The sequence below is a fragment of the Kosakonia sp. R1.Fl genome (assembly GCF_023516815.1).
Lineage (GTDB): Bacteria > Pseudomonadota > Gammaproteobacteria > Enterobacterales > Enterobacteriaceae > Kosakonia.
This window is the reverse complement of record NZ_JAMGSQ010000001.1, coordinates 4,986,855-5,044,525: the sequence shown is the minus strand read 5'-3', so window position 1 is coordinate 5,044,525 and position 57,671 is coordinate 4,986,855. Positions and strand designations below refer to the sequence as shown.

Here is a 57,671-nt window from a genome sequence, read left to right as displayed (position 1 = left end):
ACATATGCCCTTGATCGGGCAGTTGTGCCCCCACGCTGCCGTCGAGATTAAATTCAAAAAACAGCGCACTCTTTGGGGCGGTGATGCGATATTTATGTGTGCCATAAGATGCGCCATCTTCGATACATGAGGTCGAGACAGAATCCCCTTTCGAATTACTTATGATATAACCGCCAATATCCGCGAGGCTTTTAAAACCGTTGGTGACAATAAGCTGCTGAATATAAGCAATAGCCTGAACTGGCGTTCGTCCCCGGCACGATTCAATGCGCGGCTGGAACCCGGTTTTTTGTATTTCGGAAATAACACGGTTATCACCGCGATAATAAATAGATGGCATCTCTTTATCTCCTCATGATTACGATGGGTGTTTATCGTGCACTGCTGGTATTTAATTTTGGTTATCGGATGCGCAACAAAAAAATAACGCGCCTCTCACTGGAGATAAACGGTCTGTATAGTGACGTCATATTTATATCAACCTATTTGAGCTGATTTAAATATTATCCGCTACCGTGTGCTCATCCGATAATCACTTAAAGATAACAGTAGCAATAAAAAAACAAATCGGGTTTTTGGCGTAGACCTTTTATCCGGGGCGGGTAACGTGTCGATCTGATCGCATCACATCTGTTCTTGCTTGGAGGAAATAAACAGGATTCACTCTTTTATGATGTCGATAACATACTGAATAAAATGTGAAAATTAATTGCTGAGGCATTCAGTCACCCTAAAAAGCACTGGCGAACTCGCGCCAGTCTTTTTTTGGGGCAAAGCATTCATCTTTGCACTGAAGGTCTTTTATTCGTCGTGATGGGGAGAAACTACGGTAGCCTTTACAGCGCGCAGCTTTATAAATGCATGCACAACAGGGATTGTGTAAACCACAAATAATAGACAGTTAGCTGCAAATAATAGTGAGGTGTAAATATCGATCGTCAATAAGGTGTCCAGTGAGCCGATTTTTACTATTACATCCAGTATTAACCTGCAGAACAGGCTGGAAAGATAATAGTGCGCGTAAGACAGAAATATGAAACAGAATAAAAGCGTGTAGTTATAGCTATTGTCTGTTTTACTTATCCTGAATGAGCAATAGTAGTGGTTTAACAAAAATAATAGTTCTTTATTATTTGATGCAAATAACAGCACGGCAAACACCGAGCACATGACTATTGTGAAGACATTCTGCACCTGGTACGTGAAGGGTAAATCTGCCATCACCGTAGAATATGAGTAAGCATAATAGCCAATCGATAAAACAGACAGCAGTAACAATATTTTTCGTATCATTTTTCTCATCCACGGTTTCCCGCTCAAAACACATTCAGGTATTTGCATTGCCAAAGCATTGGCCCACCGATATGACTAACGGCACACCGCCTGTAAACTTTATGCATAAATTGCAGGCGCGAAGATAAGAAGGTGCCGTAAAGCGCAGTACGCCGATGAGTAATATTGGGTGCGCAGGAATGGCGCTGTTGGTTGAAAACCGAGGCAGCAAAGCGCCGGGCTTCATGTGCCTCTTTCGGCATAACAGCCATTTCATGATCACGTGAAGCGTCACAGAACCCGGACTTACACGAAAAGTAGTCAACTCAAAACACAAGGCAGGCGCGGAAGGCTATTTTGCCAGGCGTATTTCTGAAACAATGCGCGTTACGTTTCACAAATCGAACAGGTGAACAGGTGAACAGATGGACAGAGTGATGGCGGTGGTGGTGTTTAATCGCATCTGCGAGTTGGGAAGTTTGAGTGCCGCTTCGCGGGCGCTGGGCATTTCTCGCCCGATGGTCAGCCGCTACCTTGATGAAATGGAAAAATGGGCGGGTGCCCGGCTTATTCACCGTTCGTCTCGCCGCCTGACGCTGACGCCTGCCGGGGAAAATACGTTACAAAAGACGCGGCAACTCGCGCCGCTGTTTGGTGATATTGAAGGGCAATCGACGCGGGAAACCCCCTCCGGCACATTGCGCGTTGCCTGCGCCCACTTCACGGCCAGCCACATTATCGGGCCGGTGCTGCCGGGTTTTCTGGCGCGTTACCCGGCGTTAAGAATCGAAGTCGAAGTGGGAAACCACCCGGTCAACCTGATTGGTGAACGCATCGATTTGGCGATTCGCATCACCAATAACCCGGAAGCAGGCGCGATAGCCACGCGTCTGGGCGAGTGCCGCTCGGTACTTTGCGCATCGGCGGATTACCTACGCCTGCACGGTACACCGCACACGGTGCACGAGCTTGAGCACCACAATTGTCTGCACTACAGCGGTTTCGCCGGGCAGTCATGGCACTTTACCGACAGCGCACAAAACAAGTGGGAAGTGATGGCGAACGGTAATCTGAGCGCGGGGATCTCCGCGGTGCTGCGCGATGCGGCGATTGCCGGGTGCGGGCTGGCGCTGGTGCCGGAACGGGAAGCGCAGGAGGCGCTGAATAATGGCCAACTGGTCAGGGTGTTACCCGATCTCGAACCGCAACGGCTGGGGATTTATGGTCTGTACCAGTCTCGCGAACATCAACACGCCGCGCTGCGGTTGTTTATTGATGCTATCCGCCAGCAGTTAACCAGCGCGACAGAATAAATTGCCATTTTATATGGGGAATTCGCCGTGCAAGGACGATGAAAAATCTAAATATAATAGCGGTGTTGCGTACTCGTGCTGGCAATGCGCGGCAGTGCCATTGTTTTCCTTAGGTTTAATCTCATCATTAGCATTTAATTATTTGTGCTGTTGAGGCCAGTCTTATTTTTTGGTCAGCTATTGACGGCTGCGGTTATTTATCGGTTAAATGAAAGCCCGCCCGTTGTGAGTGAAACTAAAATGGTGATGATGAACCTGGCCTTGATAGGCGTGCTGCTGATCGTTATCGCGTATTCTTTTTACAGGCACTTTCGACTTGTACGCTCAAGAAAAGTGGGTCAACCGCGCAAATACGGCAAAAAGACTTAACGATATTTAATGTGAATTGCCTTTTTATCGATGGGATAAAAAGGCAATTTCATGTTGCGTCCTGGTTTTTATTTTGCTGAGTGTTGTAGTTGTTTTTTTTCTTAGCCGTAAGCGACCATTCTATTTATTTGCTCGCCCGGCGGCATAAAAAGTGGATCTTCACTCGTACTCTCATTTAATGTGGAGTCGGTAAAGGAAAAAATGCTGAACGCATAGAAAATGTCAATCTTTGTACTCGCGGAGATTTTCTTTTTTATGTTGTCCTTATGCGATGAAACGGTTTTTTTGTTGATGTTTAATAGCGTGGAAATTTCCTCATCACTTTTTTCGTAAATCATCTCCTTAAGAATCGCAATTTCGCGCCTTCCAAGACGAATCGTCTTAACATGCTGGCTGACTCTTCCGTAAACAAATTCGGTTAATATGTCCATTAAAACACTGACCGGAACTTTATCGGGTATCACAATCATAGGCGTATGTGCCAACGTAAAGGGTATAAAATTACCTTTGGTCACCACTAATGTTCCCCGGCCAGAATAAGGTGCTGTAAAGTTAATTCCAATGTGCAAACCACTGCCGTTTCTGATTTCATTAACTAATTGAGTGATGCCTTTTTTGGTATAAGAACAGGTGATTTTGCATAATATGACATCTATTTTTCTTTCCATATTACACCCTCCTGGAGCGTCTGGATGTGCGTGTGTAAAATTTGCAAGTTTGAAATTTTTCTCAATCCTTTGTTGTGCTCTTCTATGTCTTCTTTGATCTCTATCATACTGCTAAAAAATTGTTAACTGAGGATTGTCTTATTTTTATTTTTAAGCGAAATGTGCCTCCGTTGAGATAATTTAGTTTTGCTGAGGAATCTCCCATTTGTTTTCATATTGTCGAGGAATGTCCTATTTTGCGATCCACTTTTGTGACGGCGATTTAAAGTGCTGGTGATCCCAAAATAAATATGAGGACAGGGTTATGGTGCTTTTAAAATACATTATTATCGCTTTCGTATTTGTTATTTCTGAAATTTGCTACGCAGCGCCCGCAGAAGAAGGAAAAGCCGCCGGGGAGAATGCAGCGGAATATGCAGTTGGCAGTTCAGCCGTCACCGGCGTGGCGGTTGTTACCGCAGTCGCCGGTTTGCTTTTATTATCAATGGGCGGAGGAAATGACGGCAGTAATACCTCAACCAATACCACCACGACGACAGCGCCTGCCAATTAACGGTGACGCTTTTTAAAATTCGCCACGCCAGGGTCTTTGAGGGTTTACAACGGAATGCTTAATCGCACCGGAAGGTGTGAGGGGACGCGTCATGCCGACGCGAGCCGGTAGCAGATCGGCAGTGGAAGGTTCAGCGGGAACGGTGGGAATTGAGCAGGGGGACACAGAGGTCCCCCTGATTTTGTTCATGGCGCTGCGTTTAATTCAGCATACCGAGCCTGGCTCGAATGGAACCATGACGCAGGTGATGGGTAAATTCTGAGGCATAAACAAAGTGCTACGTGTGGCGATCACCACGTCATCTCGCCGCTATTCACTTTTGCGCTCAGTTCCAGTGAACCCGCTTCTGCCAGCTTCGGATAAGCGGCGCTCATTGCTTTGATAACGCCCGCAGAAGTTTTATTCGCTTTCAGCGCCTGCTCGAAGGTATCGAGGTAATGAAGGGTAAACGTAATGGCCTGGTCACCGGCGGGGCGCGCCCCCAGATAATGACCGGGGATTACCTGCTGCGGCTTCAGGTGTTGCATTTCACTCAGCACTTCACGCCACTGCGCTCGTGCAGCCGGGTTTTGCGTGTCGGCGCTCCAGACGTGAATGCCGTTGGAAATCGCCGTGCCGCCGAGAATGGCTTTATTCGCCGGGATCCAGACATAAGCCGCATAACTTTGCGGATGGCGCAGCTCCAGCGTTTCACCATCGATAGTAAAGTGGGTCGCCGTGGTCGCTGTCGGTACGGTTAAGGTGTGCGGCGCGCCGTCCTTCATCTGCGGTCCCCAGTACGCCAGCTTGGCCTCTTTTGTCGCTTCGATATGTTTCACCACCTCAGGTGAGGCAACCACCTTGACCTGCGGCCAGGCTTTAACGATCGGTTCAAGGCCAAAATAGAAATCCGGATCGCCGGAGGTGATCACCACTTGCTTGAGCGTTTTGCCGCTGGCTTTGATCATCTCCACCAGTTTTTTGCCATCTTTGACGCTGAATTGAGCATCAAACAAAATCGCTTCCGTAGGACCGGAAACCAGCGTGGATGAGACGGCGAAAATCGCCTTTTCCTGCGGGTTATAAACCTGCAATTCTAACGGTGCGGCAACAGAAGAGGCGCTGGCGAGCATCAGCAATACGCCGGGTATTTTATGGTTCATGGTGGAATTCCTTTAACGATATGTTTTTACGAGCGCTATAAATGCATCCGGGTTGCCGTAATACTGGCCAACCGGAAGCAGCGTGTAACGGCCATCTTCCTGCACCAACACGGCGCTGGGAAAACCCGCCCCGGCGGCTTGTGCCATCACCATGCGGCCATATTGAATAGCGGCGCGGGCTTCGCTTTCCGCCACCTGGCCGTTGACAACAGGCAGACCGGTGGTGTGCTGAATCACCGTGTTGACTACCTCATCGCGGGTGATATCACGGCCATCACGATACCAGGCTGTCTGAATGGCGTTCAGAAAGCACAGCGCGTCGGTCGGTTCGCCAAATTGCTGTAAGGCTAACAAGCCGCGAGTGGCAGGCAGCGAATCGAGCAGCAACCCGTCGCGGGCGAGCAACTCTTCTTTATAAGCACGGCCAAACGGCATACCGGTTACTTTCGCGATCCGATCATCATGTTCGTGCACATGGGCCAACCAGTCGGCGTCCAGGCGGCGGCGCTGCGCGTCGATAAACAGGCCGCCGGGCAAAATATGTTGTCGTTCAGTGAAGTGTTCAGCCGTGCGGTTAATCAGCGGCAGTGCGCCATAACTCCAGCCGCAGAGCGGATCGATTATCCAGTACAGTCCAGCCTGAAATGCCATGGTTATTCTCTCTTGTTGTGCAGGTGCCGCCCATTGTAGGCACATTGGCGGTGAAGAGAATTCCCGTAACCGGACATGCAGCGTTTCGTAAAACGATCAGATAACCACGCCATGACGACAAAAATGCCGCAACGGCGCGGCGTTAATGCCCGTGCCTGGTGTTTCGTGCGGCGGCCCAGAGCTTGTACTGCGCAGGTGTCATGTTGATGAGCTGGCTAAAGGCTTTGCGAAACGCCGTATCTTCCGTATAGCCACACGCGGCGGCGACGTGCCTGATATTGGCTGACGGGTTTTCAAGCAGCAAACAGGCCGATTCAATGCGCACGCGCGTAATAAAATGCTTGGGGCTTTCGTGGGTTAAATCGGCCAGTTTTCGGTGCAAGGTGCGCGGGCTGAGGTTCAACGCGCTGGCGAGTTGTTCGACGGTGATGGCCGGGTTTTCATAGCGGATAAGCTGTTCGGCGCGCAGTAACAGCGGATCAATCGTATTTAAAAAGCCGCGCGGCGCATAGATTTGCTGGGAGAGTGGCTGGCTGTCGGCAACGGTCATATCCGCTGCCATTCTGGCCACCTCGTCCCCGGCATGCTGGCGAATAATGTGCAGCGCCAGATCCACCCACGACAGCGGTCCGCCGGTGGTGATCACGTTGCGCTCTTCGATTAACGCCTTTCCCCACACCATTTTGGCGCGCGGATAGCGAGCGCGGAAAGTGGGATACAGCCACCACGTGGTGGCGCACTCTCTGCCATCCAGCAATCCGGCGTCGCCCAGCAGATACCCCCCGGCACAAGCGCCGCCAATTTTCGCACCGCGCTGATGCTGTTGGCGCAACCACGCGACGGCCTCCGGGCTGGTGAGCGCAGGCAGTTTATTACCGCCGAGTGCCATGCCGCAGGCCAGAATCACATCGGGCGCGCTGATGCTGGCAAACGCGCCATCCACCGCAATCGTACGACCTTGCGCGTCCGCGACCGGCTTCCCGTCAGGGCTGACAATGGCGATCCTGAACCGGCTGGTCTCAATGCTGGCGGGAAGAAGCTGGTTGGTTATCCAGAACATATCCGCAAGCCCGGTAATTGCTGACATCATGCTGCCTGCCGTGGCCATTATTGCTATCTGCATTGTGGTTCTCCGCCTGATGTCTGACTTTGCCTGTTTAATGTCAAGTTCGCCATCTTACCACGCCAGGTTGCTCTGATTACACTCTCTGCATTGTGTTTATCACTTCATCAATACGTGGCGGGAGAGAACATGCGCAACGCTTTTCGCAAAGGAAAACGGTTTATCACGGTGGCGTCATGTGCGGCCATGCTGAGCGTGATGTCGGCGCAGGCTGTCGCACAGCCGATTAAAAATATTGTCCTGGTTCACGGCGCGTTTGCGGACGGCTCCAGTTGGGCCACCGTGACCAAGCGTTTACAAAACATGGGCTACCACGTTTCGGCGGTGCAAAACCCGCTGACCTCGCTGGATGATGATGTCGCCGCCACCGAACGTGTGCTGGCGCGCCAGCATGGCGATGTGCTGCTGGTCGGTCATTCGTGGGCCGGTGCCGTTATCAGTCAGGCCGGCAATAACAGCCGCGTACGGGGGCTGGTCTACCTTTCGGCGCTGGCACCGGCAACGGGGGAATCCGTGACGGATTTGCTGGCACGGCTTAACGCGCCAATGAGAGGGTTAACGCCGGATGCGCAAGGGCTGGTGTGGTTAGATGATGCCAGCCAGTTTCAACAGGTGATGGCGAATGATATCTCAACCCGCAATGTTCAGGCGCTGGCTGCGGTTTCACAACCGATCGCCCTCACGGCATTTCAGGGAAAAATCACCCATGCCGCCTGGGAAAATAAACCGAGTTGGTATTTGCTTACCGAAAATGATCATGCTTTGTTACCTGCCGTTCAGGAGAAAATAGCCAGACAGATCCACGCCACCGTATATAGCGTTAACAGTTCACATTTATCTATGGTTTCGCAACCCGAAGCGGTGGCGAAATTTATCGATACTGCCGCTAAGTCCTTTAAATAACTATTGTGTTTATTTTCGGAGAGTATCATGAAGATTCTGCATATTGATTCCAGTATTTCGGGTGACTATTCCGTCACGCGCGCACTTTCCGCTGACGTTATGCGGGAAATAAAAGCCCATTATCCGCAAGCGGAAATAACCTATCGCGATGTGGTTCGCGACGAAATAAGCCATTTAACCGCAGATATCGCCGCTGGATTTCGCGTTGTTCCCGGTAGTCAACCGACAAGCGACAGGCAGCCGGAGCACCAGATTTCACAGCAACTGGTCGATGAATTCCTGGCCCATGACCTGATTGTTATCGCGGCACCTATGTATAACTTCTCTGTTTCCAGCCAGTTAAAAGCTTGGCTGGACAGGCTTGCGCAACCGGGAAAAACCTTTCAGTACACCGCCACCGGGCCGGTCGGACTGGCGGAGGGAAAACAGGTGTTGATTATTTCGGCGCGCGGTGGCTTTTATTTACAGCCACCTTTTGATGGCATGGATTTTCAGGAAAAATATCTTCGTGCGTTTTTTGGTTTCCTGGGTATTGACGCCCTTCATACTATCCGCGCAGAAGGTACCTCGAAAGGTGATGATATAAAAAACCAGCAAATTGCCGCCGCGCGATCGGCAATTAATAACATTATTGCTGCGCTGCCATTACATTAACCTGCGGAAAATAAATTATGTTATATGCAATTACGCTTACTTACGCCAGCGAACCCGATATTCTCGGCGCGTATGTTGATGCGCACAAATTGTGGCTGGGCGAGATGATCAAAAAAGGGCATATTATTTTCGCCGGGCCGCTGCAAAATAAACCGGGTGGATTTATCCTGGCGACGGCCAGCGACAGCCAGAGCCTGGAAAATGAAATAGAACGCGATCCTTTTGTCAAATTTGGCCTGGTCAGCGTCGATATTGCGGTTATCGAGCCTGCTATTTGCTCCACACATTTCCTGCGTGAATGGGCAGGAGAGGCAAAAGCGCTATAGTCTGGATGAACGTCGGTGCAGGGGAGGCGACGCTCAGCCGCCCCCCTTTTGCATTGCAGGTCGTTCATGAGGGGTACGCGCAGGCATCTTTCCCCGCGACGAGAGATCCACACTCTGCATGCCATTTGGCATTGCAGAACGGACATTTCTGACAAAATTATTATTTTCGCGTCATGTTTGCGTAAGTATCACTCCGCTAAGGTGGATGCTCCTGTTCTCAAGGAGGTTTCAACCATGGGTATGCAACACGCGGTAATTCTTGAGATCCAGCAATGGATTGACGATAACCTTGAAAGGCCGCTGCGGATCGAGGATGTCGCCACGCGGGCGGGGTATTCGAAATGGCATCTTCAGCGTCTGTTCCAGCAAGTAATCCAGATACCACTCGGGATTTATATCCGCGAGAAGAAGCTGGAAAGCGCCGCGCATGAACTGCTGGCGACTGAGCAGTCGATTATGGCTATCTCCACCAAATACGGTTATGACTCGCAGCAGACCTTTACACGCACCTTTACGCGCAAATACCAGATGCCGCCCGGCGTCTGGCGACGTCAGCATCAGCGCCAGGAAAAGTGGGCGTGATGAAAGGAAAACGAGCGGAAAATGAAGGTGAAAAAAAGGCGGCCTGTGCCGCCTTTTTACTGGTTTAGAACTGGTAAACCATACCCACAGCGACTACGTCATCAGTGTTGATGCCGGCGGCGGTGGTGAATTTATTTTCATCAATCAGGTTGATTTTATAATCAACAAACATGTTGAAGTTCTTGTTGAAGTAGTACGTGGCACCGAGATCGACATATTTTTCGATATCCTGATCGCCATATTTATCACCCGCGCTGTTGCTGCCAATATTCTTCCCTTTCAGCGCGTTATACGCCACGAATGGCTGCAGGCCAAAGTCGAACTGGTAGCTGGCGTACGCTTCAAAAATCTGCGATTCGTTGGCGTAACCGTAGGCGGTTGTCGTATCGGAAGCACTGCCAAAACGCGAAGCGTTATAAGCCTGAGTAAACATCGCCGCCAGATAGATATTATTGGCGTCATATTTAATCGCGCCAGAATAGGCTTCGGCGCGATCGCCATCACCGAGAATATTGGTAGCGGTATTTTGTTGTTCGGTACGTTTGGCGCTGGTCATGGCACCAACAACGCTTACGCCCGCGCCAATGTTATATTCCACGGATAAGCCGTAGCCGTCGCCGTTTTGACGTAATACATTTCGACCGGCGCCGGATTCGCCGCCGCCATCATTTTTACCCTGGTATTGCAGGGAGAAATTCAGGCCGTCAACCAGACCGAAGAAATCCGTATTACGGTAGGTCAGCATGCCGCTGCCACGGCTAAACATAAATTGGTCAGAACCGTATGTCATGCCATCGAATTCTGGCTGCATATCGGTATAACCGAGGGAGTCATATAAAACACCTTTGTTACGGCCATAATCCACTGAACCGTAATTGGCGAATTTTAACCCGGCGAAGCCATAACGCGTGCGTGGCGTATTGGTATCACCTTCCGATTTATTGGCGTCAATATGCATCTGCCACTGGCCGTAGCCGGTCAGTTGGTCGTTAATTTGTGTTTCACCGCGAAAGCCAAGACGCATATAAGTCTGGTCGCCATCCCAGCCGCTGTTATCAGAAAAATAATGTTCTGCTGATACCAAACCATATAAGTCTAACTTATTACCGTCTTTATTATATATTTCCGCCGCCTGTACTGACGAGCACAGTACCGCAGCAGAGACGAAAAGACTCAGTTGAGAGATTTTCATATAAATAAACCCTTGATGTTTGCCACTGTGTTTTTTAATAACAACAAGAATACATTGCCACTTATGAGAGTGGCTCATGGATTATTCAGGTTGTAAGATATTGTTTATCACCTGAGTTCTTCTGGTGTAAATATTTAAATTCGTTTTAGCACATATTGACAAATATCGGCTGGAACTTTTTCTGGGGGCTATTTTTAATCGCACAGATCGCTAATATCAACCCGCGTTTGATCGGTTACCGTTAACACGCTTTATTAACCTCATTGCATTTTTTGTGTCTACTGTTACTTTTTTCTCTATCCGGGGGTAATGCCCCCGGCTTTTATTGGCGAAATGTGCGATTAAATATGCTGGTTGATTAAGTGGTTATTTAAAGCGGGTAATAAAAGCAGATGTTTAATTATTAAATATCTGCCGCTGCTGCATGGTTAATTTTAATGGTGTTTTAGCGCGTTTATGCGTGGTGAATAATAAAGTGTATCGATTAAGTAATACGGCTCATTGCGCTTATGAGTATGGATCATTAAAAAGAGGGGGCTGGCGCTTATTAACATAAACAGAGGTGACCTGCTTCACGATCAGAGCCCTTTTATTACGGAATTAGTGAATTATAGACATATATTAAAACTCGGCCGAAGTGTAGCATAAACGCTATTTTCATGGTCTGGTCACGGGGCGAAAATGCTGAAAGATAATTTTAACGATCTCTTCTATTTAATTGTGGTGGCCCGCGAACGCAGCTTTACTCGCGCGGCAGCGAAATTAGGTGTCTCGCAATCGGCGCTCAGCCATGCTATTCGCGGGCTGGAAGAGCGTCTGCAAATTCGTCTGCTTACCCGTACTACGCGCAGCGTCGCGCCCACCGATGCAGGCGAGGCATTAATTAATAGCATTGGTCCGCGCTTTAAAGAGATTGAGGAAGAACTGATTGCCTTAACCGATATGCGCGATCGCGTTGCCGGCAATATTCGTATCACGCTTGGCGAGCACGCGTTGCATTCTACGGTATGGCCAGCCATCAAGCCTTTTTTAGACGCTTACCCCGATGTGAAAGTGGAATTAACCATCGATAACACCCTGACGGATATTGTCTCTGAGCGCTACGATGCCGGCATTCGCCTTGGTGAACAGGTTGCCAGAGATATGGTCGCGGTGCGAATTGGCCCCGACTGGCGCATGGTGGTGGTTGGCTCGCCGGGTTATTTTTCCCGCCATGGTAAACCGCAAACGCCGCATGATTTACAGCAGCACAACTGTATTAATATGCGCCTGCCGACGCTCGGTGGGCTGTATGCCTGGGAGTTTTCCAAAGACGGTCAGCCAATGCGTGTGCGCGTGGAAGGGCAATTAACCTTTAATAATCTGGCTTCCAGAATCGAAGCGGCAACCAGCGGTTTGGGGCTGGCGCTGGTCCCGGAAGATTGCGTGGCGCAGGCTGTTAGCGAAGGCAAGCTTGAAACGGTGCTCGACGACTGGTGTGAGCCGTTCCCCGGCTATTATCTCTATTATCCCAGCCGCAAACAGCACACTGCCGCGTTTACCTTATTGATTGACGCGCTGCGTTACGCTTAATTGTCTGGCTTTACAGAATGGGATAATCAACCGCGAGGTGTTGCTGAAAAAACGTCTCCCGGCAATAAAGCGTCAGCACCTTTTCCGGCGGAATAAGATAGCCTTTCCCGGCTACGCGCAGAATAAAATCATCGGGCAAACCGAATACCGCCAGTTTACGCTTCAGGTTGTTCATCACTTGCCACAGCCGCTGGCTTGAACAACTTAATCCATTATTTTCCCATACCTGAATCTGCAGCGTTTTGTCGGCCACAATATTCCCCACGGCGTGCGCCAGCAGGTAGGTCAGCAGGTTACTCATGGTGTTACGTAAATAGGTGCAGCTACCGCGGATCGCGCAGGTTGTCAGACTTTGCTTATAAGGCACGAATTCCACCTGATATTCGTTACCGAGGCGATATCCATATACCGTTAACTTTTCCATGATGCGCGTCCAGTGATCAGCCGAGTGAACCAAAGCAGCGGTGTACATACACCCTACTGATTAAATCGGCTGTCTGGCGCAAAAACTGAAATGATCAGCTGACGTCTGACGGGATAGCGTTGGTCCATTTGGTGGCGGCTTTAATCAATTCCGCCACCATGCTGCGGTTAAAACCCAGCCGATGGCCGAGCGCGCTGACCTCTTCCCAGTTGTGATTTTCGTACAGCTCAATCAGTTGCAGATAAGGGTAGAGCGGCCCTTTTTGCTCTTTTAGCGCCATCATTACACTGGCGGAGATATCAATCTGGCTTAACAAATCTGCCATCGGCATTTCAAAAATGCTGTCGAGCTGTGAAAACAGACCGACGATAAACGCGTCATCGGCGGAGTGACGGCTGATGGAGTGCGCCGAGGCCAGCTCGCAAAATTTGGCGCGGATCAGGCTCTGGTAGTAAATGTCGTCAGTCTTTACTTTGTTGACCGAGGTCAGGCAGGAAACCAGCACAAAGCGGCGTAACTCGTTGGTGCCAAGGTAAAAAATTACGTCCTTTAACGACTGGCTGCGGAAGTTTTTAATCCCGCGCGCGTTGAAGACAATATTTTGTGCATAGCGCATGATCTTAAACGACAGCGCCAGATCCTGTTTCAGCAGGGCTTCGATTCGGCCAAAATCCGGCGAATCGGCATTCACCTCTTTCATCAGTTTTAAGGTGATTTCCTGATTCTGAAACAGTTTATTGGCTGAATGGATCACCGGCTTGCTGAAAAAATGCCCCTGAAACAGCGTGCAGCCCATATTGCGAAAACACTCGTACTCTTCCTGGGTTTCCACCTTTTCGGCAAGAAATATCGTGTCATTCAGCAAATGGGCTTTGTCATTGATATAGCCGCTTATTTCGTCGGGCGTATTTTCCCGCACATCGAATTTGATGATGCTGATATAAGGTAAAAAGGCGTTCCAGGTGTCGCCTAACGCGAAGTCATCGAGTGCGATGCGAAAACCTTGCGCAGAGAGTTTTTTTACCGTGTTGAGCAACTGAGGCGTGGGTTTGGCGGTTTCGAGGATTTCCACAATCACGCGATCTTTTGGCAAGGTTTCCGCCATTCCCTGCACCAGCAGTTCATAGGGGAAGTTAACGAAGATCGCGCTGTACTCTTTCAGGCGGCCCAGCGGCGCGCCGAGAAACTGTTCGACAATAATTTGGGCAGTGGCGTACTCCGGCGTAACGTCGGGAAACCGGTTCGTCATACTGTCTCTGAACAACAACTCGTAACCGACTGTGTTCATATTTGCATCAAAAATCGCCTGCCGGGCGACAAAAGAGAACATGCGATACTCCACTTACAGATGCCTGCAAATCTTAAAATAGTCGGTAAAACGCAAATCTGAACCGGTCAATCCGCGCCATTTTTACGCAGGGTAAAATGGAAGCCTGGACGAAAACAGGAAAGACGCAAGTCGGACTTAAGGAAGGCAGTATCTTTTGTAAACGTCTGAAGGATTTAAGTCAAATTCCGAATGGCGCAATCATAACGCATTGCCTCTTTTATCGACAATGGCGGCGAAAAAATCATCAATTTTGCGCTCGCATCGCGATACGCGTCACGCTTCGTCTGTTTTTTTCGGCACGCAAATTGTCATCCCTTGCTGACAAGTGACCGCCGTCACGCGGGGTTGCGCGAAGATCCGGCAAATTATGACCAGCATCAAAAAACAGAAAATTGCAACGAAAGGGCTATTGTTAAGAACATTCCGATGGACTATTGTGGTCTCACCCCATAAAGAGCTAACGCCACCTAAAAGAGTGAGTGCCGGAGATAAGCGCCGGGCGGGGTAAAACGATTAAACACCCAGGAAAAAAGAATAAAAGCAGGCCCCGGCATTTATGCCGGGGCGTTTTATTTTGTGGCTCAGTACAACTCAGGTTTAATCCCGGTCGATGGCAAACGGCTGCCAGGCCTGGCGCACCGGCATCACTTCTACACGGTTAATATTCATATGATCCGGCAGGGTGGCGATGTAGAACATCTGCCCGGCAATATCCTGCGCGCTGAGCGGCGTTGTACCGCGATACAAATTATCAGACGCCGCCTTGTCGCCTTTGGTGCGTACGAGGGTAAATTCCGTTTCGGCAATTCCCGGCGCAAGATCGGTTACCCGCACGCCCGTTCCCAGTAAATCGCAGCGCAGATTGTAGCTAAACTGCTTCACAAAGGCTTTTGTCGCGCCATACACATGGCTGCCAGGGTAGGGCCACTGCCCGGCGATAGAGCCAATATTGATAATCGATGCCCCCGCGCCGTGTGCAATTAGCGTGGGTAGCAGCGCGTGTGTCACATTTACCAGCCCGGTGACATTGGTGTCGATCATTGTTTGCCAGTCCTGCAACTCCACTTTCTGGGCGGGCTGGGGGGCGAGCGCCAGCCCGGCGTTATTGATAAGCGTCGTGATATCGGCAAATTCTGTAGGCAGTTCGGCCACCGCTTTTTTTACCGCGGCGTTATCGCGGACATCGAGTTCAATAATGTGTACCGGCACCTTGCCATGCAGGCGTTCTTTTAGGTTTTCCAGACGCGTAAGCCGACGCCCGCTCAATACCAGCGCCCATCCGGCATCGGCAAAAACCTGCGCCGCCGCTTCGCCAAATCCGGATGTCGCGCCGGTAATGAACACCACGTTTCTTGCTGCCATTGTTCTCTTCTCCTGTGCAGGGTTATTGCGCCACTATAAAAATCCTCACGCCTGCCAGACAGTGCCAGTTACGCCACTGACGTGTGACACGGGTGTCACATCCCGCGAAGCCGACTGGCTCTACCCGCCTCTTTATGGCGCGCAGCATGATGCAGACAACAACAACGGCATGAGAGGATCTGGCATGAAACTGGCACTTCACAACGAGATGGCGATAACGAACGACGACGTGCGTCAACTGGACCGGTCATATGTGTTTCATTCATGGTCGATGCAGGGCAACCTCAACCCGATGGTGATTGCCGGGGCGCAAGGCTGCGAGCTGTGGGATTACGACGGTAACCGCTACCTCGATTTCAGCAGCCAGTTAGTGAACGTCAATATTGGTTATCAACACCCGCGCGTGCTGGCGGCGATGAAAGCGCAACTGGAAACGCTGGTAACCATTGCCCCGGCCACCGCCAACCTGGCGCGCGGCGAAGCGGCAAAACGCATTGTTGAGCTGGCGCCGGAAGGCTTCAGCAAAGTCTTTTTCACCAACGCCGGGGCGGATGCCAACGAAAACGCCATTCGCATGGCACGGTTGTACACCGGGCGTGACAAAATTTTCTCTGCCTATCGCTCTTATCACGGCAACACCGGCAGCGCCATTGCGGCGACCGGCGACTGGCGGCGTGTGCCAAATGAATATTCGCGTGGGCATGTTCACTTCTTTAACCCGTACCTGTATCGCAGCGAATTTAATGCCACCAGTGAAGCCGAAGAGTGCGCGCGCGCGCTGGCGCATCTGCGGCGCATGATTGAGTGTGAAGGGCCGTCGTCGATTGCGGCGATCCTGCTGGAGTCTATTCCTGGCACAGCCGGCATTCTGGTGCCGCCAGCCGGGTATATGCAAGGCGTGCGCGCGCTGGCTGATGAGTTCGGCATTGTGCTGATCCTTGATGAAGTGATGGCCGGTTTTGGCCGTACCGGTAGCTGGTTTGCTTTCGAACAGGATGGCATCGTGCCGGATCTGGTCACCTTTGCCAAAGGGGTGAATGCGGGCTATGTGCCGGCGGGCGGTGTGCTGATTTCCGCGCCGATTGCGCACTACTTTGACGACCACTTCTTCGCCGGTGGGCTGACGTACTCCGGGCATCCGCTGGCGATGGCGGCGATTGTCGCCACGCTTGATGCGATGAAAGAGGAGAACGTGGTGCAGAATGCAGCCGAGGTCGGCAACGGCGTTCTGCGCCCTGCGCTGGAGGCACTGGCAGCAAAACATCCGCTGATTGGCGAGGTTCGTGGGCGCGGCATGTTCCAGGCGCTGGAGCTGGTGAGCAACCGCAAAACCAAAACGCCTTTAGCCGCGACAGAGATGGCTGCGATCAAGGCGGCGCTAACCGGAGCCGGAATGTTAACTTTTGTTGTCGAAAACCGCATTCATGTGGTGCCACCTTGCATAATGAGCGCGAAAGAAGTCCAGCAGGGAATGGCCATTTTTGACCAGGTTTTGGCTCAATTTGGCCACTTTGGTCAGTAAGTGTAAAGGCATCAGACTATTCTGATGCCAAATCTGGTCAGTCCTCTGATTTCAAAGAGATTTTTCTCCACTTACCCCCCAATTTTAGGCACTATATTCCGGCCTTAACTGCTGCTAAAACTCTCTTTTTCTATTTAACTTTTTTGCCTGGGAGAAAAAAGTGCCGGAATTGAATCATTATGGTCAAACCGTCGGTGACAGGTTGCCGCACTGGCACGGCGTCCAGCCGCTGCCGCGCAGCGTGTTGCACGGACAATACTGTCGGCTGGAACCGCTTGACGCCAGGGTACACACGCACGATCTTCTGTGCGCGTATTCTCAGGCGGAAAACGAGAGCGACTGGACATGGCTGGCGGGTGAGCGCCCACAAACCGTGGACAGCATGGCGCAGTGGGTGGTGGGAAAAATGATCGACACCACCATCGCGCCTTTCGCCGTGGTGGCGTGTGCCAGCGGTGAGGCGCTCGGCGTTGTCGCCTGGCTTGCCATCAACACACAAAATGGCTCGGTGGAAATCGGCCACGTCACCTGGTCACCGCGCATGAAAAATAGCGTGCTGGGAACGGAAGCCATCTGGCTGATGCTGCGTCACGCTTTTGCTTGTGGTTACCGCCGGGTGGAGTGGAAATGTGATGTGCTCAACGTCGCTTCCCGCCGCGCCGCCGAACGTCTCGGCTTTAGCTGGGAAGGGCGTTTCCGCCAGCACATGGTGCGCAAAGGACGCAACCGCGATACCGACTATTTATCGATGCTGGATAGCGAATGGCCGCAGCGCGACGCGGCGATTTCCGCCTGGCTGGCGGCCAGTAATTTTGACGAGCAGGGCAGGCAAAAACAAAAACTCAGCGCCTTCTTTGCTCCTTTATCACCTTAATAAACATGGCATCGGTATCCGCCGATGCCCTCGCTTACCCCTTCTGCGCGCCACGCAACACGACATCTTTTACCGATGTAAACGCCTGCCAAATTATCGCTTTACCTCCGTTTAAAAAGTTAAGCCACGGTAAACTACGTGTTATCACCATTTCAATAGAAAGGTTATTGCCTTACTTCTTTTTATTCTTAATTAACCCGGAAACTTAGCCGATGGGGTTTATGACAGCGAGGAGATCGCTGCTTTAAAACGTTATTTCACAACTATTTACCGGGGTTTTTATGCACTTTATTCGAAATCTAAAAATCAAGGTCGCGATGCTGGCGATCCTGGTCATTTTCACTTTGCTCTGGGGCGGTGTCTCGTTTTATTCGTTGCATGCGTTGAGCGCCTTAACCGATGAAGTGGAACTCACCAACGTTCAGCAAATTAACGGCGACATCATCAACAACGCCAGCGATCGCTACTACCAGGTCAAACTGCTGATGGACCGCGCGCTGGTTTTCCAGGCCAATAACGATACGCAAAATTACCAGCAAACCCTCGATCGTATCGGCAAAGATATCGATTTTCTGCAAAACGGTCTGAATCAGTTCAAAGTGACCGATCATGCGAATATCAGCACCGAGGCCATCGATAATATCTATAACAGCTCGTTGAACCTGTTTAATCAGGCCATTACGCCGATGTTCGCCGCCGTTAAAGCCGACAATGCCGAGAGTTATAACCAGTTGTCGAAAGCGCAGTTCAGCCCGCTGCGCAGCGGATTCTCACAGGCGATTGTCGCGTATAACCAGCAAATTCACGATCTGAAATCCGCCGCTAACGCGCGTATTGCCAGTTGGGTTTCGCTGACGCGCGCCATCATTATCATCGCCATGATCATTGGCCTGGCGATGCTGGTGATGTCCGAGCGCTACCTGGCGCTGTGCCTGGCGCGCTCGCTGGAGTGGGTTAAGCAACATCTGCAGGTGTTGTCGGTGGGCAAGCTGGATAAGCCGACAAAAGATCTGGGCAACAACGAAGTGGGGCAACTGATTCCCTATCTGGAAACTATGCAGAACAACTGGGTGAACACCGTTACGCAGATCCGTAACAGCGCGGGTGAAATTTACCAGGGGGCGAGCGAAATTGCGTCCGGTAATACCGATCTCTCTTCTCGCACAGAAGAACAAGCCGCCGCGCTGACGCAAACCGCCGCCAGCATGGAAGAGCTGAGCGCGGTGGTCAAACAGAACGCCGACAACGCCAGCGAAGCCAGCAACCTTGCACACGTGGCGTCAGCCGCCGTGAACACAGGGGAAGAGCGCGTGCAGGCGGTCATCGCCAGCATGAAAAATATCACCAACAGTTCGCAGAAAATCACCGACATCATTAACGTCATCGATAGCATTGCATTCCAGACCAATATCCTGGCGCTCAACGCCGCCGTTGAAGCGGCGCGAGCCGGTGAACAGGGGCGTGGTTTCGCGGTGGTCGCCAGCGAAGTGCGAAACCTGGCGCAGCGAAGCGCTGGAGCCGCGAAAGAGATCAAAGTGCTGATCGATGAGTCGGTCACCAACGTCAACAACGGTTTTGACCAGGTGACGCTGACCAGCGAATCGATGGATAACATTTTGCGTTCGGTCACCAGCGTGACGGATATCATGGGCGAGATCGCCTCGGCGTCTATTGAGCAGAGCAAAGGGATTAGTCAGGTCGGCACGGCGATTTCGCAGATGGACAGCGTCACGCAGCAGAACGCCGCGCTGGTGGAAGAATCTTCCGCCACTTCCGCTTCGCTGGAGCATCAAGCGTTCCAGTTAACGGAAATTGTCTCGGTGTTTAAACTGCCGGGCGATGCAGAGCAGGGGGCTACCGGCAAACCGTCAGCGGCTGCGCCAAAAGCGGGGAAAGCCTTGCGCCGACCTGCGCTTGCAGGCGGCAGCAAAGCGCCGGAACATGACTGGGAAGCGTTCTGATAAACCCTGCCCGGCGGCATTGTCCGGGCAATAGATAAATCCGGCACGCGCACCGTTTCGGGTGGCGTGCCGTTTTCATTTTGCCATCGCTTGATAACGTAAGTGCCCTTCTCCCCGTGGGGAAGCGGGGGATCTTCCGGCGGGGGAGAGGGCGGATAGCGGTTAGAAGCGGGTATTTACCCCCATATACCAGGTGCGGCCCGACTCGTTATACGTTGCGGCACCCGCGCCGTACATCCAGTTTGCTCCGCCGCCGGTGGTCTGGGCGTTACCTTCACGCCAGTGACGTTTATCAAACACGTTGCTGACACCGCCCGTCAGGCTGACGTTTTTGGTCACGTCCCAGGTGCCACTCAGGCCAACGATGCTGTACGGGCTCACTTCGTTGGTGGCGGAACCGGTCACGCGGTTACCTTTGTAGTCATATTTCTTCGGCTGCTGTTTACCGTACCAGGTAAAGGTGGATTGCAGCGAAACATCCTGAGTAACCTGCCAGCTCAGCGTCGAGTTCCAGGTGTATTCAGGAATGATCGACAGCCGCTCACCGGTGGTTTTGTTTTTGCTTTGCAGCATGTAGGTGACATTGTTGGTCCAGCTTACCGTCTCGCTTACCGGCACATTCAACGCACCTTCTAACCCTTCCACCACCGCTTTCGGCACATTATCCCACTGGTAGATATAGGTGTTCAGGTTTGAATTGCCGCTCTTGATAGAGGTTTGCCCAACCGGTGAGTAGCCTGACTCAATCTTGTTGCGGTAGTCGTTACGGAACCAGGTGACACCCGCCAGCCAGCCGTCACGTTTGAACTCCAGACCAATCTCTTTGTTGATGCTGGTTTCCGCTTTCAGATCGTCGTTACCTTGCAGATAACAGCCGATATCTCTGCCGTTAGCATCCACGGTGACCGCGTAGCAACCCTGACCACGGCTGTAGAGAATGTAGTTCGGGTTGGTCTGATACAGGCTCGGTGCTTTGTACGCGCGGGCGATGCCCATTTTCAGGGTGAAATCATCGCCCAGCCCCTGCGACAAGTTCAGCGACGGGCTCCAGTTGTTGCCAACAATCGTGTGGTGATCAAAGCGCAGCGCCGGGGTCAGCATGGTGCTGTCGGTCAGCTCAATGTTGTCTTCGGCAAACACCGAGAAGATATCCGCATCGGAATAGGGGCTACGGCCGGTGCTGCTGTAACCCGGGATATTGCCGCCCATAAAGGTCTGGGTATTCGAGGTGGAATCTTTCATGCTCTGGTGATCCCACTCGGCGCCGAGCGTCAGGTTCTGCTTGAACAGTAGCTCAAACGGTACGCTTGCTTCGCTGTGCAGCAGCAGATCGCTGTAGTCGATATCAGAGAATTTTTGCGCGTTGAACAGGCCTTCCGTACCGCCCGCCAGCCCCTCCGGGATGCGCGAGTTACGCGTGTGTTCATAACGCACCCAGTTGTTGGTGGTAACGCCGTTATCCCAGCCACCTGTCCAGGTCGCCGAGTAGTTCTGGCGATAAAGACGGTTGGTCTCTTTGCCATAGTTATCATTGACGTAGTTATTGGTGGTGCTGTCGTTATTGGTGTTCTGCGTATCACCCGCGTAGAGGTTGCCCTGGCGGCTGTAACCGGCCTGCAACTCCAGCGCCTGCATCGGCGCAAAATCCCAGCGCACAACGCCGGTAATGTCTTTGTTGATCGAACCTTCACGCCCGGCAACGACGGTGTTGGCGTAAGTGCCGGTGCGTTCGGACTGGTGATCTTTGTTGATGTCCTGTGCGTCGGCCTGGGTTTTGGCCAGGTTGCCGTAAAGACGGAAGCTAACATCGTCGCCGAGCGGGCCACTCAGGCTGAAGTTGGTGCGTTTGGTTGAACCTTCATCTTTGTGTTCCGGCGCGTTGAAATAGGTATTCCACGAGCCGTGCCATTCGTCAGTATTCTCTTTTTTGGTGATGATATTCACCACGCCGCCTGCCGCGCCGTTACCGTAACGCGCCGCCGCCGGGCCGCGAATCACTTCGATACGCTCGATCATTTCCGGCGGCACCCAGTTGGTATCGCCACGGCTATCGCGCTCACCGCGCCAGCCAAGACGCACGGAGTTACGGCTGGTGACCGGTTTCCCATCCACCAGAATCAGGGTGTTTTCCGGGCCCATGCCGCGAATGTCGATCTGGCGATTGTTCCCGCGCTGACCGCTGGTGGCGTTACCGGTTAAGTTCACGCCCGGCATGGTACGGATAATTTCGGAGACATCACGGGAAGGCGGGTTCTTACGAATTTCGTCTGCCGTGATGGTGGAAACGCCCGGTGCCTGCAAGTTTTGCTGCTCCGCCGTGACAACAATCGTCTCTTCGCCAGAGGTGGCGCGGGTTTCTGCCGCCAACGCTGGCACAGCAACGCCGTAGATCCCCAGATTGACCAGAACGGCCAGGGATTTGATTTTGTTATTCATTTTTTACCTGCATTTCGTCGCCGCATCCCCGGCAAGTCCTTTCCCAGGGGGAGAGGAGGCGGCATGATGAAGCCAGCACGTAGCGAGGCGCTCACTCCTGAGAAAATTCGCCCACGGCGGCCGTTTTAAGTGAAAGACGCGCTTCCCACAGCGCGCCAATACGCTATTGCAAATGAAAATAGTTATCAATAATATTATCGATATTTTTTGATCTGCAAGCAAAAATTTCCACAGCATATTTGAGGTTAAAGCCGTGACGTCAACAACGGGAAGTGATGCCTGGTGGGAGTCAAAACAGGGGCCCGAATGGGTCAAAGACGCGCAGGGAAATTATGAGGTCACGTTCTGGTGGCGCGATCCTGCCGGGACAGAAGCCACCTCGCGCGTGCGCCGGGTGTGGATCTACATTACCGGCGTGACCGATCACCATCAAAAATCGACGCCACAATCGCTGACGCGCATTGCCGGAACCGATGTCTGGTGCTGGAAAACCACGCTTGCTGCCAGCTGGCGCGGCAGCTACTGCTTGATTCCTTCGCAAAACAGCGACGATTTTTCCGCCGACGTTTTCACGATTACGCCGCCGGATCGCACCGCGCTGCGCGAAGGCTGGCGAAAACTATTGCCGCGCGCAATTGCCGATCCGCTCAATCCGCAAAGCTGGCGCGGCGGGCGCGGCCATCCCGTTTCGGCGCTGGAAATGCCCGATGCGCCGTTACAGCCGGGCTGGCGCGAAACGGATACGCCATTCAACGAACCGCAGCGCCTGCAATGGCGCAGCGCGCGCCTGAACAACACGCGCCGCGTCTGGGTTTACACCACCGGCAATAGCGATAGCGCTGAACGCCCGCTGGCGATCCTGCTCGACGGGCAGTTTTGGGCGCAAAGCATGCCGGTATGGCCCGCGCTGGCTACCCTGACAAACGCCGGGCAACTGCCTGACGCGGTATACGTGCTAATTGATGTGATTGATAACACCCACCGCAGCCAGGAGTTGCCGTGCAATGCCGATTTCTGGCTGGCGGTACAAGACGAGTTATTACCGCAGGTCCGTGCCATCGCGCCATTCAGCGACAGCGCGGATCGCACCGTGGTGGCCGGGCAGAGTTTTGGCGGCCTGTCGTCACTGTATGCCGCGCTGCACTGGCCGCAGCGGTTTGGCTGCGTGTTGAGCCAGTCCGGATCGTTCTGGTGGCCGCATCGCGGCGGCGAGCGTGACGGCATCATTATCGAACACCTTAAAAACGGCGAGTTGAACCCGCAAGGCCTGCGCATTGTGCTGGAGGCCGGGGGGCGCGAACCGCTTATTTTTCGCGCCAACGAGGCGCTTTTTTCCCTGTTACAACGCACACAGCAGCCGGTTTTCTGGCGTCAGGTTGACGGCGGACACGATGCGCTTTGCTGGCGCGGCGGGCTGACCTCCGGGCTTATCACCCTCTGGCAGCCGCTTACCCGCGCCCGTTAATCGCACCTTTCTACGACAGGAGTTTGCTATGGAATTCACCAACCCCTTCGATAACCCGCAAGGGCAATTTTATATTCTGCAAAATACCCGGCGGCAGTTCAGCCTGTGGCCCGCGCAGTGCGCGCTTCCCGCAGGCTGGAACGTGGTGTGCGAGCCGCAACCGCAGGATGCCTGCAACGCTTGGCTGGCGGCAAACTGGCAAACATTGACCCCGGCGCACCATGCGCAATGAGGAGCGGAAAATGACCCAACGTTTACCGCTGGTCGCCGCACAGCCGGGGATCTGGATGGCGGAAAAACTCTCCACGTTGCCCAACGCCTGGAGCGTGGCGCACTATGTCGAACTGAAAGGTGATATTGACGCCGCGCTGCTGGCACAAGCGATTGCCAGCGGTTTGTCGCAGGCCGATACACTGCGTATGCGCTTTGAGGAAGAAAACGGCGAGGTGTGGCAGTGGGTCGACGAGGCACCTGTTTTTGCCCTGCCGGAAATCGTCGATCTGCGTGATAGCCGCGAACCGCACGCTACTGCATTACAGATAATGCAGGCCGACCTGGCGCAAAACCTGCGCGTGGAGAGCGGCAATCCGCTGGTTTGCCACCAATTGTTACGCGTGGGCGAGCAGCACTGGTACTGGTATCAGCGTTATCACCATTTACTGGTTGATGGCTTCAGTTTTCCGGCCATTACCCGCCAGATTGCTGCCATTTATAGCGCATGGCGGCGCGGTGAGGCAACACCGACATCGCCCTTTACGCCGTTTGCCGGGGTGGTGGAAGAGTACCAGCGCTACCGTGAAAGCGATGCCTGGCAGCGCGACCGCGCTTTTTGGGCACAGCAGCGCAGCGCGTTGCCCTCGCCGGTTTCGCTTTCCGATACGCCATTGCCGGGGCGTGCGGCAACAACCGATATTTTACGCCTCAACGTGGCGATGGATGCCGGGGCATTTCGCCGCGTAACCCAGGCTTTTAGCCACAATTCACCCGCCGATCTGGCGCTGGCGCTGGCCGCACTGTGGCTTGGTCGGCTGTGCGGACGCACCGATTATACCGCCGGGTTTATCTTTATGCGCCGCATGGGTTCGGCGGCGTTAACCGCCACCGGGCCGGTACTCAACGTGCTGCCGCTGGGCATTCATCTGGATGGCACCCAAACGCTCTCCGCGCTGGCAACGACGCTTGCAGGCAGCCTGAAAGCGATGCGTCGTCACCAGCGTTATGACGCCGAGCAAATTGTGCGCGACGCCGGACGTGCGGCGGGTGATGAGCCGCTGTTCGGCCCGGTGTTTAACGTCAAAATGTTTGATTACCTGCTGGATGTTGACGGCATTAAAGGCACCACGCACACGCTGGCGACCGGGCCAGTCAACGATCTGGAAATCGCCCTGTTCCCGCACGAAGAGGGCGGGTTGTCGCTGGAAGTGCTGGCGAACCGCAGCCGTTATGATGAATCCACCTTAAAAACGCACGTCGGGCGGCTGGCGCATCTGCTCACGCAGTTTGCCGAAAATCCACATCTGCGCTGCGGCGATGCTGAGTTGCTCTTATCGCCCGAAGCACAGCGGCTGGCAGACATTAACGATACCGGCAAGGCGCTGCCGACTACCACCTTAAGCGCGTTGGTTGCCGCGCAGGCAGCGAAAACGCCGGATGCACCCGCGCTGGCGGATGCGCAGTGGCAATTTAGCTACCGCGAAATGCGCGAGCAGGTTGTGGCGCTGGCGCACCAGCTTCGCCAGTTTGGCGTACAGCCCGGTGACAGCGTGGCGGTGGCACTGCCGCGCTCAGTGTTCCTGACGCTGGCGCTACACGGCATTGTCGAAGCGGGTGCCGCCTGGCTGCCGCTGGATACCGGTTACCCGGATGAGCGGCTGAAAATGATGCTCGAAGATGCCAAACCGCGATTGCTGATCACCGCGCAGAACCAACTGGCGCGCTTTGCCGATATTCCCGCGCTTCGCCATTTCTGCTTCGAAGCTCCGCTGGAAACCCACGGCAGCGACGCGCTCAATCTGGCACGTGCGGAGCATACCGCGTACATCATCTTCACTTCAGGCTCCACCGGGCGACCAAAAGGGGTGATGGTCGGGCAAACCGCCATCGTCAACCGACTGCTGTGGATGCAAGAGAGTTATCCGCTCACCGCGCAGGATGTGGTGGCGCAGAAAACGCCGTGCAGTTTTGACGTGTCGGTGTGGGAGTTCTGGTGGCCGTTTATCGCCGGGGCAAAGTTGGTAATGGCAGAACCGGAAGCACATCGCGATCCACAAGCGTTGCAGGACTTCTTTACCCATTACGGCGTGACCACCACGCACTTTGTGCCGTCGATGTTGGCCGCGTTTGTCGCCTCGCTCACACCGGAAAGCGCGCAGCGCAGTTGCCGCACGCTAAAACAGGTGTTCTGCAGTGGCGAAGCGCTGCCTGCCGATCTCTGTCGCGAGTGGCAGCAGCTGACCGGCGCGCCGCTGCATAATTTATACGGCCCGACGGAAGCGGCTGTCGACGTAAGCTGGTATCCGGCACATGGTGACGCGCTGGCGGGTGTGCGCGGCAACAGCGTGCCGATTGGTTTTCCGGTATGGAACACCGGGCTGCGCATTCTGGACGCAATGATGCGCCCGGTACCGCCGGGCGTGACGGGCGATCTCTATCTCACCGGCATCCAGTTGGCGCAGGGCTATCTTGGCCGCCCGGATCTCACCGCCAGCCGTTTTATCGCCGATCCCTTTGCCGCAGGCGAACGGATGTATCGCACCGGCGATGTTGCGCGCTGGCTGGAAAATGGCGCGGTTGAATACCTCGGGCGCAGCGATGACCAGTTGAAAATTCGCGGTCAGCGCATTGAGTTAGGCGAAATTGATCGTGCCATGCTGGCGCTGCCAGACGTGGCTCAGGCGGTGGCACATGCCTGTGTCTTCAATCAGGCTGCTACCAGCGGCGGCGATGCGCGCCAGTTAGTCGGTTATGTGGTTTCAGCCTCCGGGCAGCCGCTGGATGCGACGGTGCTACTGGCGCAACTGCGTGAGCAATTGCCGCCGCATATGGTGCCGGTGTTGCTGGTGCAACTGGACGTGCTGCCGCTGAGCGCCAACGGTAAGCTCGACAGAAAAGCGTTGCCGCTGCCGGAACTGGCGGTGCAGCCGGGTGGCCGCCCGCTCAACGCCGGTATGGAAACGCTGATCGCGCAGGCATTTTCCGGTTTGCTCGGGTGCGAAGTGAACGACGCGCAGGCGGATTTCTTCGCGCTCGGCGGGCATTCGTTGCTGGCAATGCGGCTGGCGGCGCAACTGAGCCGCGAGTGCGAACGACAGGTTACGCCCGGACAAATCATGGTGGCTTCCACGGTAGAAAAACTCGCCGCGTCGCTCGAACAAACGCTTTCGGCGGAACAGACCGGGCGGCTTGGGCTGGAAACGTTGCTGCCTCTGCGCGAGAGCGACGGTCCAACCCTGTTTTGCTTCCATCCGGCGTCCGGTTTTGCCTGGCAGTTTAGCGTGCTCGCCCGTCACCTTGCGCCGCGCTGGTCGATCATCGGTATTCAGTCACCACGACCGGATGGGCCGTTGCAACAGGCCGCCACGTTAGATGAGGCTTGTGAGCAACATCTGGCGACGCTGCTGGCGCAGCAGCCGCACGGGCCATATTACCTGTTGGGGTATTCGCTCGGTGGAACGCTGGCACAGGGCATCGCTGCGCGTCTGCGGCAGCGGGGTGAGGCCGTGGCGTTCCTCGGGCTGCTCGATACCTGGCCGCCGGAAACGCAAAACTGGGCCGAGAAAGAGGCGAACGGCCTGGATCCAGAAGTGCTGGCAGAGATTGACCGTGAGCGGCAGGCGTTTCTCGCCGCGCAGCAGGGGCAAGCCTCCGGTGAGCTGTTCTCCGTTATCGAGGGCAACTATGTCGATGCGGTTCGCTTGCTGACCACCGCCCACAGCCTGCCATTTGACGGGAAAGCCACGCTGTTTGTCGCCGAACGCACGTTACCCGCAGGCACCGATCCGCACACCGCCTGGGCACCGTGGGTTCGCGAACTGGAGGTTTACCGTCAGGATTGCGCTCACGTGGAGATTATCTCGCCGCAGGCGTTTGAGCGTATTGGCCCGGTGCTAAGGGAAGTGTTGGGAGAATAGGTGTCTCAGCGTTTATAAGGGGCGCGCACGCCCCTTTATCCTGTTTTGCGCGGAGAACCGCTGAAACCAGAAAATAGCGGGTGAACGGAACAAAATCGTCGCCATAATAAATATCGGGTAAACACCACCCCGCAATGCATTTACCTGCCGCTACGCCCGAGCGGCACCACCAGCGGGGTATGGGCGATGGGATCGTCAATGATCATGCAGCGCATGCCATACACCGCCTCAATCAGATCTGCGGTCACAATCTCTTTTGGCGCGCCCTGCGCCACGATTTTACCGTCGCGCAGCGCAATCAGATGGGTGGCGTAGCGGCAAGCCTGATTCAAATCATGTAGCACCGCCGCCAGCGTATAGCCCTGTTCGCGGTTCAGCTCACTTAACAGTTCCAGCAAGTCGATTTGATAGCTGATATCCAGCCAGGTTGTTGGCTCATCAAGCAGCATGATCGCCGTCTCTTGCGCCAGCACCATAGCAATCCATGCCCGCTGACGCTGCCCGCCAGAGAGCGTATCGACACTCTGCGTAGCCAGGCTTTCCACCCCGGTGGCCCGCATCGCGCGTTGCACGGCGTCGTCATCCTTTTTGCGCCAGCGGGTGAACAGCGGCTGGTGTGGATAGCGCCCGCGAGCGACCAGTTCCTGCACGGTGATATCGCCGGGCGTGGTGGCGTTTTGCGCAAGCAACCCTATGCGGCGTGCCACCTCTTTGCTGGCATAGCGCTGGATCTGCTCGCCATCAAGATAAACATGGCCCTGCGCGGGCGTTATCAGGCGGCTCAGCGTGCGCAGTAAGGTGGATTTCCCGCAGCCGTTAGGGCCGATAATGGCGGTGAAATGGCCGTCGGGGATCGCCACGCTTAAGCGTTCGGCAACCACTTTTTTGCCGTAGCCAAGGGTAAGCGTTTCGCCGCGCAAACGGGCAGATGAATCGGTCATTTCTTACGAGACTCCTGAATTAACAAGGCGATAAGGTAAATACCGCCGAGGCTGACGGTCACCACGCCGACCGGCAACTGGTAAGGCGTAAAACCTCGCTGGGCAATCATGTCTGCCAACAACAACAACACCGCGCCGCACAGTGCGGACTGGGTTAACCCCCAGCGCGCAGTGGCGCTAACCCGACGGGCGATATGCGGCGCGACCAGCGCAATAAACGAAATCGGCCCCGCCAGCGCGGTTGCGGCGGCGGTGAGTGCGACGGCTACCAGCATGAGCATCAGGCGTGAACGTTCTATGCTAACGCCAAGCGCGCAGGCGCTGTCATCGCCCATTTCCAGCAGCCGCATCCGGCGTGCCAGCAGCGCGGCAAAAAGAAACATCACCAGCATGATCGGTGCGGAAGGGACGGTTTTCGCCCAGGTCAGGCCATTGAGCGACCCGGCGTTCCACAGCCCGGCGGAGAGCGCGGTTTCCAGCGAGGCATGCAGCAACAGCCAGGTATTAAACGCCACCAGCATTGCGCGCACGCCAATACCGACGATGATCAAGCGGAATGTCTCAATGCCGTTACGCCAGGCCAGTAGCCAGACCACCAGCGAAGTGAGCATACCGCCGACCATCGCCGCCAGTGCGATAGCGGCCAGATGCTGGCCAAACAGCACCATCGCTACCAGCACGCCGCTCCACGCGCCGGTGTTAAAGCCCATCACATCCGGGCTGCCGAGTGGGTTACGCATCAGCGACTGGAAAATCGCGCCGCTCACGCCAAGCGCAGCGCCCACCAGTAGCGCCATCAGCACGCGCGGCAAGCGCCACTCCATCACCACCAGTTGCATGGCACGCGGCGCGTCGCCGGTGAGCACGTCAAGCACCTGTGAAAACGCCAGCGTCACCGAACCGCTGCGTAAACCCCAGGTAGCTAAAAGCAACGCGGCAATAACCATGAGCAAGCAACTGCCGAGCAGGCGGCGGGAGGGCGCCATCATAAGCCGCCTCCGCGCGCGCGGCGCACCAGCACAATCAACACCGGCGCGCCGATAAAGGCACTGACCACGGAAACCCGCAGTTCGCCCGGCACCAGCAGGCGACCAATGATATCGGCAAACAACAGCAGGGCTGGGGTGGCAATCAACGTGACCGGCAGCGACCAGCGGTGATCCGCGCCCACCAGCCAGCGCGCCATGTGTGGCATCATCAGGCCGATAAAGGCAATCGGGCCGACAACCGCCGTCGCGCTGCCGCACAGCACCGTGATCACCACTAAACCGAGCAACTGCGTGCGCGCCACACGGCTGCCCAGCGCCGTGGCGGTGTCGCTGCCGAGGCTCAGGCTATTAAGCGCGCGGCTCAGCATCAATGCCATGAGCGCAGCCAGCAGCACCGGGATCAGAACAATTTTTAGCGTTTGCAGGGTGCGGATATCGAGCGAACCGGCCTGCCAGAAGCGCAACTGGTCATAAACGTCGGCGTTAAGCAATGAAATACCGCTGGATAATCCTTCCAGCACCGCCGCCAGCGCCACGCCCGCCAGCGTCAGGCGAACCGGGCTGAGTTGCCCACCACCCTGGCTGCCGGTAAAAGCGACCAGCAGCGACGCCGCCAGCGCGCCGCAAAAGGCAAGCAGTAGTTGTTCGACGGGCGTGACCGCGCCCAGTAGCGCCGCGCCGAGCACAATGGCGAAGCTGGCACCGGCGTTAACGCCGAGCAAGCCAGGATCAGCGAGCGGATTTCGCGTGAGGGTTTGCATTAACGCACCGGCAATGCCCAGCGCACCGCCCGCGAGTAAACCTGCCAGCGTACGCGGCAAGCGGGCATCGTTGATGATGGTGCAGTCCGCGCTCTGGCAGACGCCAGTCAGGGCGTCAATGACGACCGAAGCGGGCAGAGGTTTTGCGCCAACAAACAGGCTGAGTGCAACGGCGACAGCCAACAATATCAATAACCCGGCGAGGGCAACGGGGCGCGCCGGGAAAGCAGAACACGACATAAAACGTCCCAAATTTGATAATGATATTAATTATCGTTATCGATCTTGTTTTGATATGTTACCATGCGCAGCCTGCGAATGGACATAGAAAGTGTGTATTTAAGGCATTGGAATGAAGCAACAATCCTGGCTGTTGAACCTGAGTCTGCTGCGTACGCATCCGGCTTTTCGCGCGGTATTTCTGGCGCGTTTTATCTCAATTCTCTCGCTGGGCTTGTTGGGCGTAGCGGTGCCGGTACAAATCCAGACGATGACCCACTCCAGCTGGCAAGTTGGCCTTGCCGTTACGCTGACCGGTAGCGCCATGTTCGTCGGTCTGATGTGTGGCGGGGTTCTGGCGGATCGATTTGAGCGCAAAAAACTGATTCTGCTGGCGCGTTCCACCTGCGGCGTCGGTTTTATCGGCCTGTATCTGAATGCGTTGTTGCCGGAGCCTTCGCTGCTGGCAATTTATCTGCTCGGTTTGTGGGATGGTTTTTTCGGCGCGCTGGGCGTAACGGCGCTGCTGGCGGCGACACCGGCGCTGGTCGGGCGTGAAAACCTGATGCATGCTGGCGCCATTACCATGCTGACGGTGCGGCTGGGTTCCGTTATTTCGCCAATGTGCGGCGGTTTGCTGCTGGCGACCGGCGGCGTGGCGTGGAACTACGGGCTGGCGGCGGCAGGCACGTTTATCACCTTGTTGCCATTACTGAGCCTGCCTGCATTACCACCACCGCCACAACCGCGCGAGCACCCGCTGAAATCGCTCCTTACCGCCCTGCAATTTTTACTGCATAACCCGTTGATTGGCGGCATCGCGCTACTTGGCGGGCTATTGACGATGGCAAGCGCGGTGCGCGTACTCTACCCGGCGCTGGCGATAAGCTGGAATATGTCGGCGGCCGAAATTGGCTTGCTGTATGCCGCGCTGCCGCTCGGTGCGGCCATTGGCGCGTTAACCAGCGGCAAACTGGCGCACAGCGAACGCCCCGGCGTGATTATGCTGCTGGCGTCCGTTGGCGCGTTTATCGCCATCGGTTTATTCAGCCTGATGCCCGTCTGGGCGCTGGGCGTGCTGTTTCTGGCGCTGTGCGGCTGGCTGACGGCGGTGAGTTCGCTGCTGCAATACACGCTGCTGCAAACGCAAACTCCGGAAGCGATGCTCGGGCGAATTAACGGCTTATGGACGGCGCAAAACGTCACGGGCGACGCCATTGGCGCGGCGCTGCTTGGCGCGATGGCGTCGATGATGACGCCGGTTTCGTCGGCGAGCATCAGCGGTTTTGTGCTGGCGATAGTGGGTGTGTTGCTGGTGATGGCGCTCGGCGAGCTGCGGCGTTTTCGCCAGGTGCAGCCCGCCGCGGAAGCCTGATTAACCAAACAGCGCCGACAAGCGTTGCAACACGCGGGTGGCGCTGTAGTAATCAAGGCGGAACGTTTCCGCACCCAGCGCGTACACGCGGTGGTTTTGCACCGCGGGCAGGTGCGCCAGTAATGAGTTCTGGCCGAGTGCATCCGCGTCTTTCTGGTCGCTGGCAAACAGGAACAGCGCTTCGCCATTCAGCCCGGCGGCCAGGTTCTCTCCGCCCAATTGAACGATGTCATGACGTTTCCCCTGGCTCTGGCTGGTGTGCAGATTCGCCGGTAACGGCGCGAGGGTAAAGCCCAGTTGCTGCATCAATTTTCCCTGCGCGGACTCTTCAGTCCATAGATTCGCGCCGTGCGCCGCCGGGGTATAAACCAGCGCGGTGACCGGCTGAGGTGGCAGTTTCATGCGGGCTTTAACGTCAGCAAGCTGTTGATTGAACTGGCTGATACGCGCCGCTGCCTCTTTTTCGTGACCGGTGATTTCGCCAAGCTGCGTTAACAGCGCCTGCCAGCTTTTGTCGTCGTAGTTGATGATAAGCGTCGGAGCGATGGTCGATAGCTGATCATACAGCGGCAACGCGGAGTCGCCGCCGGTGGCGCTGATCAGGATTAAATCCGGCATCTGCGCGGCAACGGCTTCAGCGTTGGCTTCACCGATGTAGAGACGCGCGACATTGCGCTGTTTGGCGATATCGCCCCACTGGCGCAGAAAGCCCTGTTCGTCGGCGAAACGGTTATTTAGCGTGGTTGCGCCGCTGGCGATAACCGGCGCGTCAATCGCCAGTAGCGAACCGGTGAGCGTCACGCTGGTGGAAACAATGCGCAACGGCTTGCTGGTAAGGGCGTGTGCTCCGTGGCTGTCGGTTATCTGGCGAGGCCAGTCGGCGGCGGTGGCTGAGGTTAGTCCTAAAACAAAAAAGCTCAAAAACACTAAGGGCTTACGGCTCCATAAAGAGAATCTCACAATGCGTATCCTGTTTTTGTTGAGGTTAATGCTTCTCATTTTCATCGTTGGATGAAGCAGATGCAAGCATTAGCGCTGCGGGCGACGAATCTGCTGTTGACAGAGCGGGGCATAACTTTTTATCTTACTGCGACAAAACACAAATGATAATCATTATTAGTTCATTTATCATTGTTGGAGAATGATATGGATACGTCCCTGGCTGAGGAAACCCGGCAGTCTGTGAATACGCTGGCCGCAGATCAGTTTTTCTTTATGTCGCCGTACCGCAGTTTCACAACTTCCGGGTGCGTGGCGCGTTTCTGCGAGCCTGCCGTGGGCGGCGATGCGCCTGACAGCGCTTTCCAGCAAAAGCTGGCGCAAGCCTTTGCCGATGCGAAAGCGCAGGGCATTACCCGCCCGGTGATGGTAGGGGCGATCCCGTTCGATACCACGCAGCCGTCTGCGCTGTTTATCCCGCACACCTGGCAAACTTTCTCCCGCCCGGAGAAACAGCGATCCGCGCGCTATTTTACAAGTGGCGCGATGCCGAACGTCACGGCGCAGCAGGCGATCCCGCCGCAGGAGACGTTTATGCAGATGGTGGCGAACGCCGCCGCCCGCACCGCCACGCCGGAAGTCGACAAAGTGGTACTCTCGCGTCTGATTGAGTTAACCACCGACAGCCGTATCGACAGCGGAGTGCTGTTAGAACGCCTGATCGCCCAGAACCCGGCCAGTTTCAACTTCCACGTTCCGTTGCCGGATGGCGGCGTGCTGTTGGGCGCAAGCCCGGAATTGTTGCTGCGTAAAGAGCAGGAGCACTTCAGTTCTCTGCCGTTAGCCGGTTCCGCTCGCCGTCAGCCGGACGACATTCTTGACCGCGAAGCGGGCAACAAGCTGCTGGCTTCGGAAAAAGACCGGCACGAACACGAACTGGTGACGCAGGCGATGAAAAACGTGCTGCAACCGCGCAGCCAAACCCTGACATTGCCGGAATCACCGCAACTGGTCACTACCCCCACTTTATGGCACCTGGCCACGCCGATCACCGGCACCGCATTAGCCGGGGAGAACGCGCTGACGCTGGCCTGCCTGCTGCACCCGACGCCCGCGCTGAGCGGCTTCCCGCACCAGGTAGCGAAACAGGTGATTGCCGAGCTGGAGCCCTTCAACCGTGAGCTGTTTGGCGGCATCGTTGGCTGGTGCGACGCCGAGGGTAACGGCGAGTGGGTGGTCACTATTCGCTGCGCGCGGCTTCACGATAACCGCGTTCGTCTGTTCGCCGGTGCCGGGATTGTTCCGGCCTCTTCGCCGCTTTCCGAGTGGCGCGAAACCGGCGTCAAGCTGACCACCATGCTGAACGCATTTGGTTTGCACTGAGGATCAACCATGACCATTCCTTTTACCCGCTGGCCGCACGAGTTTGCAGATCGTTACCGTGAAAAGGGCTACTGGCAGGATTTACCACTGACCGATATTTTGGCCCGCCACGCGCGCAGTGACGCCACGGCGGTGATCGAGGGCGAACGCCGCTTGAGCTACCGCCAGCTCAACGCTGCCGGAGACAATTTGGCCTCGGCGTTACAGGCGCAGGGCATCAAGCGCGGGGAAACCGCGCTGGTGCAACTGGGCAACGTCAGCGAGTTCTACATTGTTTTCTTCGCGCTGCTGAAAATCGGCGTGGTGCCAGTCAACGCGCTGTTCAGCCATCAGCGCAGCGAATTGAACGCGTATGCCGCGCAAATCGCGCCGGCGCTGCTGATTGCCGATCGCGCGCATACGCTATTTGAGAATGACCATTTCCTCACCGCGTTTGTTGCACAGCACCCGTCGGTGCGCACTGTGCTGCTGCGCGGTGACAGTGGCGAGCAGGCGCTGGAAAACGCCATTGCCCGCCCGGCAGATAATTTTATCGCCACGCCAACGCCCGCCGATGAAGTGGCGTTTTTCCAGCTTTCTGGCGGCAGCACCGGCACGCCAAAACTTATCCCGCGCACGCACAATGATTACTACTACAGCATTGTGCGCAGTAACGAGATCTGCGGATTTAACGCGCAAACCCGTTACCTCTGCGCGCTGCCGGCGGCGCACAACTACCCATTGAGTTCACCCGGCGCGCTTGGCGTTTTCCACGCCGAAGGCTGCGTGGTGCTGGCTGCCGATCCGAGTGCCACGCTCTGCTTCCCGCTGATTGAAAAACACCAGATTAACGTTACCGCGCTGGTGCCGCCGGCGGTAAGCCTGTGGTTACAGGCGATTGCCGAGTGGGGCAGCAATGCGCAACTCGCCTCGCTGCGGCTGTTGCAGGTCGGTGGCGCGCGGTTATCGGCAACGCTTGCGGCGCGTATTCCTGCGGAGATCGGCTGCCAGTTGCAGCAGGTATTTGGCATGGCGGAAGGGCTGGTGAACTACACCCGTCTGGACGATCCCTTTGATCGCATTATCAACACGCAAGGCCGCCCGATGTGCCCGGATGATGAAGTGTGGGTGGCGGATGAAAACGGCAATCTGTTGCCGCCAGGCCATGTTGGCCGCCTGATGACGCGCGGCCCGTACACCTTTCGCGGCTACTTTAACAGCCCGGAACACAATGCCAGCGCCTTTGATGAAAACGGTTTTTACTGCTCCGGCGATCTGATTTCGGTAGACGAGCAGGGCTATATCACCGTGCAGGGGCGCGAAAAAGATCAGATCAACCGCGGCGGCGAGAAGATTGCCGCCGAGGAGATCGAAAACCTGCTGCTGCGCCATGAGTCGGTGATCCACGCTGCGCTGGTCAGCATGGAAGACAGCCTGCTGGGCGAAAAAAGCTGCGCTTACCTGGTGGTGAAAACGCCGCTGCGCGCGGTAGCTGTCCGCCGCTTTCTGCGCGAGCAGGGCGTTGCCGAGTTCAAACTGCCGGATCGCGTGGAGTGCGTGGACGCGCTGCCGCTGACGCCGGTGGGTAAGGTCGATAAAAAACAGTTACGCCAGTGGTTAGCGCAACGCGCACCGGCGTAAAGGAGAGAAGATGGCGATTCCAAAACTACAGGGCTACGCGCTGCCTGGCGCGGCCGATATCCCGCAAAACAAAGTGAGCTGGCCGTTTGAGCCGGAACGTGCGGCGCTGCTGATCCATGATATGCAGGATTACTTTGTTAACTTCTGGGGCGAAAACTGCCCGATGATGCAGCAAGTGGTGGCTAACATCGCCGCACTGCGCGATTTCTGCAAGCAAAGCAACATTCCGGTGTACTACACCGCGCAGCCGAAAGAGCAGAACGATGAAGACCGCGCGCTGCTCAACGATATGTGGGGGCCAGGCTTAACCCGCTCGCCGGAGCAGCAAAAAATTGTTGCACAACTTGCGCCGGATGAGGCCGACACCGTGCTGGTGAAGTGGCGTTACAGCGCGTTTCACCGCTCGCCGCTGGAGCAGATGCTCAAAGAGACCGGCCGTAACCAGTTACTCATCACCGGGGTGTATTCACACATTGGCTGCATGACCACCGCCACCGATGCGTTTATGCGCGATATCAAACCGTTTATGGTCGCCGACGCGCTGGCAGATTTCAGCCGCGAAGAGCATTTGATGTCGCTTAATTATGTCGCCGGGCGTGCTGGTCGCGTGGTGATGACACAAGAATTACTGCCTGTGCCGGGCAGCAAAGCGGCATTACGCGCGCTGATCCTGCCGCTGCTAGATGAGTCCGACGAACCATTAGATGACGAGAATCTCATCGACTACGGCCTTGATTCCGTGCGCATGATGGCGCTCGCCGCGCGCTGGCGCAAAATACATGGCGATATCGACTTTGTGATGCTGGCGAAAAACCCGACCATTGACGCCTGGTGGACGCTGCTTTCCCGCGAGGTGAAATAATGGCCAGCCTGGATTTTACCGGCAAAGTTGTCTGGGTGACCGGGGCCGGTAAAGGTATCGGTTATGCCACGGCGAAGGCGTTTGTCGAGGCGGGCGCACACGTGACTGGTTTCGATCTGGCTTTTGGCGGCACGGATTACCCTTTCTCCTGCGAAGTGCTGGACGTTGCCGACGCCGGACAAGTGCAGGCAGTTTGCCAGCGCGTGCTGGCGCAACGCAAACGACTGGACGTGCTGGTGAACGCCGCCGGGGTTTTACATATGGGCGCCACCGACGAACTGACAGCGCAAGCCTGGCAAAACACCTTCGCCATTAACGTTGGCGGCGCGTTTAACCTGTTTCAGCAGACGATGGCGCAATTTCGCCGTCAGCAGAGCGGGGCGATTGTCACCGTCGCCTCCGACGCGGCGCACACACCGCGTATCGGCATGAGCGCCTATGGCGCATCGAAAGCGGCGCTCAAAAGCCTGGCGCTCACCGTCGGTCTTGAGCTGGCGGCAAGCCATGTGCGCTGCAACATTGTCTCACCGGGATCGACCGACACCGACATGCAGCGTTTACTTTGGGTGAGCGATGGCGCCGAACAGCAGCGTATTCGCGGTTTTGGCGAGCAGTTCAAGCTCGGTATCCCGCTGGGGAAAATCGCCCGTCCGCAGGAAGTGGCGAACACCATTTTGTTCCTCGCTTCCGATCTGGCAAGCCATATCACATTGCAGGATATCGTGGTGGATGGCGGCTCGACGCTGGGGGCGTAGATGATCTGGAAACGTCATTTAACCCTTGATGAACTGAACGCGACAAGCGCCAACACGCTGGTGGCGCATCTCGCGATTACTTACACCCGCATCGGTGATGATTTCCTTGAAGCGGAAATGCCGGTAGACAGCCGCACGCATCAACCGTTTGGTCTGCTGCACGGTGGTGCCTCGGCGGCGCTGGCGGAAACGCTGGGATCGATGGCGGGCTATCTGATGACCCGCGAGGGTCAATGCGTGGTGGGCACGGAATTAAACGCCACCCATCACCGCCCGGTTTCGCAGGGTAAAGTGCGCGGCGTTTGCCAGCCGCTGCATCTTGGTCGGCAGAACCAGAGCTGGGAAATTGTGGTGTTTGACGAACAAGGCCGACGCTGCTGCACCTGTCGTCTCAGCACGGCGGTGCTGGGGTAGTTTCGCCCTCTCCGTAGCGGGAGAGGGTGCAATCTTGCGATCCCGGTAACACAATCAGGTAAATGCCTGGTGGCAGGGCAAATTTCCCATGTTTCAAAGTTGTTAAAACCCGCGAGTTGATATAGATACAAAATGTAACATCTCTCTGTCTCTCAACGGATACCCGCTATGAACAACTCAGGGAAATACCTTATTTGGGGCGTGCTGTCGCTGGTTGGCGCATTTGCCCTCGGCTATATCGCGCTTAATCGTGGCGAACAGATCAACGCGCTGTGGATCGTGGTGGCCGCGGTCTGTATCTACCTTATCGCTTACCGTTTTTACGGCCTGTATATCGCTAAAAATGTGCTACAGGTTGACCCGACGCGCATGACGCCGGCGGTGCGCTACAACGATGGTCTTGATTACGTGCCGACAGACAAAAAAGTGCTGTTCGGTCACCATTTTGCGGCGATTGCCGGCGCAGGCCCGCTGGTGGGGCCGGTGCTGGCTGCGCAAATGGGGTATTTGCCGGGCATGATCTGGATCCTCGCAGGCGTAGTGCTGGCCGGTGCGGTGCAGGATTTCATGGTGCTGTTTATCTCCACCCGTCGGGACGGGCGTTCGCTCGGTGAGATGGTGAAAGCGGAGATGGGGCCGACCGTTGGCGTGATTGCGCTGGTGGCGACCTTTATGATCATGGTGATTATCCTTGCGGTGCTGGCGATGATTGTCGTCAAAGCGCTGACCCACAGCCCGTGGGGAACCTATACCGTCGCCTTTACCATTCCGCTGGCGATTTTTATGGGTATCTACATTCGCTATCTGCGCCCCGGGCGGATTGGCGAAGTGTCGGTGATTGGCCTGGTACTGCTGGTGTTCGCCATTATTTCTGGCGGCTGGGTGGCGGCAAACCCGGCGATTGCACCGTACTTTGATTTCACCGGCGTGCAGTTGACGTGGATGCTGGTGGGCTACGGGTTTGTCGCCTCAGTGCTGCCGGTGTGGCTGCTGCTGGCGCCGCGTGATTACCTTTCTACTTTCCTGAAAATCGGCACCATTATCGGCCTGGCGATTGGCATTCTGATCATGCGCCCGACGCTGACCATGCCTGCGCTGACCAAGTTTGTTGATGGGACTGGCCCGGTGTGGACCGGTAACCTGTTTCCGTTCTTGTTTATTACCATTGCCTGTGGCGCGGTTTCCGGCTTCCATGCGCTGATTTCCTCCGGCACCACGCCGAAAATGCTCGCCAGCGAAGGGCAGGCTTGTTTTATCGGTTACGGCGGCATGCTGATGGAGTCGTTCGTGGCGATCATGGCGCTGGTGTCCGCGTGCATTATCGACCCAGGTGTCTACTTCGCAATGAACAGCCCGATGGCGGTATTAGCGCCTGCCGGCACCACCGATGTGGTGGCCTCAGCGGCGCAAGTAGTGAGCGGTTGGGGCTTTAGTATCACCCCGGATGCGCTCAGGCAGATTGCCAGCGAAGTGGGCGAGCAGTCGATCATTTCCCGCGCGGGCGGCGCACCGACGCTGGCAGTGGGCATGGCTTATATCCTGCACGGCGCGCTCGGCGGCCTGATGGATGTCTCGTTCTGGTATCACTTCGCCATTCTGTTTGAGGCGCTGTTTATTCTGACAGCAGTGGATGCCGGGACACGCGCGGCGCGCTTTATGTTGCAGGATCTGCTGGGCGTGATTTCACCGAACCTCAAACGCACGGAATCGCTGCCCGCGAACCTGCTGGCGACCGGGCTGTGCGTGCTGGCGTGGGGCTACTTCCTGCACCAGGGCGTGGTTGATCCGCTCGGCGGTATTAACACCCTGTGGCCGCTGTTTGGCATCGCCAACCAGATGCTGGCGGGCATGGCGCTGATGCTCTGTGCGGTGGTGCTGTTCAAGATGAAACGCCAGCGTTATGCGTGGGTGGCACTGCTGCCAACCGCCTGGCTGCTGGTTTGTACGCTCACCGCAGGCTGGCAAAAAGCCTTTAGCCCGGATGCGAAAGTCGGCTTCCTGGCCATCGCCAATAAGTTCCAGGCGATGATCGACAGCGGCAATATTCCGGCGCAGTATACCCAGTCTCAACTGGCGCAACTGGTGTTTAACAACCGTCTCGATGCTGGCTTGACCATCTTCTTTATGGTCGTGGTGGTGGTACTGGCGTTCTACTCGCTGAAAACCGCGTTGGCGGCGCTGAAAGACGATAAAGCGACGGCGAACGAGACGCCGTACCAGGAAATGACGGGCGACGTTGAGCAGATTGTCGGTCAGGCAAAAAGTGTGCATTAATCGCGTAACGCGGAGGGATTATGTTCGATACGCTTTCAAAAGCCGGGAAGTATTTAGGCCAGGCGGCGAAAATGATGATTGGCGTTCCGGATTACGACAACTATGTCGAGCATATGCGCGTGACGCACCCGGAGCAGACACCGATGACCTATGAGGAGTTTTTCCGCGAGCGCCAGGATGCGCGCTACGGCGGGAAAGGCGGCGCACGCTGTTGTTAATACGCGTCTTGCTTAAAAAGCGGCGCATATGCGCCGCTTTTCTTTATCTACAGAAAACCCCCAGCCAGGCTGGTGCTTCCGGAAGCTTTCAGCTTTAAGCCAGTTATTTACGCCGCGATCAGGCGTTGGTGCCGCCATCAACAACAATATCCGCACCGGTAATCTGCTTCGCCGCCGGGCTGGCGAGGAAAGCGACCGCTTCGGCGATATCCTGCGCTTCACCATAATGCCCGAGCGCAATCATACGACGCTGCTCTTCCGCGCCTTCGCCGTCCGCCGGGTTCATATCGCTGTCCGTTGAACCGGGTTTCACCATATTGACGGTGATCCCGCGTGGGCCCAAATCCCGCGCCAGCCCGCGTGTTAATGAGTTCAGCGCGGATTTGGTCATCGAATAAATGGCGATATCTTTAAACGGCACGCGATCGGAAAGGCAACTGCCGATATTGATAATGCGCCCGCCGTCCGGCAGATGGGCAATCGCCGCCTGCGTTGAATAGACCACGCCGCGAATATTCACGTCGATCATCGCATCGATATCCTCCTGCGACATCGCTTCTAACTGGCCGCCGCGCGCGATGCCGGCGTTATTAACCAGAATATCCAGCCCGCCGAGTTGCTGCACGGTTTGATCCACGGCGGCGCGGGCAGCTTGTGGTTCGGCGCTGTTGGCCTGGATCGCCACGGCGTTACGCCCCAGCGCGCGGATCGCGTCCACAACGGCTTGTGCTTTATCGGCGGATTTCTCCCAGGTAATGGCGACGTCCGCTCCTTCCCGCGCCAGCGTTAAGGCGATGGCTTTTCCCAGACCGCGGCTCGCGCCGGTGACCAGCGCGCGTTTTCCTGCAAGTGAATGTGACATGGTGGCTCCTGAATTATGTGTCGATTGATACATAATTAAAATAAACAGGCTTCCATACATTCGTCAATCTTATTAATATACCGATCAGCACAAAATGCGAGGAGGCGAAAGTGAGCCGGGGAAGACCACGGGAATTTGACCGTACCGAGGCGCTGAATAACGCGATGAAACTCTTCTGGCAGAAGGGGTACACCGCGACATCCATGAACGATCTGTATGAGGCGATGGGCATTAAATCGCCCAGCTTGTATGCGGCGTTCGGTAGCAAAGAAGATCTCTACGATGAGGTGTTGCAGCACTACGAACAGTGCGTTGCGCCAGCGATCTGGGGCGATATGGCAAGCGAGCCATCGCCGAAAAAAGCCATTGCGGCGTGGCTGGAGCGATCGGCTGAGGTGTTAACCCGCTGCGATTTGCCGCATGGCTGCATGGTGACGCTGTCCGCGGTTGCCAGCGAAGGGCATGAACGGTTGGGCGAGCGGGTTCGTCAGTTGCGTAATGGCGGCGTTGCGCAGCTAAAAGCGCGCCTGAGCGAGGCGCAGCAGCGCGGCGAGTTACCTGAGACCACCGATATCGATGCGCTGACCCGGTTGTATGTCAGCATTCAGCAGGGGATGTCGATTCAGGCGCGCGATGGCGCGAGCCGGGAAACGCTACTCGGCGTCGCGCGTATGGCAATGGGATTGTGGCCTGCGCCGTAAAAACAGGCCACCGAAGTGGCCCGTTGCGTTATGGCTGAGGGAAAACAATATTATTGCCCGGCGCTTCGCGGTGCAGATGGATAAAGTTCAGGTGGCGCTCGTACTGATCCAGGATGTCGATGATCACCTGCTCTTTGTTGTAGTCCATTAAATCATTGCCCTGGCTGCCCTCCAGCAGGAAGGTTTCCAGCCGGAAGTAGTGCGATTTGCCGCTGCGTGCGCGGTAGGTAAAGCCCGGTACGGAGTATTGCTGCGGCCACACCTGGTAGACAAAATCCTGCTCCTCACCGAGGTGGACGCGCAGATCCAGGTAGCCCAGCGGCTGGCCTTCTTCCGGCGCGACATTTTCAAGCGATACCCGTCCGCCGCGCAGTTCCAGCTCTTTTGCCACATCCTGCATTGCCGGGTAAATCACTGTTTCCATCATCTGCCGGGTGTAATGCGTGCCCGGATAATTCATCAGCCGCGAGAGGCGTTTTTTCCAGCTCAGGCGATCGTTGCTCGCCGGAATATAAGGTGCGGTTTCGCGGCTGGCGCTGGCACGGCGGTGATCTTCCACCTTCAGCGATTTATACAGCCCGGCCATAATAAAGAAGATCACAAAACTGAACGGCAAGCCCATGATCACCGTGGTATTTTGCAGCGCGGAAATACCGTTGGTCATTAGCATGCCCATGGTCAGCACGCCGATGGCGACCGACCAGAAAATCCGCAGCCAGTTCGGCGCATCGCTATTGATATCTTTCAGCTTCGAGGTGAAATTGCCCAGCACCAGCGAGCCGGAATCCGCCGAGGTGACATAAAACAGCAGGCCGGTAATGGTGGCGACAGAAGCGCTGAGTTTAAACGCCGGGTACTGCGCCAGCAGGCTGTAGAATCCGCGTTCGGCATGGGCGATCACCTCCTGGGCGAAACCGGCATCGCCGTGGATAATTTCATACAGCGCGGCGTTACCAAACACCGACAACCACAGCAGGGTGAAGGTGAACGGAATGATCAGCGTGCCGAGCACGAACTCGCGAATGGTGCGCCCGCGGGAAATACGTGCGAGGAACAGCCCGACAAACGGCGACCAGGCGACCCACCAGGCCCAGAAGAAGAGCGTCCAGCTGTTCATCCACTGTGTCGGGCGATCAAACGCAAAGGTATTGAGCGTCATGCCCATAAAGCGGTTGATGTAATCGCCGACGTTGAGCACCAGCGCGTTGAGCAGGAAATCGGTCTTGCCCATAAACAGCACGAACAGGATCAGCCCGAGCGCCAGCGCCACGTTCAGTTCCGAAAGGATGCGAATGCCTTTATCCACCCCGGAGGTGACCGAAATGGTAGCGATCACCACCGACAGCACAATCAGCGCCATCTGCGCGGTCAGCCCTTCCGGCACGTCGAACAGCACTTTCAGCCCGTAATTAAGCTGCACCACGCCAATACCGAGCGTAGTGGCAATACCAAAAATGGTGCCGATCACCGCGGCAATATCCACCGTGTGACCAATCGGGCCGTTAATGCGTTTACCGAAAATAGGATACAGCGCAGAACGAATAGTGAGCGGCAGGTTATAGCGATAGCTGAAGTAGCCCAGCGCAATGCCCATCAGCGCATACATCGACCAGCCGGTTAAGCCGTAGTGGAACAGTGTCCACACCATCGCCTGACGCGCGGCTTCCATCGTCTGGCCTGCGCCTTCCGGGGGCTGCATATACTGCGTGACCGGCTCCGCGACGGAGAAAAACATCAAATCGATACCGATCCCGGCGGCAAACAGCATCGCCGACCAGCTCAGCAAACTGAACTCCGGCTTGGACTGCTCCGGCCCAAGTTTAATCGCCCCGTAGCGCGAGCAGGCCATATAGATAACAAAGACGATATACAGCGTTGCGGCCAGCATGTAATACCAGCCAAAGGTGGATGACACCCAGTTAACGGTGGTCTGAATCCAGGCTGCGGCTAAATCGCTGTACAAAATGGTGACCAGTGAAAATGTCAGAATCAGTCCGGCAGAGGTGTAAAACACCACGGGATTGATTCTGTCTTTTTCACTGGCAGGTGGATTAATCATCGGTTACCTCTGGTTAATTTCCTGTAATTTTTCAAAAGATTAACGCCAAACATCGGTTGTTTTATCGCGTTTGCTCCTCTCTGTTCTCACGGTTTGCGTCGCCGTATTTAGCTTATACATTCCCGCTTCGTTTATTTAACAATTGAAGCACAATATCCTAACAAAATCTTTTTTTATATTGAACGTGCAATCAAAAAAAGATTAAATAAGGCCCTTACATTGCGGTGGAGATGGAGCCATGCCAAAGGTGGGAATGCAGCCGATACGCCGTCGGCAGCTGATTGATGCGACCCTGAGTACCATTAACGAAGTAGGAATTAACGACGCCACGATTGCGCAAATTGCGCGCCGCGCTGGCGTATCGACCGGCATCATCAGCCACTACTTCAGGGACAAAAATGGTCTGCTGGAAGCGACCATGCGCGACATCACCCGCCAGTTGCGCGACGCCGTGGCGCAGCGATTAAAACCGCTCGCGCAGGCCAGTACCGAAACGCGTTTGCTGGCGATTGTCGAAGGCAATTTTGATGACAGCCAGGTCCACAGCGCGGCGATGAAAGCCTGGCTCGATTTCTGGGCCAGCAGTATGCATCAGCCGCAGCTTGGTCGCCTGGAGCGCGTCAGCAGCCGCCGACTGTTCTCCACGCTGGCGGCGGAGTTTCGCCGCGATCTGCCGCGTGAACAGGCACGGCTGGCGGCGCATGGCCTTGCCTCGTTGATCGATGGCCTCTGGCTTCGCGCGGCGCTGAGCGGCAAACCCTTTAACCTGGACATTGCCAGAACGCTCACCACCCAATTCATTCGCCAGCAACTGGCTGGCGCGACGAATCACTGAGAAGGAGGAAGTATGTCCCGATTCGCAGAACAGCAGCTCTATATCCATGGTCAATACGTCCCGGCTGCGGCGGGTAACACATTCCAGACCATCAACCCGGCGAACGGCGAGGTGCTGGCCGAGGTGCACGAAGCCGGGCAGGCCGATGTCGATCGCGCCGTTGCCAGTGCGCAAAAAGGGCAGAAAATCTGGGCCGCGATGACCGCCATGGAACGCTCGCGCATCCTGCGCCGCGCCGTCGATATTCTGTGCGAGCGCAATGATGAACTGGCGGCGCTGGAAACGCTGGATACCGGCAAACCGCTGAGCGAAACCCAGGCCGTTGATATCGTCACCGGCGCGGACGTACTCGAGTATTACGCGGGGCTTATCCCCTCTCTTGAAGGCCAGCAAATTCCGCTGCGCGACACCTCGTTTGTCTACACCCGCCGCGAACCGCTTGGCGTGGTGGCCGGGATTGGCGCGTGGAACTACCCGATCCAGATTGCGCTGTGGAAATCTGCGCCTGCGCTGGCGGCCGGTAACGCCATGATCTTTAAACCGAGCGAAGTCACGCCGCTCACCGCGCTGAAACTGGCGGAAATTTACAGCGAAGCTGGCGTGCCAGACGGCGTATTTAACGTGCTGAACGGTAGCGGCGCGGTGACCGGACAGTTGCTGACCGACCATCCGGGTATCGACAAAGTCTCTTTCACCGGCGGCGTTGCCAGCGGCAAGAAAGTGATGGCGAATGCGGCTGGTTCGACGCTGAAAGACGTCACCATGGAGCTGGGCGGTAAATCACCCCTGATTATCTTTGACGACGCCGATCTCGATCTCGCCGCCGATATCGCCATGATGGCCAACTTCTACAGCTCCGGCCAGGTGTGTACCAACGGCACGCGCGTGTTTATTCCGAAGGCCTTGCAGAGTGCGTTCGAAGCGAAAATTGTTGAGCGCGTGGCGCGCATTAAAGCCGGTAATGTCAACGATCTGAACACCAATTTCGGGCCGCTGGTCAGTTTTGCGCACCGCGACAACGTAATGCGTTATATCGAAAGCGGCATCAACGAAGGCGCGCGCCTGTTGTGCGGCGGTAAGCGTCTGACCGGCGGTGACTTCGACCACGGGGCGTGGGTCGAACCCACCGTATTTACCGACTGTCGCGATGAGATGACCATCGTGCGTGAAGAGATCTTTGGTCCGGTGATGTCGATTCTGACCTATGAGCGCGAAGAGGAAGCGGTGCGCCGCGCCAACGCTACCGATTACGGCCTGGCGGCGGGCGTGGTGACACAAGATCTTAACCGTGCGCACCGCGTCATTCACCAGATTGAAGCGGGTATCTGCTGGATCAACACCTGGGGTGAATCCGCCGCCGAAATGCCGGTGGGCGGCTACAAGCACTCCGGCGTTGGGCGTGAAAATGGTCTGATGACGCTGCAAAACTATACGCAGGTCAAATCCGTCCAGCTCGAGCTGAGCCGTTTTCAGTCCGTATTTTGAATAAAGTTTTAACCTGAGGAGCGACGAATGGAATTTGATTACATCATCATTGGAGCCGGATCCGCAGGGAACGTTTTGGCAACAAGACTGACCGAAGACAGCGATGTCAATGTACTGCTGCTCGAAGCGGGCGGTCCCGATTACCGTTTTGATTTCCGTACGCAGATGCCTGCGGCGCTGGCTTACCCGCTGCAGGGCAAGCGCTACAACTGGGCCTATGAAACGGAACCTGAACCGCACATGAATAACCGCCGCATGGAGTGTGGGCGCGGTAAAGGGCTGGGCGGTTCATCGCTGATTAACGGCATGTGCTACGTGCGTGGCAACGCGATGGATCTTGATAACTGGGCGCAGCAGCCGGGTCTTGAGCACTGGACCTACCGCGACTGTCTGCCCTATTACCGTAAATCGGAAACGCGCGATATCGGCGCGAACGATTACCACGGTGGCGACGGCCCGGTCAGCATCACCACCTGCAAGCCGGGCAACAACCCGCTGTTCGCCGCGATGATCGAGGCGGGTGTACAGGCCGGTTACCCGCGCACTGACGATCTTAACGGCTACCAGCAGGAAGGTTTTGGCCCAATGGATCGCTTTGTCACGCCGAAAGGCCGCCGCTCCAGCACCGCGCGCGGCTATCTCGACATGGCAAAAACGCGGCCGAACCTGAAAATCATTACTCATGCCACCACCGATCGCATTCTGTTTGAGGGGAAACGCGCTGTCGGCGTGGCCTATTTGCAGGGCTCCAGCGACACGGTACATGAAGTGCATGCGCGCCGGGAAGTGTTGCTCTGCGCGGGAGCGATTGCTTCGCCGCAAATTTTGCAGCGCTCCGGCGTCGGTGCCGCTGATCTGCTCAAGCAGTTCGATATTCCGCTGGTGCACGATTTACCGGGCGTGGGCGAAAACTTGCAGGATCACCTGGAAATGTACCTGCAATATGAGTGCAAGGAGCCGGTGTCGCTCTATCCGGCGCTGAAGTGGTGGAACCAGCCGAAAATTGGCGCGGAGTGGCTGTTTAACGGCACGGGTATTGGGGCCAGCAACCAGTTCGAGGGCGGCGGGTTTATCCGCAGCCGCGAGGAGTTCGCCTGGCCGAATATTCAGTACCATTTCCTGCCGGTGGCGATTAACTACAACGGCTCAAATGCGGTGGAAGCGCACGGCTTCCAGTGCCATGTGGGTTCGATGCGCTCGCCAAGCCGGGGTTTTGTGCGTCTGAAATCGCGCGATCCGCGCCAGCATCCGGCGATCCAGTTTAATTACATGGCGCATGAGCAGGACTGGCACGAATTCCGCGACGCGATTCGTATCACCCGGCAGATCATCAACCAGCCGGCGCTGGACAAATATCGCGGGCGGGAAATCAGCCCGGGCATTGAGTGCCAGAGCGATGAGCAACTGGATGAGTTTGTGCGTAACCACGCCGAAACCGCCTATCACCCGTGCGGCACCTGCAAAATGGGCAGCGATGAGATGGCGGTGGTCGATGGCGAAGGGCGTGTTCACGGGCTGGAAGCTTTGCGCGTGGTGGATGCCTCGATCATGCCGCTGATCATCACCGGTAACCTCAATGCCACCACCATTATGATTGGCGAGAAGATTGCCGATAACATCCGTGGCCGCACGCCGCTGCCGCGCAGCAATGCGGATTATTTCGTGGCGGGCGATCGCCCGGTTCGCGGTACACCGCTGCGGGCGTAAAAGAAAATGCCGCCGGTAAGGCGTTACTTACCGGCGGCATTACGTAAAGAAGGGCGATTAGCGCGACAGCGCTTCCACTTTTTCAAACGCCGCGCGCAGCGTATCGGCAGAGAGTTCCACTGGCAGGTAGTGAATCGACTCCACCGGGCGCAGAGTGTGAGCAATCACTTTATCCAGCTCCGCGCGGTTATTAATGTCCACGTCCAACGCTGCCAGCGAGGTCGGCAAGTTGAAACGCTGATAGGCGTTAATCAACTGCGCCAGCACATCGTCCTCGCCGAGCAGGGCGCTCTGCACCAGAATGCCATACGCTACTTTGGTGCCGTGCAGGAACTTCTCCGTTTGTGGCAACACGGTTAAACCGTTGTGCACCGCGTGTGCGGCGGCAACGCGGGTGTAACGCTCGCCCAGCCCGCCGACCATCCCACCCCCGGCAATAATCGCATCCACCACATCGCGAAATGCCTGCGTCAGCTCGCCGCGCTGCTGGTCAGCAAGAGCTTGTTCACTGCTCTGTAGCAACACATCGCGGATCGCCAGTGCGCCGTTTAGCCCCAGACGTACGGTGAGCGGCAGCTTTTCTGGTTGTGGTGCCAGCACTACCGCTTCATACCACTTCGCCAGCGTATCGCCGATACCTGCCAGCAGATATTCCGCAGGCGCATTAAGGATGATTTGCGGTTCAACCAGCACCAGAAAATTGGCGTCGTCGAAAATTTCAAAGTGCAGCGCCTGACCAGCCTCGTTATACCACACCGACAGCGGCGTCCACGCCGCACAGGTGGCGGCGATGGTCGGAATGGCGACCACCGGTAAACCAAGACGGCGCGCCACCGCTTTGGCGGTATCCAGCAAGGCGCCGCCGCCAAGCCCAATCACCACCGCCCGATCGTCGCCTGCCTGCTGCGCCAGTTCGTTCACGTCATGCTCGCTACAGTGGCCTTTAAACAAAATGTGTTTCGCGCCCGGCGTGTTAAACCCTTGCGGCAAAAACGCTTTTGCCCCGGCAAAGGCGCGCTCGCCATAGATCCATACCGCGCGCGCCAGTTGTTCTGCGCTGAAGAAATCATGCAACCGCGCGAGGCTACCGGCGTGGGAAAAGTAGTTGGCCGGGCCGGGTACGACGCGGATATCAGTGCTGCTCATGTGTTGTGTCCTTGTGCGTGATCGCTAACCCGATGTTATGTCTGGACATCCGGATGGCTAATAATATTTAGCTTTATCTTATGCATTTTCTGTCGTTGCCAGTCAAGCGAGGCTGTGAAAAATTCGTTAAATCAACCTATTAATTGCAGGAACAGCGTGCGAATGAGCAGCAACCACCTCGAAATGCGCGGCATAAGCCTGGCCTTTGGCGGCTTTAAGGCGCTGTCGCATGTCAATTTCTCCCTGCGCGGCGGTTCGGTGCATGCCTTAACCGGCGCGAACGGCGCGGGGAAATCGACGCTGATGGCGGTGCTGTGCGGCACGTACGACCATTACGAAGGCGAAATCGCCATCAATAACCAGGCGGTGTCGATTCGCACCCCGCGCGATGCCAAACAGCTGGGCATTCATCTGGTGCAGCAGGAAGTGGATGTTGCGCTGATCCCGGGTTTGAGCATTGCCGAGAACATCATGCTCGATAAGCTGGCGGAAGGCGGACATCGTTTCCGCTGGGGCGAGATCCGAAAATCGGCGCGCGAGGCGCTGGCGCAACTCGATGTGATGTTTGATGTAAGACGTTCGATCGATAGCTGCACGCTGGCGGAGAAGCAGCAGATCCTGCTGGCGCGCGCGCTTTCGCACCACTGCCGTTTTTTAATTCTCGATGAACCCACCGCGCCGCTCGACCAGCATGAAAGTGAGCGCTTGTTTACCGTGGTCAAACGCCTGCAACAGCAGGGCATTGGCGTGGTATTTATCTCGCACCGCATCCACGAACTGAACGCGATTTGCGACACCTTAACGGTGCTGCGCGACGGAAAATTAATTGAATCCGGTCCGATGCATGCCCTGAGCGGCGAAGCGATTGTCGAGAAGATGCTCGGTCATGAGTTGAGCGACATCTACCCGCCAGCCCGTCCACCGCACAGTGATGAAGTGCTGCTAAGCATTGACGGTTTGCACGACGAGGGGCTGCTGAAAGATATCTCGCTGCGCCTGCGTAAAGGGGAAATTCTCGGCATTGCTGGTCTGGCGGGTGCGGGGAAAACCGAGCTGTGTAAGGCGCTGTTCGGTGCGAGTAAAAGCCGAATCAGCCGTGGCGAGCTGAATAACCAACCGTGGCGGCCGCGCGATCCGGCCGATTCCGTGATGCGCGGGCTGGCGCTGGTGCCGGAAGAGCGGCGCAAAGAGGGCATTTTTATTGATGAGTCGGTGAGCATGAATTTGTCCATTAGCGCGGATAACAGTTTCTCGCGCTGGGGCTTTTTCGCGCATCGCCAGGCCTGGCGCTGGGCGCAGGAAGTGATTGCCCGCGTTGGCGTGCGCACTACCGGGCCGGGGCAAACGCTGCGCCGTCTTTCCGGCGGCAACCAGCAGAAAGTAGCGATTGGCAAATGGCTGCGCGGTCACGCCAATGTGGTGATTTTCGATGAGCCGACCAAAGGCGTGGACGTGAAAGCGAAAACCGACCTGTTCCAGTTGATTGATGGCCTGGCGCGCGAAGGCAAAGGGGTGATTTACGCCTCGGGTGAATTCGCCGAACTGGTGGGGTTGTGTGACCGGATTTGTGTGCTGTGGGATGGGCGCATTGTTGCGGAAGTGCAGGGCGAGGATGCCCGCGAAGAGACGCTTCTTTATTATTCCACCGGAGGAACGGCGCCGTGAGTAAGGCCCTTTCAGTCAATGCGGCGGCGACGCCCCGCCAGCAGTTTTTTGATTTTCTCTATAAATGGGGCATGTTGCTTACCGTGGTCGCGCTTGTCGCCATTTTTGGCGTGGCGTCGGACAACTTCCTCGATCCCTTCAACATCATCAACATTTTGCGATCCATCGCCATCGTCACGGTGATTGCGATTGGTGTCTCTATTTCGCTGACCATCGGCGGGTTTGATCTCTCGGTCGGTTCCACCGCCTCACTGGCGAATGCGCTGGTGATTTCACTGTTTGTCTGGCACGGCGTTGGTACCACCGAAGCCATCATTATCACGCTGGCTCTCTGCACGCTGGTGGGCTTGTTCAATGCCTTTTTAATTGTGGTTCTGCGCATTCCCGACATGCTGGCGACGCTTGGCAGCCTGTTTGTGATTCAGGGTGTGGCGATGACCTACAGCTATGGCGGTTCGATTACCGAAAATATGGTGCTGCCGAGCGGCGATATGGCGGAGGGCACCATTCCGGCGGCGTTTGGTCTGCTCGGCCAGGTGCCGACCATTGTGATCATTATGCTGGTGGTGACGGTTGTCGCGCAGTTGGGTTTGTCGCTGACCACCCACGGTCGTCGCATGTATGCCATTGGCGGCAACCCGGAAGCGGCGCGCCTGTCCGGCATTCGTACCACGCGCTACAAAGTGGCGGCATATGTTATCGCCTCGCTGCTGGCGGGGCTGGGCGGCATTCTGCTGGCGTCACGCATTGGCTCTTCGCAGGTCAACGCCGGTGGCGGTTATTTGATGGATGCGGTGGCGGCGGCGTGGATCGGTTTCTCGCTCGCCGGTTCCGGCAAACCGAATGCGCTCGGCACGCTGGTGGGGGCGGTTATTCTCGGCGTGCTGCAAAACGGGCTGGTGATGCTGTCGGTGCCCTATTACGCGATGGACATTATTAAGGGGCTGGTGCTGGCCGGTGCCCTTGCGTTGACTTACTTCCAGCGTCGTTAATTCTTCAGGGGAAAACAGATGAAAAAAATTGCACTCTCACTGCTGGCGCTGGGCTTACTGAGCGCGCTGCCAGGACACGCCACCACACCTGCGCCGGTGCCGGACGCCATTGCTAATCACCACGGCCCGATACGCATTGCGCTTATCCGCAACCTGGGTTCAGACGATAACACCACCCAGTTTGTCTCCGGCGCGTTGCAGGAAGGTAAAAAACTCGGTTTTAAAATCAGCACGTTTTTGAGCAACGGTGATGACGCCAAATTCCAGGATTTCGTTAACCAGGCGATCAGTCAGAAATATGACGGCATTATTCTGTCGCAGGGGCGCGATCCGTACTCCACCGATCTAATTAAAAAAGCGGTGGCAGCGGGCATCAAAGTGGCGGTGTTTGATACCGCTGTTAACGGTGAAATTCCGGGCGTGACGGTGACACAGCAGGATGACGCTTCGCTGACCAAACTCTCTTTTGGCGAGCTGGTGAAAGATTTCAACGGCAAAGCCAACATTATCAAACTGTGGGTTGCCGGTTTCCCGCCGATGGAGCGCCGCCAGGCCGCCTACGCCGAGCTGCTGAAAGCCAACCCAGGTATTAAAGAGCTGGAGTCGATTGGCGCGGTCTCTTCTGATGTGCAGGGCGACACGGCTAACAAAGTGGGCGCGGTGCTGGCGAAGTACCCGAAAGGACAGATTGATGCGATCTGGGGCACCTGGGATGCCTTCAGCCAGGGCGCGTATAAGGCGCTGAAAGAGAACGGTCGCACCGAGATCAAACTCTACAGCATCGACGTTTCCAACCAGGATCTGCAACTGATGCGCGAGTCGGGCAGCCCGTGGAAAGTAAGCGTGGCGGTGGATCCGAAACTGATTGGTGCCACCAACGTGCGCCTCATCGCCAATAAAATTGCCGGTGAACAGACCCCTGCGACCTACGATTTTAAAGCCGCTGCCATTCCGCAAGCGCTGCTGGCAAGCCAGCCGGGCGCGGTGAATGTGGCCTCGCTCGGCAAAATCATTCCGGGCTGGGGCCAGACGGAAGATTTTATCGCGCCGTGGTTCGCCACGCTGGAAGCGAAAAACAAGTAAGGAACGGACATGGCGAGTGAATTACCGCGTCCTGAATACAGCCGCAATATGCGGCTGATTGGTCACAGCGATCAGGGCGGTCGCCCGGACGGTGTGCAACTGATGGTACACCGTGGCTTTGCCTATATCGGGCATATGGTGTCGCAGGGGTTTTCGATAGTGGATGTGCGCGACCCGAAAAAACCGAAAGCCGCTGGTTACGTACCGGCACCGCCGGGCACCTGGAATGTGCATCTGCAAGCCCACGACGATCTGCTTTTAGTAATCAACGCGCGCGATCTGTTCGCCGATGCGCGCTTTGCCGATGAAAAGGTCTACTACACCCGCTCGGTCGGCGAGACGGTCAGCGATGTGCAGGACAAAGGCTGGAGCGCCGGGCTACGCATTTTTGATATCTCCACGCCCGATAAACCGCGCGAAATCAGCTTCCTGTCGCTCAACGGCATCGGCATTCACCGTATCTGGTATGTGGGCGGGCGCTGGGCGTATGTCTCGGCGCTGATCGACGGCTTTACCGACTACATTTTCCTGACCATCGATCTGGCCGATCCGCATAAACCGCAGGTTGCCGGGCGCTGGTGGCTGCCGGGAATGAACCAGGCCGCAGGGGAAACGCCAGCGTGGCCGGAAGGCAAACGTTATGCGTTACACCACGCGATTATCGCCGGGGATACGGCGTACGGTAGCTGGCGCGATGGCGGTTTAACGCTGCTGGATGTGAAAGACAGAACCCAGCCGAAGCTGATCAGCCACCGCAACTGGAGCCCGCCGTTTGGCGGCGGTACGCACACCGCGCTACCACTACCGGACCGGGACTTGCTGGTGGTGCTGGATGAAGCGGTGCTCGACAATCAGGAAGATGGCGAGAAGCTGATCTGGCTGTTTGATATTCGTGAGCCGTCAAATCCGGTAAGCATCTCCACCTTTCCGCAGCCGGACGAAACCGATTATGTGGCGAAAGGGGCGCATTTCGGGCCGCACAACCTGCACGAAAATCGCCCCGGCAGCTTTATCAGCTCGACGCTGATTTTCGCCACGTACCAGAACGCGGGCGTGCGGGCTTACGATATTTCTAACCCGTATCGCCCGGTGGAAACCGGGGCGCTGGTGCCTGCCGCGCCAGCGAAGATGATGGATACGCGGCCTGCACGCCCGCGCGTGATCCAGTCTTGCGATGTGTTTGTTGATGCGAACGGCATTATCTACAGCACCGATTACAACGGCGGGTTGTCGGTGATTGAGTATCTGGGGTAGTGAGGCCCTCTCCCCCGACAGGGGGAGAGGGCTGCGTTAGCTGTACTGGCGCACGCGGGCAATCAGCTCATCGACGTTCTCAATGCGCTCGGCGATGACAATCAGCGCTTTACCGAGCGTGATGGCGTGGCGCAGGCAGGCGTGGCGCATTTCTTCATCGTTGATGGTGTCGATATCGGCGACGTGTGAAAGCCCAACGCTGCGGCGAATCAGCTCCGTGCCGCAAAAACCGATTGCGTCGGTCCATACTTTTTTCAGGAAAGCGCTGGCATAGCCCGGTTGTGCTAACGCCGCGTCGCGGGTTTTCTCGCTCGCCAGCGCCTGGAAGCGTTCGGCAAAGGTGGTCCATAGGGTTTGAATATCGGCCAGACGCTGTTCACGCGCGCTGGCCGCATCGCGAATGCCCAGATGGCCTGGTAAACCGCAGTAGTTGAGCAGCAGGTTGCCGATGGCGGTGCCGATATCAAAACCGATGGGGCCAAAGTAACCAAACTCGGCGTCAATCGCCTTCAGGCTACCGTCGGCGACAAAAATCGAGCCGCTGTGAATATCGCCGTGCAGCAGTGCTTCGGCGTGAGAGAAGAAGCGGTGCTTTAACGCCGCCACCGCCAGTTTCAGTTGCGCGTCATCGCGCAGGGCGGCGACCTCCGTTTCCAGCGCAGCCGGGTAGTTGTTGCGCTCATGGACCTGGTAGGGATCGTTGAAGAACAGATCTTCAGTGATTTCGCACATTTCCGGGTTAATGAACTGTGCGACCTGCGCTTTTTTGTCATGTGGATGGAGGTAAAAATCACTGGTGTGAAACAGCACCTGCGCCAGGTATTCGCCCAGTTGCGCAGCCGCTTGCGGGTAAAACACATTGTTAATGAGCTCGCCGCGCCAGATTTTATGATCGGAGAGATCTTCCATCACCATCACCGCCAGTTGCGGGTCGAAGTGGTGGATTTTTACCGTATGCTGCGGGCTGTGCTGGTAATGTTCGACCAGCGTTTGCGCTTCCAGCCGGGCGCGATCAAGCGTTAACGGCCAGGATTCACCCACGCAGCGCACATAGGGCAGCGCCTGTTTGACAATAATGCGGCTCACACCCTGGGTATCGAAAATTTTGAACACCAGATTGAGGTTACCGTCGCCCACCTCCTGCGCGTCCACCAGTTCGGACGGGTTGTCCAGACCGCCAAATTGTTGTGCATACGCCACGGCATCGCGGGCGGAGAAGGTACGGTATTGCGACATTGCCTCGATCCTCTTTTGCTAATAAAGCCATTTAGACGTCTATACATCCGAACGTCATCCTGACACAATACGCTACAACAACGCAACAGGGATTTAACGCAATGCAGCCATTACAGACCACCAGCCTGCGAGTCGCCGACAATCAATTATTTATTCTCGACCAACAGGCCTTACCGCAGCAGAAACAATGGTTACCGGCCAGCACGGTAGAGGATCTTGTCGGCCATATTCATGCCCTACGGGTGCGCGGCGCGCCGTTGATTGGCCTTTCTGCCAGCTTATTGCTGGCGCTGCTGGCAGAACAGGGCGCAAACCGCGACCAACTGGCGCAGGCGCTGGAAACGTTGCGCGCGGCGCGCCCAACGGCGGTGAACCTGATGAATAACCTTGATCGCATGAAACAGGCGCTCACGCAGGAGCATTTTGTGGCGGCGTTAACCGCCGAAGCGCTGCGGCTTATCGATGAAGACAAACAACTGTGCGGCAACATTGCGGTGGCCGGTAGCGCGCTGGTGACGCCGGGCAGCCGCTTGCTGACCCACTGCAACACCGGTGGGCTGGCGACGGCGGGTGTCGGCACGGCGCTGGGAGTCATTGCGTTCGCTCATCAGCAGGGCAACGTGGCAAATGTGTGGGTGGATGAAACCCGTCCTCTGTTGCAGGGAGGGCGTTTGACCGCCTGGGAACTGGGTGAGCTGGGCGTGCCGTATCAGTTAATTACTGATTCGATGGCCGCCAGCCTGATGGCGAAAGGGCAGGTGGATGCGGTATGGGTTGGCGCCGATCGCATTGCCGCCAATGGCGATGTGGCGAACAAAATCGGTACCTATTCGCTGGCGGTACTGGCGAAATTCCACCACGTGCCGTTTTATGTGGCTGCGCCGCAAACCACGCTCGACCCGCACTGCCCGAACGGTGATGCCATACCCATTGAGCAGCGCGCTGCCGCAGAGGTGACCGGGGTGGCCGGGAGTTTTGGCGCAGTGAACTGGGCGCCGGAAAACGCGCGGGTTTACAACCCGGCATTTGATGTCACACCGGCGGCGCTCATCAGCGGCTGGGTACTCGACAGCGGCGTGGTGACACCTGCCGATGTGGCTAACGGGATATTCCAGCCACGCTAAGCGTAAACCGACAGACCGGATAAACGTTATCCGGCCTCAACACCGCCGTCTGCTTGTCAGATGGCGGTGACTTATGTGATCAACCGTGCCGATCACACACAGGGCCCGGTGGCGCAGCCGTAGATCATAATTAACGGAAACGCGGGGATCAGTAAGGGGGCCACCCACGAGACGTTCTGTTCGGTGGTGTCGTTAATTGTCACGGTCACCGGTTTTTCCAGCATACGGGTGTCGGGGCCGGGCGGGTGTTGCAGAATATAGACCACATCCCCCTGCGCTCTGAAGGTCACCACCAGCTTTTTATTCGGTTCAATAATGTTTGCGCCATAGTGATAACGCAGGCGCTCAATTTGCGCGGCACTGAGCCCGGAGGCGTCAACCAGCGCTTTGTACTCAGCCGTCACCTTTTTATCTTTCACCACAAAGTTAACGGCAACGCCGGGAACATGGCTGGCAAACTCCTGATAAAACTCAGCGTACCGGGCGTAGGCATCAGCACGGGGATCGTTACGGATGAAGTTGTAGGCGTAATGGTCGGAATAGGCGGTGATGCGATCCTGGCGCACTTCAAGTTCAGTGATTTTGTCCCATTTCGGCATTGGCGACGTCGTCGCGCAGCCCGAAAGCAGCACGATAACTATCAACATAATGAATTTTTGCATGATGACCTCCCTGTATGCCGCAGCGGCGCTGGCAGCATACACGCCTTGCGGCGTGTCACAAAGGGAGGCTACTGGATTGGGTAGGGGAAATTCAGGTCGCCGGGTGCAGCAAAATCACATCCTTATCAATGGTGCTGGCCTGGCTTTGCGGCGCCGCGGCGTTTTTGTCATAGCGCGGCGGGGTGATCACCGGATAGACAAAACTGCCCAGCTCGCTGCACTGCTCAGGCGCATTCGCGCCGGCATAAAACAGATAGTACTGACCGGAATCCGGGAAAAAGGCTAA

General features: G+C 56.1%; 50 protein-coding genes (2 of these 50 cut by a window edge). 30 read left to right on the top strand and 20 right to left on the bottom strand.

What is annotated here, in order from left to right:
• Positions 1–340, bottom strand: the 5' portion of a protein-coding gene (locus M8Q36_RS23945) for a hypothetical protein (protein WP_249882627.1). It extends 140 nt beyond the left edge of the window; only the first 340 of its 480 coding nucleotides appear in the window; the start codon lies at positions 338–340; its stop codon lies beyond the left edge, outside the window.
• A gap of 1,357 nt (positions 341–1,697) precedes the next feature.
• Here M8Q36_RS23945 and M8Q36_RS23940 point away from each other — a divergent pair.
• Positions 1,698–2,585, top strand: a complete 888-nt coding sequence (locus M8Q36_RS23940) for a LysR family transcriptional regulator (protein WP_249882626.1) — start codon at positions 1,698–1,700, stop codon at positions 2,583–2,585.
• A 470-nt stretch (positions 2,586–3,055) separates the two neighbouring features.
• Here M8Q36_RS23940 and M8Q36_RS23935 read toward each other — a convergent pair whose 3' ends face one another.
• On the bottom strand, positions 3,056–3,622 hold the full coding sequence (locus tag M8Q36_RS23935) for a helix-turn-helix domain-containing protein (protein WP_200551468.1): 567 nt from the start codon (positions 3,620–3,622) through the stop codon (positions 3,056–3,058).
• 304 nt (positions 3,623–3,926) lie between these two features.
• Between M8Q36_RS23935 and yjbE the strand changes: the two genes are divergently transcribed.
• Positions 3,927–4,175 (top strand): exopolysaccharide production protein YjbE, encoded by a 249-nt coding sequence (yjbE, locus tag M8Q36_RS23930; protein ID WP_249882625.1) that lies wholly within the window; start codon positions 3,927–3,929, stop codon positions 4,173–4,175.
• Between the two features lie 290 nt (positions 4,176–4,465).
• On the opposite strand, the gene M8Q36_RS23925 is transcribed toward yjbE, so the two are convergent.
• From M8Q36_RS23925 to M8Q36_RS23915, 3 genes are all read right to left on the bottom strand, one after another.
• Complete coding sequence (locus M8Q36_RS23925) at positions 4,466–5,317, bottom strand: Vmh family MBL fold metallo-hydrolase (RefSeq protein WP_249882624.1); 852 nt, start codon at positions 5,315–5,317, stop codon at positions 4,466–4,468.
• A 12-nt stretch (positions 5,318–5,329) separates the two neighbouring features.
• Complete coding sequence (locus M8Q36_RS23920) at positions 5,330–5,968, bottom strand: DsbA family protein (RefSeq protein WP_249882623.1); 639 nt, start codon at positions 5,966–5,968, stop codon at positions 5,330–5,332.
• A gap of 142 nt (positions 5,969–6,110) precedes the next feature.
• Positions 6,111–7,091: a GlxA family transcriptional regulator gene (locus M8Q36_RS23915; protein ID WP_249882622.1), complete on the bottom strand. Its 981-nt coding sequence runs from the start codon at positions 7,089–7,091 to the stop codon at positions 6,111–6,113.
• 129 nt (positions 7,092–7,220) lie between these two features.
• On the opposite strand from M8Q36_RS23915, the gene M8Q36_RS23910 reads away from it, so the two are divergent.
• The 4 genes from M8Q36_RS23910 to M8Q36_RS23895 all read left to right on the top strand — a co-directional run bounded on the left by M8Q36_RS23910 (position 7,221) and on the right by M8Q36_RS23895 (position 9,556).
• Positions 7,221–7,994 carry an alpha/beta fold hydrolase gene (locus M8Q36_RS23910; protein WP_502825486.1) on the top strand — a complete coding sequence of 258 codons (774 nt, stop codon included), beginning with the start codon at positions 7,221–7,223 and terminating at the stop codon, positions 7,992–7,994.
• Between the two features lie 27 nt (positions 7,995–8,021).
• Positions 8,022–8,648: an FMN-dependent NADH-azoreductase gene (locus M8Q36_RS23905; protein WP_249882621.1), complete on the top strand. Its 627-nt coding sequence runs from the start codon at positions 8,022–8,024 to the stop codon at positions 8,646–8,648.
• Positions 8,649–8,665: 17 nt separating this feature from the next.
• Positions 8,666–8,974 (top strand): YciI family protein, encoded by a 309-nt coding sequence (locus M8Q36_RS23900; RefSeq protein ID WP_249882620.1) that lies wholly within the window; start codon positions 8,666–8,668, stop codon positions 8,972–8,974.
• Between the two features lie 234 nt (positions 8,975–9,208).
• Positions 9,209–9,556, top strand: coding sequence for a helix-turn-helix domain-containing protein (locus M8Q36_RS23895; RefSeq protein WP_200551475.1), 348 nt, complete (start codon positions 9,209–9,211; stop codon positions 9,554–9,556).
• Positions 9,557–9,620: 64 nt separating this feature from the next.
• On the opposite strand, the gene ompC is transcribed toward M8Q36_RS23895, so the two are convergent.
• Positions 9,621–10,748 carry a porin OmpC gene (ompC, locus tag M8Q36_RS23890; RefSeq protein ID WP_249882619.1) on the bottom strand — a complete coding sequence of 376 codons (1,128 nt, stop codon included), beginning with the start codon at positions 10,746–10,748 and terminating at the stop codon, positions 9,621–9,623.
• Between the two features lie 681 nt (positions 10,749–11,429).
• On the opposite strand from ompC, the gene M8Q36_RS23885 reads away from it, so the two are divergent.
• Entirely contained in the window at positions 11,430–12,320 is an 891-nt protein-coding gene (locus M8Q36_RS23885) for a LysR family transcriptional regulator (RefSeq protein WP_249882618.1), read from the top strand.
• A gap of 10 nt (positions 12,321–12,330) precedes the next feature.
• On the opposite strand, the gene M8Q36_RS23880 is transcribed toward M8Q36_RS23885, so the two are convergent.
• The 3 genes from M8Q36_RS23880 to M8Q36_RS23870 form a co-directional block, all read right to left on the bottom strand.
• Positions 12,331–12,744, bottom strand: coding sequence for a winged helix-turn-helix domain-containing protein (locus tag M8Q36_RS23880; protein WP_065370639.1), 414 nt, complete (start codon positions 12,742–12,744; stop codon positions 12,331–12,333).
• Between the two features lie 94 nt (positions 12,745–12,838).
• Entirely contained in the window at positions 12,839–14,074 is a 1,236-nt protein-coding gene (locus M8Q36_RS23875) for an EAL and HDOD domain-containing protein (protein WP_249882617.1), read from the bottom strand.
• Positions 14,075–14,671: 597 nt separating this feature from the next.
• Positions 14,672–15,436: an SDR family NAD(P)-dependent oxidoreductase gene (locus M8Q36_RS23870; protein ID WP_249882616.1), complete on the bottom strand. Its 765-nt coding sequence runs from the start codon at positions 15,434–15,436 to the stop codon at positions 14,672–14,674.
• 184 nt (positions 15,437–15,620) lie between these two features.
• Here M8Q36_RS23870 and M8Q36_RS23865 point away from each other — a divergent pair, with 184 nt between their 5' ends.
• From M8Q36_RS23865 to M8Q36_RS23855, 3 genes are all read left to right on the top strand, one after another.
• Positions 15,621–16,958 carry an aspartate aminotransferase family protein gene (locus M8Q36_RS23865; RefSeq protein WP_249882846.1) on the top strand — a complete coding sequence of 446 codons (1,338 nt, stop codon included), beginning with the start codon at positions 15,621–15,623 and terminating at the stop codon, positions 16,956–16,958.
• A 160-nt stretch (positions 16,959–17,118) separates the two neighbouring features.
• A complete protein-coding gene (locus tag M8Q36_RS23860) occupies positions 17,119–17,832 on the top strand; it encodes a GNAT family N-acetyltransferase (RefSeq protein WP_249882615.1) in 714 nt (237 codons plus the stop codon).
• A gap of 281 nt (positions 17,833–18,113) precedes the next feature.
• Entirely contained in the window at positions 18,114–19,793 is a 1,680-nt protein-coding gene (locus M8Q36_RS23855; RefSeq protein ID WP_249882614.1) for a methyl-accepting chemotaxis protein, read from the top strand.
• Between the two features lie 162 nt (positions 19,794–19,955).
• Here the strand turns inward: M8Q36_RS23855 and M8Q36_RS23850 are convergent, their stop codons facing one another.
• Positions 19,956–22,229: a TonB-dependent siderophore receptor gene (locus M8Q36_RS23850; protein ID WP_249882613.1), complete on the bottom strand. Its 2,274-nt coding sequence runs from the start codon at positions 22,227–22,229 to the stop codon at positions 19,956–19,958.
• Between the two features lie 253 nt (positions 22,230–22,482).
• Between M8Q36_RS23850 and fes the strand changes: the two genes are divergently transcribed.
• The 3 genes from fes to entF are packed head-to-tail and all read left to right on the top strand — an operon-like array spanning position 22,483 to position 27,824.
• Positions 22,483–23,694: an enterochelin esterase gene (gene fes / locus M8Q36_RS23845; protein ID WP_249882612.1), complete on the top strand. Its 1,212-nt coding sequence runs from the start codon at positions 22,483–22,485 to the stop codon at positions 23,692–23,694.
• A gap of 28 nt (positions 23,695–23,722) precedes the next feature.
• The gene (locus M8Q36_RS23840) at positions 23,723–23,926 is read left to right on the top strand and encodes an MbtH family protein (RefSeq protein WP_249882611.1); all 204 of its coding nucleotides are present in this window, start codon (positions 23,723–23,725) and stop codon (positions 23,924–23,926) included.
• Between the two features lie 10 nt (positions 23,927–23,936).
• Positions 23,937–27,824 carry an enterobactin non-ribosomal peptide synthetase EntF gene (entF, locus tag M8Q36_RS23835; RefSeq protein ID WP_249882610.1) on the top strand — a complete coding sequence of 1,296 codons (3,888 nt, stop codon included), beginning with the start codon at positions 23,937–23,939 and terminating at the stop codon, positions 27,822–27,824.
• A gap of 140 nt (positions 27,825–27,964) precedes the next feature.
• Here entF and fepC read toward each other — a convergent pair whose 3' ends face one another.
• From fepC to fepD, 3 genes are read right to left on the bottom strand one after another with little or no spacing between them, the layout of a single operon-like run.
• Entirely contained in the window at positions 27,965–28,765 is an 801-nt protein-coding gene (gene fepC / locus M8Q36_RS23830) for an iron-enterobactin ABC transporter ATP-binding protein (RefSeq protein ID WP_249882609.1), read from the bottom strand.
• Positions 28,762–29,754: an iron-enterobactin ABC transporter permease gene (fepG, locus tag M8Q36_RS23825; RefSeq protein WP_249882608.1), complete on the bottom strand. Its 993-nt coding sequence runs from the start codon at positions 29,752–29,754 to the stop codon at positions 28,762–28,764. The genes fepC and fepG overlap by 4 nt, the downstream gene beginning before the upstream one ends.
• The gene (gene fepD / locus M8Q36_RS23820) at positions 29,751–30,755 is read right to left on the bottom strand and encodes a Fe(3+)-siderophore ABC transporter permease (RefSeq protein WP_249882607.1); all 1,005 of its coding nucleotides are present in this window, start codon (positions 30,753–30,755) and stop codon (positions 29,751–29,753) included. Before fepD ends, fepG begins: the two co-directional genes overlap by 4 nt.
• Before the next feature lie 112 nt (positions 30,756–30,867).
• Here fepD and entS point away from each other — a divergent pair, with 112 nt between their 5' ends.
• Entirely contained in the window at positions 30,868–32,109 is a 1,242-nt protein-coding gene (gene entS / locus M8Q36_RS23815) for an enterobactin transporter EntS (RefSeq protein ID WP_249882606.1), read from the top strand.
• Here entS and fepB read toward each other — a convergent pair whose 3' ends face one another.
• A complete protein-coding gene (gene fepB / locus M8Q36_RS23810; RefSeq protein WP_249882605.1) occupies positions 32,110–33,069 on the bottom strand; it encodes a Fe2+-enterobactin ABC transporter substrate-binding protein in 960 nt (319 codons plus the stop codon).
• A gap of 186 nt (positions 33,070–33,255) precedes the next feature.
• Between fepB and entC the strand changes: the two genes are divergently transcribed.
• The 7 genes from entC to M8Q36_RS23775 all read left to right on the top strand — a co-directional run bounded on the left by entC (position 33,256) and on the right by M8Q36_RS23775 (position 40,574).
• On the top strand, positions 33,256–34,431 hold the full coding sequence (gene entC, locus M8Q36_RS23805) for an isochorismate synthase EntC (RefSeq protein ID WP_249882604.1): 1,176 nt from the start codon (positions 33,256–33,258) through the stop codon (positions 34,429–34,431).
• Between the two features lie 9 nt (positions 34,432–34,440).
• On the top strand, positions 34,441–36,051 hold the full coding sequence (gene entE / locus M8Q36_RS23800) for a (2,3-dihydroxybenzoyl)adenylate synthase EntE (RefSeq protein WP_249882603.1): 1,611 nt from the start codon (positions 34,441–34,443) through the stop codon (positions 36,049–36,051).
• Positions 36,052–36,061: 10 nt separating this feature from the next.
• Positions 36,062–36,913 carry an isochorismatase gene (locus M8Q36_RS23795; RefSeq protein ID WP_249882602.1) on the top strand — a complete coding sequence of 284 codons (852 nt, stop codon included), beginning with the start codon at positions 36,062–36,064 and terminating at the stop codon, positions 36,911–36,913.
• Positions 36,913–37,668, top strand: a complete 756-nt coding sequence (entA, locus tag M8Q36_RS23790) for a 2,3-dihydro-2,3-dihydroxybenzoate dehydrogenase EntA (RefSeq protein ID WP_249882601.1) — start codon at positions 36,913–36,915, stop codon at positions 37,666–37,668. Before M8Q36_RS23795 ends, entA begins: the two co-directional genes overlap by 1 nt.
• Positions 37,669–38,082: a proofreading thioesterase EntH gene (gene entH / locus M8Q36_RS23785; RefSeq protein ID WP_249882600.1), complete on the top strand. Its 414-nt coding sequence runs from the start codon at positions 37,669–37,671 to the stop codon at positions 38,080–38,082.
• 168 nt (positions 38,083–38,250) lie between these two features.
• Positions 38,251–40,356: a pyruvate/proton symporter CstA gene (cstA, locus tag M8Q36_RS23780; protein ID WP_249882599.1), complete on the top strand. Its 2,106-nt coding sequence runs from the start codon at positions 38,251–38,253 to the stop codon at positions 40,354–40,356.
• Positions 40,357–40,376: 20 nt separating this feature from the next.
• Positions 40,377–40,574 (top strand): YbdD/YjiX family protein, encoded by a 198-nt coding sequence (locus M8Q36_RS23775; RefSeq protein ID WP_017455812.1) that lies wholly within the window; start codon positions 40,377–40,379, stop codon positions 40,572–40,574.
• A gap of 118 nt (positions 40,575–40,692) precedes the next feature.
• On the opposite strand, the gene M8Q36_RS23770 is transcribed toward M8Q36_RS23775, so the two are convergent.
• A complete protein-coding gene (locus M8Q36_RS23770; RefSeq protein WP_249882598.1) occupies positions 40,693–41,436 on the bottom strand; it encodes an SDR family NAD(P)-dependent oxidoreductase in 744 nt (247 codons plus the stop codon).
• Positions 41,437–41,546: 110 nt separating this feature from the next.
• Here M8Q36_RS23770 and M8Q36_RS23765 point away from each other — a divergent pair, with 110 nt between their 5' ends.
• Positions 41,547–42,137: a TetR/AcrR family transcriptional regulator gene (locus tag M8Q36_RS23765; protein ID WP_020456942.1), complete on the top strand. Its 591-nt coding sequence runs from the start codon at positions 41,547–41,549 to the stop codon at positions 42,135–42,137.
• Between the two features lie 28 nt (positions 42,138–42,165).
• On the opposite strand, the gene M8Q36_RS23760 is transcribed toward M8Q36_RS23765, so the two are convergent.
• Entirely contained in the window at positions 42,166–44,196 is a 2,031-nt protein-coding gene (locus tag M8Q36_RS23760; RefSeq protein ID WP_160270978.1) for a choline transporter, read from the bottom strand.
• A 238-nt stretch (positions 44,197–44,434) separates the two neighbouring features.
• On the opposite strand from M8Q36_RS23760, the gene betI reads away from it, so the two are divergent.
• The 3 genes from betI to betA are packed head-to-tail and all read left to right on the top strand — an operon-like array spanning position 44,435 to position 48,223.
• Positions 44,435–45,031: a transcriptional regulator BetI gene (betI, locus tag M8Q36_RS23755; protein ID WP_044489591.1), complete on the top strand. Its 597-nt coding sequence runs from the start codon at positions 44,435–44,437 to the stop codon at positions 45,029–45,031.
• Between the two features lie 12 nt (positions 45,032–45,043).
• Positions 45,044–46,516 (top strand): betaine-aldehyde dehydrogenase, encoded by a 1,473-nt coding sequence (betB, locus tag M8Q36_RS23750; protein ID WP_249882597.1) that lies wholly within the window; start codon positions 45,044–45,046, stop codon positions 46,514–46,516.
• A 27-nt stretch (positions 46,517–46,543) separates the two neighbouring features.
• Positions 46,544–48,223: a choline dehydrogenase gene (gene betA / locus M8Q36_RS23745; protein ID WP_249882596.1), complete on the top strand. Its 1,680-nt coding sequence runs from the start codon at positions 46,544–46,546 to the stop codon at positions 48,221–48,223.
• 57 nt (positions 48,224–48,280) lie between these two features.
• Here betA and M8Q36_RS23740 read toward each other — a convergent pair whose 3' ends face one another.
• Positions 48,281–49,369, bottom strand: a complete 1,089-nt coding sequence (locus tag M8Q36_RS23740) for an oxidoreductase (protein WP_249882595.1) — start codon at positions 49,367–49,369, stop codon at positions 48,281–48,283.
• Positions 49,370–49,531: 162 nt separating this feature from the next.
• Between M8Q36_RS23740 and M8Q36_RS23735 the strand changes: the two genes are divergently transcribed.
• Genes M8Q36_RS23735 through M8Q36_RS23720 form a run of 4 tightly spaced genes read left to right on the top strand, consistent with a single transcriptional unit; the run spans position 49,532 to position 54,363 of the window.
• The gene (locus M8Q36_RS23735; protein WP_249882594.1) at positions 49,532–51,034 is read left to right on the top strand and encodes a sugar ABC transporter ATP-binding protein; all 1,503 of its coding nucleotides are present in this window, start codon (positions 49,532–49,534) and stop codon (positions 51,032–51,034) included.
• Entirely contained in the window at positions 51,031–52,026 is a 996-nt protein-coding gene (locus M8Q36_RS23730) for an ABC transporter permease (protein ID WP_045508856.1), read from the top strand. Before M8Q36_RS23735 ends, M8Q36_RS23730 begins: the two co-directional genes overlap by 4 nt.
• An 18-nt stretch (positions 52,027–52,044) precedes the next feature.
• Positions 52,045–53,109 carry a sugar ABC transporter substrate-binding protein gene (locus tag M8Q36_RS23725; RefSeq protein ID WP_020456950.1) on the top strand — a complete coding sequence of 355 codons (1,065 nt, stop codon included), beginning with the start codon at positions 52,045–52,047 and terminating at the stop codon, positions 53,107–53,109.
• Positions 53,110–53,118: 9 nt separating this feature from the next.
• Positions 53,119–54,363, top strand: coding sequence for an LVIVD repeat-containing protein (locus M8Q36_RS23720; RefSeq protein WP_249882593.1), 1,245 nt, complete (start codon positions 53,119–53,121; stop codon positions 54,361–54,363).
• 36 nt (positions 54,364–54,399) lie between these two features.
• Here the strand turns inward: M8Q36_RS23720 and mtnK are convergent, their stop codons facing one another.
• Positions 54,400–55,599 carry an S-methyl-5-thioribose kinase gene (gene mtnK, locus M8Q36_RS23715; protein ID WP_249882592.1) on the bottom strand — a complete coding sequence of 400 codons (1,200 nt, stop codon included), beginning with the start codon at positions 55,597–55,599 and terminating at the stop codon, positions 54,400–54,402.
• Positions 55,600–55,700: 101 nt separating this feature from the next.
• On the opposite strand from mtnK, the gene mtnA reads away from it, so the two are divergent.
• The gene (mtnA, locus tag M8Q36_RS23710; RefSeq protein WP_249882591.1) at positions 55,701–56,723 is read left to right on the top strand and encodes an S-methyl-5-thioribose-1-phosphate isomerase; all 1,023 of its coding nucleotides are present in this window, start codon (positions 55,701–55,703) and stop codon (positions 56,721–56,723) included.
• A gap of 92 nt (positions 56,724–56,815) precedes the next feature.
• Here the strand turns inward: mtnA and M8Q36_RS23705 are convergent, their stop codons facing one another.
• Complete coding sequence (locus M8Q36_RS23705; protein ID WP_249882590.1) at positions 56,816–57,385, bottom strand: hypothetical protein; 570 nt, start codon at positions 57,383–57,385, stop codon at positions 56,816–56,818.
• 91 nt (positions 57,386–57,476) lie between these two features.
• Positions 57,477–57,671, bottom strand: the final stretch of a protein-coding gene (locus M8Q36_RS23700) for a hypothetical protein (RefSeq protein ID WP_249882589.1). 231 nt of this gene lie beyond the right edge of the window; only the last 195 of its 426 coding nucleotides appear in the window; the start codon falls outside the window, past its right edge — the gene reads right to left on this strand; the stop codon is at positions 57,477–57,479.

Coding starts and splice junctions, on each gene's coding strand:
- cstA (WP_249882599.1), top strand. CDS start 38,251: ATGAACAACTCAGGGAAATACCTTATTTGGGGCGTGCTGTCGCTGGTT.
- M8Q36_RS23910 (WP_502825486.1), top strand. CDS start 7,221: ATGCGCAACGCTTTTCGCAAAGGAAAACGGTTTATCACGGTGGCGTCA.
- betA (WP_249882596.1), top strand. CDS start 46,544: ATGGAATTTGATTACATCATCATTGGAGCCGGATCCGCAGGGAACGTT.
- entS (WP_249882606.1), top strand. CDS start 30,868: ATGAAGCAACAATCCTGGCTGTTGAACCTGAGTCTGCTGCGTACGCAT.
- fepD (WP_249882607.1), bottom strand. CDS start 30,755: ATGTCGTGTTCTGCTTTCCCGGCGCGCCCCGTTGCCCTCGCCGGGTTA.
- betI (WP_044489591.1), top strand. CDS start 44,435: ATGCCAAAGGTGGGAATGCAGCCGATACGCCGTCGGCAGCTGATTGAT.
- M8Q36_RS23895 (WP_200551475.1), top strand. CDS start 9,209: ATGGGTATGCAACACGCGGTAATTCTTGAGATCCAGCAATGGATTGAC.
- mtnK (WP_249882592.1), bottom strand. CDS start 55,599: ATGTCGCAATACCGTACCTTCTCCGCCCGCGATGCCGTGGCGTATGCA.
- entE (WP_249882603.1), top strand. CDS start 34,441: ATGACCATTCCTTTTACCCGCTGGCCGCACGAGTTTGCAGATCGTTAC.
- M8Q36_RS23905 (WP_249882621.1), top strand. CDS start 8,022: ATGAAGATTCTGCATATTGATTCCAGTATTTCGGGTGACTATTCCGTC.
- M8Q36_RS23775 (WP_017455812.1), top strand. CDS start 40,377: ATGTTCGATACGCTTTCAAAAGCCGGGAAGTATTTAGGCCAGGCGGCG.
- betB (WP_249882597.1), top strand. CDS start 45,044: ATGTCCCGATTCGCAGAACAGCAGCTCTATATCCATGGTCAATACGTC.
- M8Q36_RS23840 (WP_249882611.1), top strand. CDS start 23,723: ATGGAATTCACCAACCCCTTCGATAACCCGCAAGGGCAATTTTATATT.
- M8Q36_RS23875 (WP_249882617.1), bottom strand. CDS start 14,074: ATGTTCTCTTTTGTCGCCCGGCAGGCGATTTTTGATGCAAATATGAAC.
- M8Q36_RS23880 (WP_065370639.1), bottom strand. CDS start 12,744: ATGGAAAAGTTAACGGTATATGGATATCGCCTCGGTAACGAATATCAG.
- M8Q36_RS23935 (WP_200551468.1), bottom strand. CDS start 3,622: ATGGAAAGAAAAATAGATGTCATATTATGCAAAATCACCTGTTCTTAT.
- M8Q36_RS23925 (WP_249882624.1), bottom strand. CDS start 5,317: ATGAACCATAAAATACCCGGCGTATTGCTGATGCTCGCCAGCGCCTCT.
- entF (WP_249882610.1), top strand. CDS start 23,937: ATGACCCAACGTTTACCGCTGGTCGCCGCACAGCCGGGGATCTGGATG.
- entA (WP_249882601.1), top strand. CDS start 36,913: ATGGCCAGCCTGGATTTTACCGGCAAAGTTGTCTGGGTGACCGGGGCC.
- M8Q36_RS23920 (WP_249882623.1), bottom strand. CDS start 5,968: ATGGCATTTCAGGCTGGACTGTACTGGATAATCGATCCGCTCTGCGGC.
- M8Q36_RS23915 (WP_249882622.1), bottom strand. CDS start 7,091: ATGCAGATAGCAATAATGGCCACGGCAGGCAGCATGATGTCAGCAATT.
- M8Q36_RS23865 (WP_249882846.1), top strand. CDS start 15,621: ATGAAACTGGCACTTCACAACGAGATGGCGATAACGAACGACGACGTG.
- M8Q36_RS23705 (WP_249882590.1), bottom strand. CDS start 57,385: ATGCAAAAATTCATTATGTTGATAGTTATCGTGCTGCTTTCGGGCTGC.
- entH (WP_249882600.1), top strand. CDS start 37,669: ATGATCTGGAAACGTCATTTAACCCTTGATGAACTGAACGCGACAAGC.
- yjbE (WP_249882625.1), top strand. CDS start 3,927: ATGGTGCTTTTAAAATACATTATTATCGCTTTCGTATTTGTTATTTCT.
- ompC (WP_249882619.1), bottom strand. CDS start 10,748: ATGAAAATCTCTCAACTGAGTCTTTTCGTCTCTGCTGCGGTACTGTGC.
- M8Q36_RS23870 (WP_249882616.1), bottom strand. CDS start 15,436: ATGGCAGCAAGAAACGTGGTGTTCATTACCGGCGCGACATCCGGATTT.
- mtnA (WP_249882591.1), top strand. CDS start 55,701: ATGCAGCCATTACAGACCACCAGCCTGCGAGTCGCCGACAATCAATTA.
- M8Q36_RS23725 (WP_020456950.1), top strand. CDS start 52,045: ATGAAAAAAATTGCACTCTCACTGCTGGCGCTGGGCTTACTGAGCGCG.
- fepC (WP_249882609.1), bottom strand. CDS start 28,765: ATGACCGATTCATCTGCCCGTTTGCGCGGCGAAACGCTTACCCTTGGC.
- M8Q36_RS23855 (WP_249882614.1), top strand. CDS start 18,114: ATGCACTTTATTCGAAATCTAAAAATCAAGGTCGCGATGCTGGCGATC.
- M8Q36_RS23770 (WP_249882598.1), bottom strand. CDS start 41,436: ATGTCACATTCACTTGCAGGAAAACGCGCGCTGGTCACCGGCGCGAGC.
- M8Q36_RS23735 (WP_249882594.1), top strand. CDS start 49,532: ATGAGCAGCAACCACCTCGAAATGCGCGGCATAAGCCTGGCCTTTGGC.
- M8Q36_RS23795 (WP_249882602.1), top strand. CDS start 36,062: ATGGCGATTCCAAAACTACAGGGCTACGCGCTGCCTGGCGCGGCCGAT.
- M8Q36_RS23760 (WP_160270978.1), bottom strand. CDS start 44,196: ATGATTAATCCACCTGCCAGTGAAAAAGACAGAATCAATCCCGTGGTG.
- M8Q36_RS23900 (WP_249882620.1), top strand. CDS start 8,666: ATGTTATATGCAATTACGCTTACTTACGCCAGCGAACCCGATATTCTC.
- M8Q36_RS23850 (WP_249882613.1), bottom strand. CDS start 22,229: ATGAATAACAAAATCAAATCCCTGGCCGTTCTGGTCAATCTGGGGATC.
- M8Q36_RS23740 (WP_249882595.1), bottom strand. CDS start 49,369: ATGAGCAGCACTGATATCCGCGTCGTACCCGGCCCGGCCAACTACTTT.
- fepG (WP_249882608.1), bottom strand. CDS start 29,754: ATGATGGCGCCCTCCCGCCGCCTGCTCGGCAGTTGCTTGCTCATGGTT.
- M8Q36_RS23940 (WP_249882626.1), top strand. CDS start 1,698: ATGGACAGAGTGATGGCGGTGGTGGTGTTTAATCGCATCTGCGAGTTG.
- entC (WP_249882604.1), top strand. CDS start 33,256: ATGGATACGTCCCTGGCTGAGGAAACCCGGCAGTCTGTGAATACGCTG.
- M8Q36_RS23720 (WP_249882593.1), top strand. CDS start 53,119: ATGGCGAGTGAATTACCGCGTCCTGAATACAGCCGCAATATGCGGCTG.
- M8Q36_RS23885 (WP_249882618.1), top strand. CDS start 11,430: ATGCTGAAAGATAATTTTAACGATCTCTTCTATTTAATTGTGGTGGCC.